Genomic DNA, 57,671 nt, shown 5'->3' with positions numbered 1-57,671 from the left:
CAAGCTGGCAAAGAAGATGGGTTCGGAAACGGCATTTTCTGCAAGTGAGTGTGCCGAAGCACTGAACTACCTCGCTCTTGCCGGATATGATACACAGGAAATGTGCGATACCTTGCCAACAGTACTTAACCTTGCGGCGGCTGGTGATATTGAACTGGCATCTGCATCGGATATGGTTACCGATGCAATGTCTGCTCTTGGTATGGGAGTCAGTGAAGCCGGAACGATGGTAGACCAGATGGCAAAGACCGCATCTACTACCAACACCTCTGTTGCACAGCTTGGAGAAGGTATTCTTACCATTGGTGCGACTGCAAAGTCTGTCAAGGGCGGAACAGCGGAACTGAACACGGCTCTTGGTATTCTTGCCAATAATGGTGTCAAAGGAGCAGAGGGCGGTACCCATCTTCGTAATATTATTCTTTCCCTGCAGAACCCTACGGATAAAGCGGCGGCAAGCATGAAATCTCTTGGTGTGGATGTTTATGATTCACAGGGCAATATGCGTTCCATGAACGATATTTTGGGTGACCTCAATAAGAGCATGGATGGTATGACCTCCGAAGAGAAGTCCAACATCATCAATAACATTTTTAATAAGACCGACCTGTCCTCTGTGAATGCTCTCCTTGCCAACACAGGCGATACTTGGGATGATTTACAGCAGTCCATTACCAACAGTGGCGGTGCGGCACAGCAGATGGCAGACACACAGCTGGATAACCTCCAAGGTCAGCTGACCATCTTAAAATCTGCTCTTGAGGGACTTGCCATTTCCTTTGGTGAGCTCTTAATGCCTGCCATCAAGCAGATTGTCGGCTGGGTGCAGAAGTTCGTAGATTGGCTCAACGGCATGGACGAGGGTACAAAAAAGGTTGTTGTGACCGTGGCTCTTTTGGCAGCAGCACTGGGACCTGTGCTGATTGTGGTTGGAAAGGTTATCTCAGCGGTTGGTACCATTATGACGGTGGTTCCTAAAATTGCAGGAGTCATCAATACAGTAAAAACTGCATTTGCAGCACTAAATTTGACCATGCTTGCTAACCCTATCGTGTTGATTATCGCAGCCATTGCAGCCCTCGTGGCGGCATTCATTTATCTGTGGAATACCAACGAGGACTTCCGTCAATTTTGGATTGACCTTTGGGAGAATATCAAAGAAGTTGCGATTGCAGTATGGAATGCTATCAAGGAGTTTTTCGTAGCAGTCTGGGAGGGAATTAAATCTGTCGCAGAAACCGTGTGGAATGGAATCCGAGATTTCTTTACTGGGTTGTGGGAAGGTATCAAGTCTGTATTTACTACGGCAGTGACAGCCATTTCCACATTCCTCTCCACGGCATGGACTACGATTAAAACCGTGGTGACCACTGTATTCACGGCAATCCAGACGTTCTTCACAACGATATGGGATGGAATCAAGCTGGTATTTCAGACCGTGCTGAATGTAATCAGCACCATTGTTACCACCTATTTTAATATTTATAAGACCATTATCACTACAGTTTTCAATGCGATAAAGACGGTGGTCACCACGGTATGGAATGCCATCAGCACCTTTATTACCACGATTGTTACAGCAATTCAGACCTTCCTTACCACGGCTTGGAATACCATAAAAACTGTGATAACCACAGTGCTGAATGCCATCAAAACGGTATTCACAACAATTTGGAATGCGATTAAAACCGTCATTACCACGGTGGTAAATGGCATTAAAAATACGATTACCACGGTCTGGAACAATATCAAATCTACGGTGACTTCTGTGGTAAATGGTATCAAGACTGCTGTGAGTAATGCCTTTTCAGCCATGTGGAATGGCATCAAAAGCACCATCAGCGGTATCTACAATACCATCAAAGGTGGCTTCGATAACGCAGTCGGTTATATCAAGAACCTTGCATCTTCTGCCTTTAACTGGGGAAAGGATTTAATCATGGGTATTGTTAACGGTATTAAAAGTTGTATCGGTGCCGTGGGTGATGCTGTCAGTGGAGTGGCAAATAAAATCAAGTCCTTCCTGCACTTCTCTGTGCCAGATGAGGGACCACTGACAGATTATGAAACTTGGATGCCAGACTTCATGAGCGGACTGGCAAAGGGCATCGAAAAGAGCAAGGGCATGGTGGCAAGCGCAATGGATGGAGTGGCGGCTGATATGGTGGTCAATCCGAAAATCAGCACGGCAGACACCAGCGGTATCTTAGGCGGAATGTCTGCTGGAGATACCATTGCAGGCATTACCACAGCGATTACAGAAGCACTTGCAGGTGTTGGGGTTCAAGGTGGCGATATCGTTATTCCTGTCTACCTTGGCGGCACCATGCTTGATGAGGTGGTAGTCAATGCACAGCAGAGAACCAATCTAAGAAGCGGAGGGAGATAAATGGCATTTATACAATATTTGAAGTTCAATGGCACACCACTCCCTCTGCCGGATTCCTATGATCTGGACTTGACGGATGTGGAAGCAGACTCCGGCGGAGAAACAGAGGCCGGAACAACTCAGCGTGATGTAGTTCGTGCCGGGGTGGTCACGATAGGAGTGTCCTTCTCGGTCAGTGCCGCATGGCTGAAACGGCTGACGGTATATTCCAAACAGCCGAAGATAGCCGTGCAGTATTTTGATACAGAGGATTTGGCACTGAAAGAAACTGAAATGTACATTACAGGCTACAAGGCGAAGCTCTATAAGGACACTTCGTATAAAGGTCTGTGGTCGGTGTCATTTACGCTTAATGAATTTTAGGAGGTGGTGTCTGTGTATCCTGTATCTGGGGCATTTATGGATGCAATCGAAAGCAACACAAGAAAATATTACTGGACAGGCACCATTGTCACAAAGAATAAAAAAGAGTATGCCTTTGGCAATGAGGACATTGTTAAGGGCAGTGGATATATCACAAGGCAGTGCTGTGGCAGTAATGAAATAGAACTTGGTACGGTTTATGCGGCAGAGATGGGCATTACCCTATTTTCGGATATTGACCGCTACACTCTGGATGAGGCTGAAGTCAGGATATATTTCCACCTTGTTCTTCCAGACGGCACGGAAGAAACCATACCAATGGGTGTTTTTGAGGTCAGCGAAGCAAACCGCCACATTAAAACACTGGAACTGAAAGCCTACGATTATATGCTCCGCTTTGAGAAAGCACTCAAGCTGTCGGCATCCGGCGGCACGACATATAGTTTTCTACTGATGGCAAGCACCGAATGCAATGTGGAACTTGCCCAGACCAAGGCTGAAATTGAAGCCCTGATGAACGGTAAGGAAACACTGGGCATCTATTCCGACAATGATATGGAAAGCTACCGTGACCTCATTTTCTATGTGGCACAGGTGCTTGGCTGTGTCTGTCAGATAAATCGTGAAGGAAAGCTGGAACTGATACCTTACGGCATTTCTCCTGTGGCAGAGGTAACCAGTAGGCACCGCTATGACAGCAGCTATTCTGATTTTGTCACGAGATACACCGCAGTATCCTCTACAAATCTTATCACAGAGGAATCGGAGTATTATGCTCTTGACCCGGATGATGCTTTGACCTTAAATCTTGGTGTAAATCCGCTTTTGCAATTTGGTCTGAAAACCACAAGAGCAAGGCTCATAACCAATATTCTAAATGCCATCGCTGTAGTGGATTATGTCCCCCTTGACAGCACCACCATCGGCAATCCGGCATTTGACCCTATGGATATTCTGCGGTTCTCCGGCGGCCATGCTGATGAGAAACAGCTGTCCTGCATTACGAGCATTACCTATAAAATCGGCGGCAAGCACAGCCTAAAATGTGTGGGTAAAAATCCAAAGCTGGCGGCGGCAAAAAGCAAGAATGACAAGAATATCACGGGACTGCTCAATCAGATTGAAGCAGGAAAAATCGTAGTATATAACTTCGTCAACGCTTCGCCTTTTACCATCGGCAGTTCCAATACGGAAATCATGGCGATTGCCTTTACCTCAAAGGAAGAAACCACGGCTACCTTTCTGGCAGAAATACTGTTTGAAGTCAGCAACGATGAGGTTATTGAAACGGTCAGCGGAACTGTGACGGAAGATAGCGAAAATGAAGCGGGAGAAACGGTTCCTATTACCAAAGAGGTGTCCTTCACTTACCCCAAAATTGGGGAGAGTGAATTGACTGTTACCTACAAAATGAATGATGAAGAGGTCAAAACTTTCTATCCGAAAAAGACCTGCATCAACGGAAAACACATTTTGACGCTGTTCCTCCCTATCACACAGGTTATTGCTAACAGCGAAAACACGCTGTCGGTGTTCTTTAAGATGAGTGGCGGAACGCTTACCATTGGAGAATCACAAATCCGTGCAACCATCAGCGGACAGGGACTTGTAGCAGGTATCGGTGATTGGAACGGACGCATCAGTATTTCCGAGACCATTGACCGTATTCCGATTGCACAGACCGCATTCGGCTATGATGCCTTTACGGATACTGCTGCGGCTATCTTCCCAAGATTGGTGCTTCGTCCGATTACACAGCCACTGACACGCATTCCAATTACGGAAAGCGAGTTTAGTTACCATCGCCTGAACGAGCGTGTGACAGCCGTGGAGGTTATCAAGACCTTCACTATGGATAAGGACTTCCCACCGCATTATGACCAGACCGTGGTTGAGGTTAATGAGGATGGTGCGTTCTGTATGATAAGCGATTATGTATTTGTATCCTCTGTTGAGGAAATCAATGCCGGACAGATGCAGCATTTGACGGTAAACACAGAGCCGTTTGAGCGAGTGGAGAAAATGGAGGTGACGATGTGCTGATAGATGCATCAAAATATATCTGGTCGAAGTGGCAGCAGCCTGTATTCACGGACAATGATTCGTGGGGCGAGGTTTCTGCCGCTTCTGTGCATCAAGTGGCGGGTGCGGATTATTCCCCATTCCGTGCTTTGGATGCAAATGGGGATACCCACTGGGAGGGTGCGGAAGGTGTGACGGATGTGCAGTTTTTATGGATATTTGCACAGCCACTTAAAATTTACCGCATTGAGCTGGTCAATAAGCCGACCGGAAATATTCATATCACAAAATCCGTAGAAGTCTATGCGGATGAAGAAATGACAGAGCCGTTGCTTACAGGTGAGTTTCCGCAGGAATCCAAGAGCCGATGCGATATGGAGCCGGTACAGCCATTCTCCTGTGACCGCATTATCCTAAAACTTACGGCAGATGCAGAAACGGGAGTAAAGTATGTGGGTCTGTCTGAAATACGCATTGTTGCAGAAGTCGGGCAGGAGAAAACAATCCTGCTCCCATTCCTGAACACGGCAGAAAATATGGAAACCATCAGCAACGGCTACAACGACGACAGCACCTTCAGCACAGAGGGTCTGGACGGATTTATGTTCAATGGCATCGCCGCCAATCCGCTGTATATCTCAAGCAATCATTGGATCGGGTTTGGCACAGGAGCAGAACAGCTTCGTATCCTGCGAAGGGACGGCTGCTCCACTGCAATCTACCGACAGCTGGGAGAAACTACAAACGGACTGCAATTTCTAAAAATCCGCTTTGAGGGGTACACAGCTTACAACAATCGTGTGGAAGCTACCCGTCTGATATTTGAATTATTCCTGCTGTCTAATAACGATATGTTCCTCAATGTGATTCAGACTCCGACCAATGCTGGGTATCTTGGAACATCGGATTTGATATGCGGCGGTACAACCATAGCACTGAATCTTGCTGATGGCAGCGGAGCCGGTACGCAGGTCAGCTTTTATCATCAGGATGAGGGCGGCCGCACTTGGAATATTGTGTATGCCATGTATGAGGAAACAGATACCTATTCCTTTGCCTATCTCTTACGGCAGGCAGATGCTTTTTATACTTACGCAGACAGAACCCTGCAGGAGGTGTCCATTGAAAATATGACAGCGGCGATGTTCTTAAAATATGGATTTGAAGAGATACCGCCCACAGAAATTTTGACACCAATCGACAATATGCAGATGTATCTGTGGAAAGCCGGAGGAACGGAACAGCTGCTGAAAGCAAATGTAAAAGCCTATCCGTATCCACAGGTGCTGGAAGCCGTGGCGGATATGAGCCACATTTCGATTCTCGGCATCAAGATGATGACAGCGGAGTATTCCGGAGATGTCACGGTGTCGATTTCTGTCGATAACGGTCAGACCTACACGGAGGATATGGTGTTGGGCGAATGGCTGAATACCGATGTGGAGGAACTTTATAACAGCTTGAGCGAGGAAAAGCGATTATTTCTGCGGTTTACACTTCATGATAATGCAGCTATTTCACGCTTTAAGATTACCTACATCAATTAAAGGAGGGAACGCAAATGCTGAAAGGCAAAATGAAAATAGAAATGACAGATGTTCATACAGGCGAAACGGAAACCGTGTTGGAAGAAAATATGGTGACCAATGCACTGGCAAATATCTTCAAGCCGATGGGACTGGATAAATCTCCTGCAAAGCTGATAAACGGCATGAATCCGTATTACCAGTCGGTGCTGGGAGGACTTTTGCTGTTTGATTCAGAGATTGAGGAAAATGCGGATAATGTCTACCCACCGTCCAATGTCAATCTCATCGGCTGTGCATCCTACGGTGTGCAGAACAATACCACAGGAACGCTCCGTGGCGGTTTCAACCAGACAGAGAGCGAACTGAATATGACCGACCGCTATATGAAATATGTGTATGATTTTACTACCTCGCAGGCGAATGGAACCATTGCCTGTGTCTGCCTGACCCATAAGAATGGCGGGTACACTTCCTACGGCGGCAAGGACGCACCGTTTGGAAGTAACTATGGACTGGGTATGCAGGTTTGTGACGGACATTTGCAATATGTACACAACAACTATACGGGTGCAACAACGGGAGATAAATATTCTGGAATAAGCATTGGTACGACAGAAGCAATGTTCCTCATCAACATGGCAGAGGATGCTGTGTACTATTTTCGAATTGACAACTCCACGAAAATCACGATTACAAAACGCAGAGCCTATATGAAATCGGTGTCGGTACTGGAAAATCCGTATTCCAAGAAGCCGCTCATGGATTCTTTTGAACTGGATGAACTCAAAACAGAACTGCCAACCAATTATATTTCTTACAATTTTGACCCTGCCGACAACTGCCTGTATATCATAAATAGTGCAGCCTACTATCTTGAAGCAAACGGTACTTTTTATATTACAAAGGTCAATTTCTCCACTTGGAAGGTTACACAGTACACTATGACGAATACCACATCAGAGAGAATTAATCTCAACGGTATGCGTTCTTCCTACTGCCACAGGGGATATATTCTTTTCCGTGGCTATAACAATTCCAATCATATCTACAAGATGGAGATTGGCAATTCAGCAAATGTGGAGCTGCTGAAACTTGTGAATCTTACAAGTATTACAGGATCGTTTGCAATGGGCATCAATGGCAGAGTTTATATTGAGGGTTATGGCAGCAGTACCTATTATTTGTATGTCATCAATCTTGATACCAATGAAATCCTAAAGGTGGAGGCATCCCGCATTATCGGCGGAAGTAATTATCCCTGCTACACCCCGGTGCTGAATGAACCGATGCTGTGGTATGCAAGTTACGGCAGCTGGTCAACCATCGGATATTTTATCATGTCTAACTATCTTGCCACAATCAATAACCTGTCTGAGCCTGTGACGAAAACGGCGGATAAGACCATGAAGGTCACTTATATCATTCAGGAGCAATAACAACTTAATACTTGGAAATGAGGACTATCCAACTTTGGACAGTCCTTTTTTCATACAAAAAAATGAAAGAGAGGAATTTCAAATGAAAGAATTCTGGAACACGATTCAACTTATTTTTGCAGCCATCGGAGGGTGGCTCGGCTACTTCCTAGGCGGCTGTGACGGCCTGCTCTATGCACTGCTCGCCTTTGTGGTAGTGGACTATATCACAGGAGTGATGTGTGCCATCGAAGACCATAGCTTATCCAGCGAGGTAGGCTTTAAGGGCATCTGCCGCAAGGTACTTATTTTTGCATTGGTAGGCATCGCCAACATCCTTGATGTGCAGGTCGTTGGAAGCGGAAGTGTACTGCGTACCGCTATTATCTTCTTCTACATCTCCAATGAAGGAGTATCCCTACTGGAAAATGCAGGACACCTTGGTCTGCCAATCCCGACAAAACTCAAAGACATTTTAGCACAGCTCCATGACAGAGCAGAAAGCGAGGGCAAATAATATGGCTTATACAAACAGTTCTTTAGTATCTTACACAGGGTTAAGTCCTAATCATTCCGGGCAGAGAACCCATTCCATTGACCGCATTACACCTCACTGTGTGGTGGGTCAGTTATCCGCAGAAACCATCTGTGCCTGTTTCCCGGCAGGCCGTGATGCAAGCTGCAATTACGGTATCGGCACAGACGGCAGAGTGTCTTTGTGCGTGGAGGAGAAGAACCGCTCTTGGTGTACCTCCAGCAATGCCAATGACCAGAGAGCCATTACCATCGAGTGTGCCAGTGATAAAACAGAGCCGTATACTATGAACAGTGCGGTGTATGCAACGCTCGTGAAGCTCTGCACCGATATTTGTAAGCGTAATGGCAAAAGTAAACTACTGTGGTTTGCAGATAAGGACAAGTCCTTGAATTACAATCTAAAGTCTGATGAGATGGTAATTACCGTGCATCGTTGGTTTGCCAATAAAAGCTGTCCGGGTGATTGGCTGTATGCAAGGCTTGGCGATTTAGCAGAAAAGGTAACGGCGGCTCTTGGTGGTACAGCACAGACCCCATCAGCGGATACTTCTGTTTGGTACCGTGTGCGTAAGACTTGGTCAGACAGCAAGAGTCAGATTGGTGCTTACCACAGCCTTTCCAATGCGAAAGCCTGTGCAGATAAGAATGCAGGATATTCGGTATTTGATGAATCAGGCAAGGCAATCTATCCAAATGCGGCTGCATCTCCATCGGCTGTGCCTTTCATGGTGCGTGTGTCCATTTCTGACCTCAATATCCGTAAAGGTCCCGGCACGAACTATGCCAGAACGCAGTACATCCCGGTGGGTACATACACCATCGTGGAGGAAGCTGACGGACAGGGTGCTTCCAAATGGGGACGCTTGAAAAGCGGTGCTGGTTGGATTTCACTGGATTACTGCACTAAGGTTTAACTGAATATGTTGTGAATTGATAATGCCTGCCTTGGAGTGAAATCCTTGGCAGGCATTATTTTTTTGCAACAACAGGAACAAGTGCAACGGAATCCCCTATAAATGCTTACGCGCATACAAGCCCCTATCTACCTATTATTGTTCTGTTTTTATATATAGGTATAGTTGTTACACTTGTTCTTGTTGCATATTCGTTTTATGAAAATAATATAATTTCAAGAATACCCTCAAGTTTATCTTCTTGCCGTGGCTAAGAAGTAGGAGGTGTTTTGAAATGACGGAAGAACAAAGAAATCGGATTGTATCCGCGAGAAAAAACGGCATGGGATACGCAAAAATTGCAGCTGAAATCGGGATGACAAAGAATGCTGTAGCTGCCTTTTGCCGAAGAAATGCTCTGACAGGGAATCTTTCTGTCAGTGAAGATAAAAGGGATTTGTGCCGTGAGTGTGGGAAACCACTTGTTCAGGAAGATGGAATGAAAACAAGAGTATTCTGTTCCTCGGATTGTAAAACAAAATGGTGGAGAGAGCATCCTGAAAAGATGAACCATAAAGCTACTTATCAATTTGTGTGTGCCGCTTGTGGCAGACCATTTGAAGCCTACGGAAATTCCAAAAGAAAATACTGCTCTCACAGCTGTTATATCAATGCAAGGTTCAAAGGCGGTGGCGGCCATGAATGAAAAACAGTTAGAGGCAGAGCAGCAATACTATCTTGCCATATCGGTTGCAAAATCTATGTTCCAGAGTGGCATCATCTCTGCCGAAGTATTAGCCATAATTGATACAAAATTACTCGAAAAATGGCAGCCTATTTCTGCTATATTATTGTCGGATAATCCGTTGACTTTATAGCCTTTTAGAGTGATGTATAGTAACGGAAAGGAGTGGTTTTATGGCGAAAATACGAAAAATCGAACCACAAATGCCGTTAGTCAAAAAGCGTCAGAGAGTCGCTGCATACGCCCGTGTTTCAAGGGATACAGAGCGTCTTATGCATTCGGTTTCTGCACAAATCAGTTATTACAGTAATCTGATTCAACATCATCCCGATTGGGAGTATGCCGGAGTATATGCGGACACAGGCATCAGCGGAACGGGCATCAAGGAACGAGATGAATTTCAAAGAATGCTTGCCGACTGCGAAAACGGCAAAATCGATATTATTCTGACCAAGAGCATTTCCCGTTTTGCGAGAAACACGGTAGACCTTCTGGCTACGGTAAGGCATCTGAAAGCAATCGGAGTGGAGGTCAGATTTGAAAAGGAGCAAATCAATTCCTTTTCCGGGGACGGAGAATTGATGCTTTCTATCCTTGCATCCTTTGCACAGGAAGAGAGCCGTTCCATATCGGAGAACTGCAAATGGGGTATCAGAAAAAGGTTTCAGTCCGGGGAGATTGGTGCTGCAAACAAGCATATTCTCGGCTACCAATACGATGAAGATTTAAAGCAGTATGTGGTTATTCCAGAAGAAGCAGAGATTGTAAAAAGAATGTTCAGGCTTTATTTGGAGAAGGTATCCCTTCGTGCCATCTGCGATGAACTAAATGATATGGGCTACAGAACCATAAACGGTATGCTGTTTCAGGAGGCAGCCATTAACAGCCTATTGCATAATGAGATTTATGCCGGGGATATCAGACGGCAGAAATGCTACATAGCAGATCCAATCAACAAAACAAAGGTAAAGAACCAAGGCGAGCTGTCTCAGTATTATATGGCGGATTGCCACGAGGCTATCATTGACCGTGAAACTTACGCATTGGTGCTACAGGAATTTGAAAGACGGACTGCAATGCTCAATCCCACCTATTGCTTTACAGGCAAAATCGTGTGTGGGATGTGTGGCAGTCCGTACACAAGGAAGAAAAGCAAGGTTAAAGGAAAGACCTATGTGCATTGGATTTGCAGAGCGAAAAAGGAAGTAGGCAGAACCTGCAAAAATCATAATTTTTCTGAGATTAATTTAAAAAAGATAAGTGTAGAGATTTTGGAATTGGAAGAATTCGATGAGGATATTTTTACACAGCAGATTGAGAAAATCACAGTGCTTGCAGACGGTAGCCTTGCATTCAAATTTTACGAAGGGAGAACGAAAGTATGGCAAAAAGCGTAACGACAATACCTGCTACCATCAGCAAGTATACGGCAAAGCCAATCAACTCAAAAAAGAAACGCAGAGTGGCAGGATATGCCCGTGTCAGCACGGACATGGAAGACCAACAAACAAGCTACGCTGCCCAGTGCGATTATTACACCAACTACATTCAGAGCCGTGAGGACTGGGAGTTTGTATCCCTGTATTCGGACGAAGGAATCAGTGCAACATCAACAACACATCGTGATGGTTTCAATCGAATGATAGCGGATGCACTTGCTGGAAAGATAGACCTTATCATAACAAAATCTGTCAGCCGATTTGCACGAAACACGGTAGACAGCCTTTCTACCATAAGAAAATTAAAGGAAAACGGCACGGAATGTTACTTTGAAAAAGAAAATATTTGGACTTTTGACAGCAAAGGCGAATTGCTGATTACTATCATGAGTTCACTGGCACAGGAAGAAAGCCGCAGCATTTCCGAGAACTGCACATGGGGCATGAGAAAGCGATTTGCAGATGGAAAGGTCAGCGTTCCGTTCGGCAGGTTCCTTGGCTATGACCGTGGCGAGAATGGCAACCTTGTAGTCAATGAGGAACAGGCGAAGATTGTCCGTAAAATATACGGATTGTTTTTGCAAGGAAAATCTCCCTATGTCATTGCCAAACATCTGACGGCAGAGGGCATTCCTACCCCCGGCGGCAAAAAGGTATGGGGCAAGGCAGTGGTGCAGAGCATTCTCACCAATGAGAAATACAAGGGCGATGCATTATTGCAGAAGGTCTATACCACAGATTTTTTAACCAAAAAGAAAAAGCCGAACGAGGGAGAAGTTCCCCAGTATTATGTGGAAGGCAATCATGAAGCCATTATCGAGCCATCCGTTTTTGACACGGTGCAGGTGATGATGCAGTCTCGTGTTCCCGGCAAGAACAGAGCCAGCTCGGTCAGCATTTTCTCAAGCAGAATAAAATGTGGGTGCTGCGGTTCATGGTACGGTTCAAAGGTATGGCACTCCAACGATAAATACCGAAAGGTTATATGGCAGTGCAATCATAAATTCAAAGACGGCTGCAATACCCCACACTTCGATGAGAACACCATAAAGGAAATGTTCATCAAAGCCATGAACATTCTTGCAGGACAGCGAGATGGCATCATCGGTGCATACGAGGAAATCGAACAGACTGCCTTTGACACCACGAACTTGGAAAGCCGTCAAAAAGAGTTGCAGGCTGAAATGAATGTTGTGGTGGAACTTATCGAGCATAGCATTGCGGACAACGCACGAGTGGCACAGAATCAGGATGATTATGAAAATCACTACAATTCGCTGACAGAGCGATTTGATACAGCCAAGGGCGAGTTGGAGAAAATCGGGCAGTCCATTTTGGAAAAACAGGCACAGCGAGAAATGATGAAAAAATTTATCACGGAAGTAAAAGCCATGCCGGACATCATCAGCATTTTTGACGAGGACAGCTGGTGTGCCTTGGTGGATTATGTGACAATCAACAGCACCACCGATGTGGTATTCACAATGAAAAACGGATTGGAAATCAGAATATAAGGCTGATAGCAGATACGGCACTCCGCAGAAAATGCGGGGTGTTTTTCTGCTTTTTTGAACCTTTTAACTTTCCCCTCTGAAAATGTATACCCCCAAGGGGCAAAGTCAAAAAGTATGTGGCAAAGTTAAAAAGTGCAAGGCAAAGTCAAAAGGTTTAAGGGCAAAGTTACATTGTATCAAAGACGGCTTTTAGATAGATGAAGGTATTTCCGGCACAAATACAAAAAAGCGTAAAGAGTTTAACCGGATGATAGCCTGTGCCCAAAATGGGGAAATGGACTTGATCATTACGAAGGAAATTTCCCGTTTTGCGAGAAATACTCTTGATAGTATCTATTATACCCGTGATCTGAAAAAGCACGGTGTCGGCGTTATCTTTATGAATGATAACATCAATACGATGGACGGCGATGCAGAATTACGGCTTGCTATTATGTCTTCGATTGCGCAGGAGGAAAGCCGCAGAACCTCGGAGCGTGTTAAGTGGGGACAAAAACGTCAAATGGAGCAGGGCGTTGTTTTTGGCAGAAGTATGCTTGGCTATGATGTAAGGGATGGCAATATGTATATCAACGAGGAGGGCGCAAAAATTGTCCGAAGGATCTTCCATAAGTTTGTGGATGAAAGGAAGGGAACGCGCGTCATCGCCCGTGAACTTCTTGAGGAAGACATTCGTCCAATGAGAGTGAAGGAATGGCAGAATACTGTTATTTTGCGAATTATCCGCAATGAAAAATACTGTGGTGATTTGGTGCAGAAGAAGACCTACACGCCAGATTTTTTGTCGCACGAAAAGAAATACAACAGGGGGCAGGAAGAATTTGTGATATTAAAAAACCATCATGAGCCGATTATATCCCGAGATCTGTTTGAAGAGGCAAACCGTATTTTAGATGAAAAATCACTCTCGCAGGAAGGAAAAGCAAAGCACAGCAATCGCTATCCGTTCTCTGGAAAAATCAAATGTGGCAGATGCGGGGCGAGCTATGTGGCGCGATATAAAACTCGAAAAGACGGAAGTCGTTATCAGGCGTGGCGCTGCTTTGAAGGCGTGAAGCACGGCAGTCCTCATATTGATAAGGAGGGAAAACAGGTGGGCTGTCCTGGCGAAAGCATCCGCAATGAAGAAGTGGTCTATCTCATGTACCTTGTTTACAGACGATTAAAGTATGACCGCAGGAAAATCGCAGATCATTTAATCGGCACAATAAATGCCGTTCTTTCTATGGATGCGGAAGGGGATGCGGCAGGAACTGATTCAGCGGATTCTTCGGAGAGGGACGAAATCGAAAATGTTGTGAATGAGCTTATTAACGGCATCCAATATGAAGATGAATTTTACACGCAGCTGCTTGATAAAATGGTAATAAATGATAGAGATAATATGGATGTATATTTGAATATGCTGCCTCTAAAATGGAGTTATCGGTCCATTTCCGGGGCTTCACTACCGACATCGTTGAGTACGGCGGTCGCCTCTTTATAAGGCATGGCGAACCGCTGCGACAGATATCGCATGGCGGCGCCGCTCTCCCCGTCTGGACCACCGTACTGGGTGGCGATTGCCTGCGCCAGTGCGGCGTTGGTCTCTGCTATCTTTACGGGATACTGCAATCTTTTTTCATAATTCCACATAGACTAACATCCTCCTTCTTGCCATGGCCATGGTTCATTGATCCAGTTCCACCTGTCGGAGCAGGAGGACATCATTGTGTCGATGGTCAGTGCACCGTAGAGAGAGGCGTACTCACGCATCGCCTGGTTGTAGAGCTTATTTTTCTCGTGAAAATAAGCCAGGGCGTTGACATCGCAGGGGTGGGTGTCCAGATAGAGCTGGACGTCATACACAGCGAATCCGAGAGCTGTGATTTCCATTAACAGGGCGTGTTTGTTCGGTGCACTCATGATCGGCAGTCCCCTTTCCCGGTAAATGGTTTGTCGAGATCCTTCCAGATGGTTCCCCGCTGTAATCCTTTATTCAGATCGTAGGGGACACTCCATTCCTGCCATGGAACATAGGCCATTGCGAGTGCGAGCCCTTCCAGCACGTCGTTGTGGCTGCAGGTACATGGAATTGCCACAGGCGGTGTGGGAGCGTGCGGCTGACAGCGGTTATAGTTGCGCATGTTCGGCGAATAATTTGGCATACTCGTTTTACTCCTTATACAATAATCTGTAATATCATTGTATGGAAAACAGGGGGAAATGTGCAGACTCCGCTATGCGGTGACTTCGTTCCCGCTGGTTCGTCCCTCCAGAAAACACCTTGCGTTCTCCAGGGTGGTGGTACAGATCGCCGTGAGTGCCTCATCGGTGAGAAATCCCTGATGGGAGGTGATGACGACATTGGGAAAGGAGAGGAGTCTTGCCGTGGTAGAATGGGAAAGGATAGCGGAGGAGTAGTCTTCGTAGACGTAGTTTTTCTCCTCCTCGTAGACATCCAGGCCCACCGCAAAAAACTTGTGGGCACGGATGCCCTCCACCAGATCCTCTGTTTTGATCAGGCCTCCGCGGGAGGTGTTGACGAGGATGACGCCGTCTTTCATTTTATGGATGGTCTTGATATTGATCAGGTGGTGGGTGGCGTCGGTCAGCGGGCAGTGGAGTGAGACCAGATCGCTTTGGGCTAACAGCTCGTCCAGCGGAACGTAGGAGGCAAAATCCAGGTCACTGTTGGGATAGACGTCATAGGCCAGCACTCTCATCCCGAAGCCATGGCAGATGCGCGCCATAGCCGCCCCGATCTTTCCAGTACCGATGATTCCGGCAGTTTTCTGGCAGAGCGTCACGCCGGCCAGCCCCTGCAGGCTGAAGTCGTTCTCTCGAACCCGGTTGTAGGCTTTGTGGATACGACGGCAGGCGGTCAGGGTAAGTGCCATCGCGTGCTCGGCGACAGCCTCGGGAGAGTAGCCAGGCACGCGCATCACGGTGATTTTGTATTCAGCGGCGGCGTTCAGGTCCACCTGATTGAAGCCGGCGCAGCGGAGCAGGAGAAGATGGATATCCAGTCCGGCCATCCGCTGCAATACTTCGCGGTGGATTTCTGCATTGACAAATGCGCAGACTGCGTCACAGCCTGCGGCGAGGGACACGGTCTGTTTTTCCAGTTCAGCATGGGCAAATTCGATTTCGATGCCCGGATATTCGGGCAGGTATTTTTCGAAATAAATCTGGTCGTATTCTTTGGTGCCATAAAATAATATTTTCATAGATGAAATCCTCCGTTTGATTTAGAAGTTGATCAGAAGGGTTCGTGTTACCGGTTAAGGCAGCAAGTGCCCCTGATACTATCTTATTATAAAGAGATGTTTTAAATTTCATAGGGGTCCGGTACATTTTATGGAAAAAGTAGTTTACAAGACACCGAATTTTTAATATAATACATTACATCGGGGTATGGCTCAGTTTGGTTAGAGCGCACGGCTGGGGGCCGTGAGGTCGCAGGTTCGAATCCTGTTACCCCGACTCAGAGAGTCCGGTGGTTACCGGGCTCTTTTCAATTCTTTACACAGAACTTGTGGAGATGTATAATTAATGAGGCATAACGCAGAAATGTGGGGGATTTATACATATGGATGAAAAAATATTACAGAAGCTAGTGGAAGAATACGAAGCCAGACTTGAAAAATATCATCGGTTCCTTGAACTTTATCCGAGATTGATCAGATCCGGCTTTATTGCGATATTTACGATACCGCTGTTTTTTATGATCCTGCTGTTCAGCGTGGAGGCAAAACTGGTCTGCCTGACGTGCTGGATTATTTCGATTATTCTTATCGCGGGGTACCTGATCACTGTGGAATACATTTACTATCATTATAAGGATTATTTTGAGGACATGGAAACGGTGATGAGTGCAGAGGAAGAGACCGGCGAGGAAGAGGTCGGTGAGGAAGAGCAGGAGGGGGAGCAGGATGAAACAGATATTTAAGATATACCGGAGAGATTTTAAGAGATTATCACAAAATGTAGTCGCGCTGGTGGTGGCGGTTGGAATCTGTGTACTTCCGGCACTTTATGCGTGGTTTAATATTGCGGCAAACTGGGACCCGTATGGAAATACGGGCGAGATAGTCGTGGCGGTTGCAAACAATGACAAGGGCTGTGCGGTGGATGGCGTGCAGTATGAGATCGGATCGAAAATTGTGGAAAACCTGAAGGGCAACCGGCAGATCGGCTGGACATTTATGAGCAGGGAAAAGGCTGTGGAGGGAGTAAAGAGCGGGAAGTACTATGCGGCGATCGTGATCCCGGAGAATTTCAGCGAGGCCATGTCAAGCATTTTGGGAGATAAACTGGAGAGCCCGAAGCTGGAGTACTATATCAATGAGAAGAAGAACGCCATTGCTCCGAAGATCACGGACAAAGGAGCAACCACGATCCAGCAGCAGGTCAACACAGAGTTCATCAGTGTGGCGACGGAGACTGTGGCCAATGTGCTGAATGTGACATCTGCACAGCTTGAGGGCAGCGGTGTCACTATCGTGGATAAACTGATTGCAAATCTGCGGGCTGTCTCCTCGGATTTGAGTCAATATGAGGCAGCGATCAAAGCATTTCAGGATGTGACGGACAGTGTGGTCCAGTTGACGAAGACGGCACAGCTGACGATTCCGGACGTTTCTGCCGTGCTCAGCCAGGGCAATCAGCTCACGGCAAATTCCGCGGGGGTGCTGGAATCGTCGAGAAATACAGCGGGAACCATTGGAAGTACAATGGGAAATGTGATGAGTACGACGGTGAGTACTTTTGACAATGTGTCATCACTGACAAACAGCGCACTGCAGAATCTGGAGACGGATGCGGCTTTTGCAGCAAATCAGCTGGGAAGTGCAGGATGGATCTGTGACGAGGTGATTGGAAAAAATGATGAAGTGTACGGAAAACTCGAGACACTGCGGGGGGAACTGCTCACCATTCTTCCAGACGATGCGGAAAGCGTGAGGCTGATAGACGGCATGATGACAAAAGTGGCGGAGGCCACAGAGCACCAGAATAATCTAAAGGATTCCATCAACCAGGCAGTCAGTCAGATCAATAGCTCGACGGCGGTGGCAGAGGATACAAGAAAGCAGATCTCAGCCGGCATAGACCAGAGCAAAGCAGATATCAGCGGCGTGAGAGCATCTTTCGAGACAGAGGTGCAGCCGAATATGAACACACTTTTAGATAACATTGCGACAACAACGGCCAATGTATCCGGACTTCTGACGGCGACGCAGGGCAGCCTCGGGAATCTGGACGAGATATTCAACGGAGTGAACGGAGCACTCGCCTCCGGCAAGTCGGCGCTGGAAAACACCCGATCCGTTATCACGCAGACACAGGACAGGCTGAATAACATCATCAGTCAAGTGCAGTCGGTGGGGCAGGACGAACAATTGAACAAGCTGATCGAACTGCTGAAGAACGACCCGCAGCTGACCGGAGAGTTTATGTCTTCCCCAGTGAAGCTGGATACGACACAGTTTTATGAGATTGAGAATTATGGATCAGCCATGGCACCGTTTTATTCTATTCTGGCAATCTGGGTCGGCGCAATCGTACTGGTGGCGATTCTGAAGGTGGAGGTGGATGAGGATGACGAGATTCGGAAGGTGCGTCCGACCGTTTCCTATCTGGGCAGGTCTCTCACGTTTCTGACGTTTGGACTGGTGCAGGCTACGATCATCGCGCTGGGGGATTTGTTCTATTTAAAGATACAGTGCACGAATATGGGACTGTTTCTGGTCGGGGCATGGATTTCCAGCTTTGTGTTCGTCAATATTGTTTACGCGCTGACGGTTTCTTTCGGCGATATAGGCAAGGCGGTCAGCGTTATCATCCTCGTATTGCAGATTGGCGGTTCTGGTGGAACGTTCCCAATCGAGGTGACGCCGCCGTTTTTCAGAGCTATCTATCCATGGCTGCCGTTTACTTATGCAATCAACGCTCTGCGCGAGTGTGTGGGCGGTGTATATAAGAATGCATTCTGGCTGGATGTGGGAAGGCTGCTTCTCTTTGTTCCGGCAGCACTTCTTCTGGGACTGGTTTTGCGCAGACCACTGATCAAACTGACAGCATTTTTCGAGAGACGTCTGAAGGATTCGAAACTGATGTAAGGGAGACTGGGCCGGAACAAAAGTTGAAAAACGAGATGTCGTGAAAAACAGGTTGTTTTTCACGGGACATCGGGGTATACTAATTAAATAAAAAACTATGATTCAGAACAACAGACCAAGGAGGTGTCTCCCGCGCAGACGGTTACAACGTGTGCGTCTGTTGTTCTGAATCATTTCAGGATATGCTATTATCCGGCGGGAGCCGGACAGTGATTCCTTGCAACATAAACTAGGTCAGATTGACAAAGGAGAAGTATAATATGTGTGGTTTTGTAGGATATGTAGGACAGGTCGAGAACAGAGAGAAGGTACTGGTGAACATGATGAACACCATCGTTCACCGCGGACCGGACAGTGAGGGGAGATTTGTGGATGACACTGCGGCGTTGGGATTCCGTCGTCTGAGTATCATCGATTTGTCGGAGGCCGGTTCCCAGCCCCTTTATAATGAAGACAATTCCAAGGTGCTGGTGTTCAACGGTGAGATTTACAACTATCAGGAACTGAGAAAAGAGCTGGTGGCTGCAGGGCATATCTTCACGTCCAACACCGATTCCGAGACACTGCTTCATGGATATGAGGAGTGGGGCGAGAAGCTTCTGGCCAGACTGCGCGGAATGTACGCGTTCGTAATCTGGGACAAGAAGACGAAGAAGATGTTTGGTGCGCGGGATATCTTTGGAATCAAGCCGCTGTATTATGCGCATATGAACGATACGCTGATGCTTGCATCGGAGATCAAGGCATTTATGGAGCATCCGAATTTTGTGAAGGAGTTTAACGAGGATGCACTGGGAAACTATCTGTCCTTCCAGTTTGTTCCGACCAACGAGACATTTTTCAAGGGAGTTTTCTGCGTGCAGCCGGGTCATTATTTTACATATGAAGATGGCCAACTGGAAATCAAACGTTATTTTGAACCACATTTCACCGGAAATAATAAAAAATCCTTTGAGGAAGTAGTGGATGATGTGGAGCAGGTGATGAAGGAGTCCGTGGAGATGCACAAGATCAGCGATGTGGAGGTGGCATCTTACCTCTCCAGTGGTGTGGATTCCAGTTATCTGACGTATCTGGGCCAGGTGGATCACACGTTTACCGTCGGGTTTGATGAGGGAAAATACAGTGAGATTCAGGATGCGAAGGAATTTGCGGCGAGCATCAACATGGAGAACGATGCGAAGGTGATCAGCCCGGAGGAGTATTGGGAGAATCTGTCTGACATTCAGTATTATATGGACGAGCCTGTGGCTGATCCGGCGGCAATCGCACTGTACTTTCTGAGCGAAGAAGCTTCGAAGAAGGTGAAGGTTGTGCTGTCGGGTGAGGGCTCTGATGAGCTTTTCGGCGGATACAATATCTACTGCGAACCGTTGGAGCACACCCGGTTCAATATAATCCCGATGCCAGTCAGAAGAGCGCTGGGAAGATTTGCGGAAAACCACATGAAGGTGGGGACCAAGGGACGCGGATTTCTGATGCGTCACGGCAAGACTCTGGAGGAGCGTTACTTTGCCAATGCCACCAACATCTTTACAGAGAAGGAGGCCAACCGTGTGCTGAAGAAGGGCTGTGAGCCGAAGATCCAGCAGGTGACGGCGCCGCTTTATGCGAGAGTGAAGGGCAAGGATCCGGTGACGAAGATGCAGTATCTGGATCTGCACCTGTGGCTGGTACATGACATCCTGATGAAGGGTGACAAGATGGGAATGGCCAATTCCCTTGAGGTGCGTGTTCCTTTCCTGGACAGAGAGGTTCTGAAGCTGGCAGAGACTCTGCCGTTGGACTACAAAGTGCGTGCACCGAAGACAAAGGTGGCACTCCGTGGTGCTGCAGAGAAAGTGATCCGCTCCAAGACAGCGGAGAAGAAGAAGCTGGGATTTCCGATTCCGATCCGCGTATGGCTGAAGGAAGAGAAGTATTATAATATCGTGAAGGAGATGTTCGCCTCCGAGGGAGCAAAGAAGTTCTTTGATACAGAGTATCTGAACCAGCTTCTGGAGGATCACAGGAACGGCGTCAATACCAATGAGAAGACAGATAACAGCCGGAAGATCTGGACCGTTTATATCTTCCTTGTGTGGTATGATCGTTACTTCGGACATGGCAAGCCGGTCCATCCGCAGATGAAGCGAGATGCGGTGGCGAGCACACTGTAACTGAAGCGGGCGTGCATAGAGGGATTGTCGGGGAACAGTATAAGATAAATGTGGGGAGCAAGGATAAGAGGCAGCCGGAGGATCGAAGAAGAGTCTCCGGCAAGGTAATGATTCATGTTGCTTAAAAAGAGTAAGAATTAAGCATGGGGAGACGTGAGTATGAGAAGTAGAACCGTACAGCCGGTAAGGCGGTATGAAGAGAAAGTAAAAAAAGAAAAAAAGATTCAGTATTTCGACTATAATCTGTTGGTTGTGATTATTTTCCTGATCTGTTTCGGGCTGGTCATGCTCTACAGCACCAGCGCGTACAGCGCACAGATCGCATTTGGTGACAGTATGCACTACTTCAGCAGGCAGGCCATCATCACAGCACTCAGCTTCGTGGGGATGATTGGTATCTCGCGGGTGGATTACCACTTCTATGCACCGTTTGCAGTGCAGATCTATGGACTTGCATTTCTTCTGATGGCGCTGGTGCAGACTCCGCTGGGAGTTGAGGTAAACGGGGCGAAGCGCTGGCTCCCTCTGCCGCTGGGATTCTCATTCCAGCCATCGGAGGTGGCGAAGATCGCGATCATTCTTTTTATTCCGTATCTGATCTGTCAGATGGGAGAGAAGAAGGCGCGCAGCAGAGACGGAATCCTAAGGCTGCTGGCTTACGGCGGAATTGCGGCGGCAGCAGTATTGTTCCTGACGGAGAATCTGAGCACGGCGATCATCGTAATGTCGATCACGATTATTTTGATTTTTGTCGTTTATCCGGATACCAAGCCCTTTGTGAAGCTGCTGATTGCCGGAGCGATTCTTGTTGGAGCGGCAGTGACATTCTTTTCTGTATATTTTAAAAACAGTGACAACTTCCGGCTCCGCAGAGTTCTGGTATGGCTGCAGCCGGAGGCACACGCAGATGCGGGAGGCTATCAGGTGATGCAGGGGCTGTATGCGATCGGCTCCGGAGGATTTTTCGGAAAAGGCCTGGGTAACAGCACACAGAAGTTGGGGGTGATTCCCGAAGTCCAGAATGATATGATCCTCTCGATTATCTGCGAGGAGCTGGGGGTTTTTGGAGCGATCATTGTGGTGGTGCTGTTTGGGATTCTGATTTATCGGCTGATGTTCATTGCGCGCAACGCGCCGGACCTGTATGGATCTCTGATTGCTACAGGAATCCTGGCACACATTGCACTTCAGGTTACGCTGAATGTTGCAGTTGTAACCAACCTGATTCCTACAACGGGAGTGACACTTCCGTTTATCAGCTATGGAGGCACTTCGATTTTGTTCCTGCTGATAGAGATGGGGATTGCCCTGAGCGTTTCCAGATCAATTAAGCTAAGTGATACATAAATATTTCTTTTCATTGAACAGGAAATATGATATGATTATGTAGTATTTAAAACTACATCTGATAGGAGCGAATATTGCTGCAGATGTTATCAGGAGGAAAAAGATGAACTATAAAGTGGTTACAGACAGCTGCTGCGAGTGGACGGATGAGATGAAAAAAAGCGGTGTGTATGAGAATGCACCGCTGACGATTCAGGTTGACGATAAATATATTGTGGATGACGAGACATTTGATCAGGCCGATTTTCTGAGAATGGTGGCGGAGAGTCCGAACTGCCCGAAGTCTTCCTGTCCATCGCCGGAGCTGTATATGCAGGAGTTCGGTGGAGAGACTGAGCGGGCTTATGCAGTTACACTGTCATCACAGCTGAGCGGCTCTTATAACAGTGCCGTGCTCGGCAGAAATCTCTATGTGGAGGAATGTGGGGAGAAAAATATCCATGTGTTTGATTCACGTTCCGCATCCATCGCCGAGACACTGATTGCGATGGACATCCGCAAGTATGAGGAGCAGGGACTTCCGTTTGAAAAGATCGTGGAGAATGTGGAGGCAGACCGGGACGAACGAAATACGTACTTTGTATTGGAATCACTGGATGCGCTGCGCAAGAACGGGCGTTTGACCGGAATCAAGGCCGTGGTTGCGAGTGCCCTGAACATCAAGCCGGTCATGGGAGCGACAAAAGAGGGAAGCATCATTCAGCTTGGTCAGGCGAGAGGCATAAAAAAAGCGCTGGCGAAGATGGTGGACCACATTGTGAAGGACGCCAAAGATACAGAGGGGAAGATCCTTGCGATTTCACATTGTAACTGTCCAGAGCGGGCGAAGATGGTGGAGAGCATGATCCGTGAGCGGATTCAGGTAAAGTCAAGCTTTATTCTGGATACGGAAGGAATCAGCAGTCTCTATGCAAGTGACGGCGGAATCATCGTCGTACTGTGACACCCGGACAGGAAAATATTTTGACCCCTATGCTATTTTGTGGTATACTGTTCGCGATAGCAATGAGCAGTGCCGACGGCACAGGTCATCAAAATATATACGCGGAAAGGGAAGCAGTATGAGTCAGGAGAAAGTAGAACGTTATAAAGAAGAAAAGGCAAACAGAAAGAAAATTGCCCAAAAGCAGAAATTCATGAATATAGTCAGAAAGACGGTACTGAGTCTTGTGGCACTGGCGCTGGTGGGATGGCTTGGATATTCAGCATATGGTACATACACGGCGAACCAGCCGAGGAGTACAGTGGAGATTAATTACGACGCAATTACAGAGTATATGAGTTCATTATCATAGAAGTACAACATAAAGTGGTTGGCAACAAAATGTATAGCACATTTTGTTGCCACCACTTTTTTTGTGCCGTTTTTTTCGAAAAATCAGACTTTTACGCGATTGTACAAATTTACTAAAACAATAAAAAAGGGTTGAAAAGGGAGATGAAGTGGGTTAGAATGGAGTCAAGTGGTAGGAAGTGGTAGATAGTGGTGTCAAAGTGGAGCGCATCAATAACCTCTTTGAAAGAAGGTGATCCGTATGTTGTTAGGTGAATTTAATCATAGTATTGACGACAAGGGTCGCTTGATTATTCCAGCAAAGTTACGAGAGGAATTGGGAGAGAGTCTTGTGATTTGTAAGGGATTAGAGGGATGTTTATTTGTGTATTCACAGGACGAATGGGAAAGTTTCGTCGACAAGCTGGAGACCTTACCACTGATGAACAAAGCCGCCAGGACTTTTAAGCGTTACTTCTTCGGAAGTGCTTCGGACAGTACCTTTGATAAGCAGGGGAGAGTTCTTATCAAACCGGAACTGAGAGAAGCGGCAGGTCTTGAGAAAGACGTTGTCTTAGTTGGAGTTCAGGATCATGTTGAGATTTGGGACAAGGCTCGCTGGGAAGAAGAAAGCGATGTATCAGAGGAAGATATGGATGCAATTGCAGGCCAGATGGAAGCAATGGGGATTCAGATCTAATTAGAACCAAATGGAGGATGATATGGCATTTGAACACACATCAGTACTACTTGAAGAAACCGTGGATGGGCTGGCGATTAAGCCGGATGGCATCTACGTGGATGGTACACTCGGAGGCGGAGGACATGCTTACCAGGTGTGCAGTCAGCTGAACAGACAGGGGAGATTTATAGGAATAGACCAGGACGCCGATGCCATCAGGGCAGCCGGTGTTCGACTAGGCGACTTCGGGGAGAAAGTAACAATAATCAGGAGCAATTATTGCGAAATGAAGTCGAAGCTCCATGAAATAGGCGTTGACAAAGTCGATGGGATCGTACTTGACCTGGGCGTGTCTTCTTATCAGTTGGACACGGCAGAACGAGGATTTTCTTATCGGGTAGATGCCCCACTGGACATGAGAATGGATCAGAGGCAGGAGATGACTGCAAGGGATATCGTCAATGACTACAGTGAGATGGACCTCTATCGCGTGATCAGGGATTATGGCGAGGACAAGTTCGCGAAGAACATCGCCAAACATATCGTGATAGAGCGCGAGCGGGGGCCCATCGAAACAACGGGACAGTTGATCGAGGTGATCCGGCATTCGATTCCGATGAAGGTACAGAAGACATCGGGACATCCCGCCAAGCGTACATTCCAGGCAATTCGAATCGAATTGAACAGGGAGCTGGATGTACTCAGGGATTCGCTGGATGATATGATCGAGATACTGAATCCGGGCGGAAGAATCTGTATTATTACATTTCATTCGCTGGAGGACAGAATTGTGAAGAGTAGTTTTAGAAAGAACGAAAATCCATGTATCTGTCCGAGTAATTTTCCGACATGTGTGTGCGGAAGGGTTTCAAAAGGGAGAGTAATAACAAGAAAGCCGATACTGCCAAGTGAGGAAGAGTTGTTACATAACAGTCGTTCAAAGAGCGCAAAGCTTCGTATTTTTGAACGGGCTTAGATCACAGGGCGTCCATGGGGAGCATGGACAATGTATGGGCCGATAGAAAGGGTGGTGCAACGTGGCTGCAAGAAGACAGACATCGACGAGAAGACAACAGGATAGTACAGGCAGATCACGCAGACAGACGTATGTCTACGGAAACACAGTGCGCCAGCCGGCAGAAGCACCGAGCCGCCGTGAACCGGCGAGACGGGCGAAACCAGTAAAACCAGTCAGAGAACCGAGCCGTCAGGTCCGGAAAAATCGAAACAGAGCGCTGAGACTGAATCCGGCGTATGTTTCTTTTCTGGCTATTGCTGCATTGTGCGCAGTGTTTGTGTGCGTACAGTATCTGCAGCTGCAGACAACCATTCAGAATCGTTCCGAATCTATCACAACCCTGCAGGAGGAACTGGCAGGCTTGACGGAACAGAACAACACGCAGTATAATGCGGTTCTGGACTCTGTGAATCTGGAGGATATCCGTAACAGAGCCATGAATGAGATGGGAATGGTATATGCATCTCAGGGACAGGTCGTAGAGTATGAGAGTCCAAGCGGCGATTCATTGGAACAGCTGCAGGATATACCGAAAGACGGCATACTTGCGCAGTCCGCCAATACTGCAGATTAACAGGTGAAATAAATATGGCACAAAGAAGAAAAAAAAAGAAATATAGCTTTTTAAAAAGAAAATTTCCAAAAAAAATGCAGGAAAAACTAGCAATATTATTCGTAGGAATTGTGCTAGTTTTTGTTGTTCTTATAGGAAGAATCACATATATCAATGCGTCCAACGGGGACAAATACACGAAAGTGGTCTTGAACCAGCAGGAGTATGACAGCAGGATCATTCCCTTTAAGCGAGGGGATATTGTGGACCGCAACGGCACGAAGATGGCAACCAGCGAACGGGTGTACAATCTGATTCTGGATGTGCAGGAGCTGCTCGCGGAAAAGGATTATCTGGAACCAACGATCAAGGTGCTGGTGGACTGCTTCGGATGCGACGAGGCCGAGGTACGGCAGGAGATTGCCGACAATCCGAAGAGCAGATACAGCAAGATCAAGACCGATGTGTCATACGACAAAAAGATGGAATTTGATAAGATCGATTCGGATAATGAAAAATATCCGGATGTCAAGGGAATCTGGCTGGAGGAGGATTACAACCGCCTTTATCCATACAATTCTACTGCGTCGGACGTGATTGGGTTTTCCACAAGTGACAATCAGGGAACCATCGGAATCGAGAGTTCCTACAACGACATCCTGAACGGGACAGACGGAAGAGAATACGGCTATCTGGATGAGGATTCCTCATTAGAGCGGACGGTGAAAGAAGTGCAGAATGGCAACACGGTGGTGTCCACCATCGATGTGACGCTGCAGAATATTGTGGAGCAGTGCATTTTGGAATTTAACGATGCTCACAAAGGGGAGTACCGCAAGGAGGATCCGGGAAGTACGAACACCGCTGTCATTATCATGGATCCCAACACAGGAGAGATTCTTGCGGAGTCTTCCTATCCGAACTTTGATCTGAACAATCCAAGAGACCTGACCGCGGCGTACTCAAAGGAAAAACTGGACAAGATGACCGATGAGGAGCTGACGGAGGCTTACAATGAAGTGTGGCGCAATTTTGCGGTCAGTGATGCATTTGAACCAGGGTCGACGGCGAAACCATTTACGGTGGCTACGGGACTGGAGACAGGGGCAATCACCGGGGATGAGACTTATAACTGCGGTGGATATCTCCATGTGGGCGATTACGATATCTACTGTCATCTGAGAAGCGGACACGGCGAGCAGACTATAGAGCAGGCAATCGCCAATTCCTGTAATGTGTCTCTGATGGGAATTGCGGAAGCAATCGGCATAGCCGATTTTACAAGATACCAGAAGATATTCGGGTTTGGTCAGTACACCGGAATCGACCTGCCGAGTGAGGCGTCTACGGCGTCGCTGCTGTATACGAAGGATACTATGGAGGTTACCGATCTTGCTACGAACTCCTTCGGACAGAACTTTAATGTAACAATGACACAGATGGTGAGCGCGTTTTCTTCACTGATCAACGGTGGATATTATTACGAGCCTCACATTGTGAAGCAGATAGAGGACGAGGACGGTAATGTGCTGGAGACGAAGGATCCGGTACTGATGAGAAAGACCATTTCCGAGGAGACATCCACGAAGGTGAAAGGATACATGAAAGCCGTAATGGATTACGGAACAGGAAAGAGCGCACAGGTGGAAGGGTATGATATCGGTGCGAAGACCGGAACGGCGGAGAAGATTCCGAGAGATCAGGGCAACTACGTTCTGTCTTATATCGGATATGCACCGCAGGAGAATCCGGAGGTACTGGTCTATGTTGTGATCGACGAGCCAAATGTTCCGGATCAGTCCACCAGTTCTTATGTGCTGGAACTGTCCCAGAAGATCATGGCGCAGGCGTTCCCGTATCTGAATGTTTCGACGATTTCGTCGGATGCGGCAGATACCACGTCGGCTGACGCAGTACAGACTCCGGAAGACAGTACTTACCAGAATTATGATTCGGCCTATACGGAGGATTATTCCAACGCCTCCGGTAACTATGCGGATGACAGCTACACACCGGATTATACGGACTGGATTTCCACGCCGGACAGTTCCACAACAGAATAAAAGAAGAGCAGAACGGCTTAGAAATACTTAGAATTATCTTGAACTGTTCATAACCTTACAAAAGATGTAATACATTGTAAAAATGTCTTTTGTAAGGTTATTTTTATGAAGAGCAGAACATATAACAGGAAGAAAATCCTGATTATTTTTTTGGGCTTTCTGGGGCTGGTGACCGTGCTGACCGCAAGGCTTGTCTATCTGATGGTCTTTGAGGCGGACTATTACCAGAAAAAAGCAGAGACACTCCACGAGCGGGAGCGGGAGATCAAGGCGGCGCGCGGCGTGATCGCAGATGCGAACGGAACGGCACTGGCGGTGAACAAGACGGTCTGTACGGTCTCGGTCATCCACAGCCAGATCCGGGACAGCGGGCAGGTGATCGAGGTGCTGTCAAGGGAGCTGGGAATGGATGCAGCCGATGTGAGAAAATCGGTGGAGAAGGTGTCCTCCATGGAAAAAATCAAGACCAATGTGGATAAGAAGGTGGGAGACCGGATTCGCGGCTATGAGCTGGAGGGGGTGAAGGTGGATGAGGATTATAAACGCTATTACCCCTATGAGGAGCTGGCTTCAAAGGTGCTCGGCTTCACCGGAGGAGACAATCAGGGGATTGTGGGGCTGGAGGTAATGTACGAGGAATACCTGAAGGGAATCAACGGTACCATCCTGACGGTGACGGACGCGCGGGGTGTGGAACTTGAGGGGGAGGAGGAAAACCGCAGGGAGCCCATACCGGGCAGCACGTTGTATACCAGTCTTGACTATAATATCCAGAGCTTTGCCCAGCAGGCCGCGGAGAATGTGATGGAAGAAAAGCAGGCGGATAAGGTGGCGGTCATTCTCATGAATCCCCAGGACGGAGGGATTCTCGCAATGGTAAATGTACCGGAGTTTAATCTGAATGAACCCTTTGTCCTGAATACGGCGGATTCCGGGGCGAATCTCGGAGAGGAACAGAAACAGGATGCGCTGAACCAGATGTGGAGAAACGGGTGCATTAATGACACTTATGAGCCGGGATCCACATTTAAGATCATCACTACAGCGGCCTGTCTGGAGGAGGGGGTTGTGAAGCTCTCAGATACCTTTTCCTGTCCTGGATATGCGGTCGTGGAGGATCGGAAGATCCGGTGCCATAAAGTGGGGGGGCATGGCGCAGAGACGTTTGTGCAGGGAATCCAAAATTCCTGCAATCCGGTGTTTATCAATATCGGGCTCCGTCTCGGTGCGGAGAAGTTCTATGACTATTTTTCGCAGTTCGGTCTGCTGGGGATGACAGGAATTGATCTGCCGGGGGAGGCTGGGACCATCATGCACAAAAAAGAGGATATCGGGCTGGTGGAGCTCGCAACCATGACTTTCGGACAGTCGTTTCAGATCACGCCGGTCCAGATGGCGACCACGGTCTGCTCCCTGATCAACGGGGGACGGCGCGTCACCCCTCATCTGGGCGTGCGGGTGGCGGATGCGGATGGAAATGTACTGGAGGAGTTCGCGTATCCGAAGGGGGAAAAAATTCTGTCTGAGGAGACCTCTGCGACGCTGGATATGCTGCTGGAAAGTGTGGTCTCCGAGGGATCTGGAAAGAATGCGGCAATCCCGGGATATCGAATTGGTGGCAAGACAGCGACCTCCCAGACACTCCCGAGAAGTGCCAACAAGTACATTTCCTCCTTTATTGGCTTTGCCCCCGCAGATAATCCGAAGGTACTGGGTATGGTGGTAATCTACAATCCCCAGGGGGTCTATTATGGCGGGACGATCGCGGCTCCGGTGCTGCGGGATATTTTCGATAATGTACTTCCTTATCTGGGAATTACGGCGACATAATGTTACTGTTCACACGCAAGCTTGACACCTGCTGTCAAGCTATGCGCCAATCAAGTGAATGTAACTATGAGCCGGACCCATCATCGAAGATGATTTAAAAATGGACCGGCGACGTTACTGGAACAGATTTATCTGTGAACAGTAACGACAGAATCGGTGGAAGAGGAGAAATCAGGGCAGGATAGTTGAAAAAGTAAGGGCGGGTATGGTATACTACTGTTTGTTGTAAACTAATGAAAAGACGAGGTGGATTTATGAATTATTACGTAATGATTCCGGTATTGATTGCATTTGCACTGAGTGTGGTTATGGGACCGGTGATAATACCCTTTCTGAGAAGGCTGAAGATGGGGCAGACAGAACGGGAGGACGGGGTACAATCCCATCTGAAGAAGGCAGGAACGCCAACCATGGGAGGCGTGATCATTCTGGCGAGTATCGTCATTACTTCCGTGTTTTATATTAAAGACTATCCGAAGATTATTCCGATTTTGTTCCTTACACTGGGATTTGGACTGATCGGATTTCTGGATGATTATCTGAAGGTGGTCCTGAAGCGTTCCGACGGACTGTACCCGAAGCAGAAGATGGCACTGCAGATCGTGGTGACGGCTGTTTTTGCGTTTTATATCGTGAAGGTTGCACACGTACCGCTGACCATGCTGCTGCCTTTTTCCGGCGGCAGATATTTGAATCTGGGGTGGTTTGCGATTCCGGCTCTGTTTATTATTGTGATCGGTACTGTGAACGGAACCAACTTTACAGACGGTCTGGACGGTCTGGCATCCAGCGTCACCGTGCTGGTGGCGGCGTTTTTTTCCGTGGTCGCGATTGGGACAAAGAGCGGGATTGAGCCAATCACCTGTGCGGTGGTGGGCGCATTGCTTGGATTCCTGCTGTTTAATGTTTATCCCGCGAGTGTTTTTATGGGAGATACAGGCTCTCTGGCACTGGGAGGATTCGTGACAGGCACAGCGTATATGCTGCAAATGCCGCTCTTCATAGCAATTGTGGGACTGATTTATCTGGTGGAGGTACTCTCTGTTATGATTCAGGTGACGTACTTCAAGGCAACCGGAGGAAAGCGGTTCTTTAAAATGGCACCGATCCACCATCATTTTGAGTTGTGTGGATGGTCTGAGACAAGAGTTGTTGCAGTATTCTCTATCGTGACAGCAATCCTTTGCCTCATTGCCCTGATGGCATTATAGGAAGGTACAGGAATCAGAGAAACTGGAGGAATGAAGAAAATGAACCTGAAGAAGAAAAAAGTACTGGTATTTGGATCCGGAATCAGCGGCGTGGCAGCCAGCAGACTGCTGCAGCACGAGGATGCGGATGTGATTTTATATGACGGCAATACATCTCTGGACGCGGAGAAGATCGCCGGGGAGATCGGTGGAAACGTTGACGTGATTCTGGGAGAACTTCCGGATGAGGTAAAAAAGAGCCTCAGCCTGGTGGTGATGAGCCCGGGAGTGCCGATGGACCTGCCGGTGGTAAATGAGATGCGGCAGATGCAGATCCCAATCTGGGGAGAGGTGGAGCTGGCCTATGTCTACGGCAGGGGCGATGTGCTTGCGGTTACGGGGACAAACGGTAAAACGACGACGACCTCCCTGTTGGGTGAAATCATGAAAAACTATAAAGAGAGCGTGTTCGTGGTGGGCAACATCGGCAATCCATATACGAGCGCGGCGCTGGAGATGACGGAGGATTCCGTGGCAGTGGCAGAGATGAGCAGTTTCCAGCTGGAGAGCATTGACACCTTCCGGCCGAAGGTGAGCGCGATCCTTAACTTTACACCGGATCATCTGAACCGCCATCATACGATGGAAGCGTACATGAATGCGAAGAAGAATATCACGAAGAACCAGACGGAGCAGGACACCTGTGTTCTGAACTATGAGGATGAGGAGACCCGCAGCTTCGGGGAGACCTTACATACCCGTGTGATTTATTTCAGCAGCCGGAGACGATTGGAAAAAGGCATTTATCTGGAGAACGGGAATATAATATACAATGCGGACGGCGTGGAAGTTCTGGTCTGCAATGTGGAGGAACTACAGCTTCTGGGAACCCATAATTTCGAGAATGTGATGGCTGCGGTTGCCATGGCTGCCGCGTATGGAACACCGATGGAGATCATACGCACCACGATTCAGGCATTTGCCGGTGTGGAGCATAGAATCGAATTTGTGGCGGAGAAGAACGGGGTGGTCTATTATAATGATTCCAAGGGAACCAACCCGGATGCGGCAATCAAAGGGATTCAGGCGATGAACAGGCCGACCTGGCTGATCGGGGGCGGATACGATAAAGACTCCACCTACGATGAATGGATCGAGGCATTTGACGGAAAAGTGGTCCGGCTGGTGCTGTTGGGTGCTACCCGCGAAAAGATCGCGTCTACGGCCAAAAAACTTGGGTTCACGGATATCGTTCTTGCGGATACCTTTGAGGAGGCGGTAACATTGTGTGCGGAGGGCGCGAAGCCCGGAGAAGCCGTACTGCTTTCACCTGCATGCGCGAGCTGGGGAATGTTTAAAAATTATGAAGAACGCGGAGATAAGTTCAAAGAGATCGTAAACAATCTGTAAGGAAGTGAGCTTATTGGAACAACCTCCTCGGGAACGTGGATATGACAAGACGCTGATCGCGGCGATTTTTGCGCTGCTGGTCACAGGGCTGGTGATTCTCTACAGTACCAGCGCATATAATGGGCAGGTCAAGTTTCAGGATGCCTTTTATTATCTGAAAAAGCAGGGTTTTGCGACAATACTGGGAATCTTCTGTATGTATGCGGTGGCGCATGTGGATTACCACCTGTGGAAGAAGCTGGCGGTTCCGGGCTATCTGGTGGCACTCGTGCTGTCCACGCTGGTCCTGCTGGTAGGGAACGAATATAACGGGTCCAAAAGATGGCTGTCTTTTGGACCTCTTTCTTTTCAGCCGTCGGAGTATGCCAAGGTGGCAGTTATCGTGTTTCTTGCCTATCTGGTGACCAGGAACATCAAAAAGATGGGAAAGCTGACCAGCCTGTTTCTGGTGTTGGTCAGCATTCTCCCGATTGTGGGGCTGGTAGGGACGAATAATCTGAGCACGGCGATCATCATATTGGGGATTGCGATGATCCTGATTTTTATCTCCAGCCCGAAATACATGCAGTTCGTGTGGATGTGCGTGCTGGGAGCCGGGATGATGGGAATCTTTCTGGCGTTGGAGAGCTACCGGTTGGAGCGGATTGCAATCTGGAAGAATCCGGAGAAATACGAGAAGGGATATCAGACGCTGCAGGGACTCTACGCAATCGGTTCCGGCGGCCTGTTCGGCCGGGGATTCGGCGCCAGTGTCCAAAAGCTGGGATTTCTGCCGGAGGCGCAGAATGATATGATCTTTTCCATCATCTGCGAGGAGCTTGGCCTGGTGGGAACCATACTGATTCTTGTGCTGTTTCTGGTGATTATCTGGAGGTTTTATGTGATTGCGAGCAGCTGCCGGGATTTGTTCGGGACCATGCTGGTGTCGGGGACTATGGCGCATCTGATGATTCAGCTGGTGCTGAATGTGGCGGTGGTGACCAACAGCATTCCGAATACTGGAATCACTCTTCCCTTCATCAGTTACGGCGGAACGTCCGTGATGTTTTTGCTGATTGAAATGGGGGTTGTACTGAGTGTGTCAAATCTGATAAAATAAAGAACAACGATTCGGAATCGTTATGAAGGGAATGCGAAAAGAGGACACAAAAAGGGGAATATAATAAGGGGATACAATAAGGAGGAAATTATGCAGCAGCAGAGATATTATACAGATCAGGACGATGGAATCACACGTCCCAGAAAGAGAAGAAGAAAGCGGCGCAGGAGCGGTCTTTCGAGGGCAGTGATCATTCTGCTTGGAATTGCGATCGCTCTGCTGGCCATCCTTCTTCTGTTCCATGTGCGGACGGTAAACGTGACGGGCAATCAGTACTGTTCGGAGGACGAGGTGCGGGAATGGATCGCAAAGGATAAATACAGTACAAATTCAATTTACGTCTGGTGGAAATATAATTTTACGGATGTGGAGCAGCTTCTGCTGGTTGATGAGACGGAGGTCACGCTCCAGAATCCCTGGACCATAAAAGTGAATGTATATGAGAAGTCGATCGTCGGTTATCTGGATCTGAATGGAAGCCGCGTCTATTTTGACAAGGACGGGGTTGTGATTCTGGAGACGACGGATGTGATTGACGGGGTTCCATGTGTGGAGGGGATTGATGCGGACACGACGAAAATCGTGGTCCATGAAGTGCTCAAGACGACGAATAAAGAAGCGTTTGCAAATGTTGCTGAGGTCTCTCAGAATCTGAAAAAGGAGGAGCTGACCGCGACAAAGATCGGCGTGTCCGGGAAGGAGATCACGCTGTACTTTGACAGCATTGTAGTTTCGCTTGGAAGTAAGAACTTCGGCGATAAAATGGCACAGATTCCCCCGATCCTTGAGAAACTGAAGGAACTCTATCCCGGACAGGGCGGGACGCTGCATCTGGAGAACTATACGGCGGACCAGTCCTCAATCAGCTTCACTCCAGCCAGTGTGGAGCAGGCCGCAGCGGAGGCAGCTGCAGCGGCTAAGGCGGCAAAAGAAGCGAAGGAGGCGGCAGCGCAGGGAGATACGGCGGAGAACGGTACAGGAGCCGCTCAGCAGGAGACGGCAGTGGACGAAACCGGAGCCGATGCGGCGGCAGGCGGTGAGGAACAGACTTATGCAGATCCGACCGGCGATACCTCCGGCAGCGCGGAGAATACGACAATCTCCGGGGACGGTACGAATGGAACGGAGAATCAGAGCACGGATTGGACCGTGACAGAGGATGCCAACACAGGCTGGAACATTCAGACGGGTGGAGATACGGCTCAATAGGTTATGAAAGTAGTGTGAATTGAGTAAAAAGTTTAGAAAATACGCAAAATTCTATTGATTATTTGGGGAAAAGACTATATTATAGACTTATTGGGTTGTATAGTATAATATGATAGGAAGACAAAGGAGGAAATACTCTTGTTAGAAATTAAAACGAACGAATCAGAGGCGGCCGCACGGATTATAGTATGTGGCGTCGGCGGTGGCGGTAACAATGCCGTGAATCGAATGATAGATGAGCAGATTGCAGGTGTTGAGTTTATTGCGATTAATACAGATAAGCAGGCTCTTCAGTTGTGCAAGGCTCCAACACTTATGCAGATCGGAGACAAGCTCACCAAAGGACTTGGTGCGGGAGCACAGCCGGAAGTAGGCGAGAAAGCAGCAGAAGAGAGCTCAGAGGAGATATCAGCGGCATTAAAAGGTGCCGACATGGTATTTGTAACCTGCGGTATGGGCGGTGGAACCGGAACAGGTGCGACTCCTGTGGTAGCGCGCATTGCGAGGGAGCAGGGCGCACTTACAGTAGGCGTTGTGACAAAGCCTTTTCGCTTTGAGTCCAGAACACGTATGGAGAATGCGTTGTCCGGTATTGAAAAACTGAAAGAGAACGTGGATACACTGATCGTGATCCCGAATGATAAATTACTGGAAGTAGTAGATCGCAGAACGACAATGCCAGAAGCCCTCAGAAAGGCGGACGAGGTATTGCAGCAAGGTATTCAGGGTATCACAGACCTGATCAACGTTCCATCATTGATCAACCTGGACTTTGCAGATGTTCAGACGGTTATGAAGGACAAGGGTATCGCACATATCGGTATCGGTGAAGGCAAGGGCGATGACAAGGCTCTGGAGGCAGTAAAACAGGCAGTTGCGAGTCCATTGCTGGAGACGACCATCACAGGTGCTTCACACGTTATCATCAATGTATCTGGAGATATCACATTGATGGATGCAAGTGATGCGGCAGAATACGTACAGGATCTTGCTGGAGAGGGCGCGAACATTATCTTTGGTGCAACTTACGATGACACGAAGTCAGACGAGGCTACCATCACTGTAATCGCTACCGGTCTTCACAACGTAGGCGGCAGTGCGTCAAAACTCAAATCCAGACTGGAAGGACAGCAGAAAGCCGGATCAATTCTTCCTTCCGGTGAAGCGGTATCTGATATGGAGAGAAGAACGCATGGAAGCATCCCTGCTTCAGCGACCAGATCAACAGGCGGGACAGCCAGAACAGGAAGTTCCATTCCTCCGGTACAGCAGACACCTCCGAGAACACCGTCAAGCAAGGTGAAAGAGCAGTCTATCAAGATTCCGGATTTCTTCAAAAAATAATATACTATCATTAGATAATAAGAAGACCATCGGCATTGTGCCGATGGTCTTTTTTTGCGGCGATTTTCTAAATCTCAAAGCTTTCCTGTCGAAAAATTAAGCAGTTCGTTTCTCTCCGTTCGACAAAATTTATAAGCCGGTTTTTCTATAATAAATCCAGATACGTAAGAGAAAGAAGGTGAAACATGGATTATGAGCTCTATATTGATCTGCTGTTCCTGATTAATTTTATGATGGATTTTCTCCTGCTTCGACTGGTGGGAAAGATTTTGAAATGTTCTACCACACATGGATCTCTCTTTCTGGGGGCACTTGCGGGCGCACTGTCGTCCTGTGTCATCGTCGCAGTTCCAATTCCATATCCCATCATAAAGATTTTGCTGTTTCATACGGTAGTCAATACGCTGATGATCTGGCTTGGCCTGCGTGTAAAAGAAAAAAAGCTCTTTTTTGAGGCACTTGTTATGTTGTATATCAGTGCATTTTTATTGGGCGGGATTCTGGAGAGTATGCGCACCATCGTGGCGCCACTCAGTGTGCTGTTTGCAGCGGCACTGGCGGCAGGCTATGGTGTCTGGGGAATCTGGCTTTTTATACAGCGGCAGGCGCGGATGAAGAAAGTAATCTGCGAGGTAGTCGTGTATACCGGCTCCGGCATCTATCCGCTGAAGGCGCTGATCGATACGGGAAACAGTCTGTACGATGGGGTGAGCGGTAAGTCGGTAAACATTGTGGATAAACGGACGGCAAGAAGGTTGTTTCCGGATACAGCGCTGTATTCTGTCCGGTACATCCCGTATATTTCCATCGGGCGGGAGAGTGTGATTCCGGTTGTGAGGGTACAGAGACTGCAGGTACAGGCAGATCGTGAATATTGGATAGAAGAACCAATGATAGGCATTTGTGAAGAAAATATATCCTCGAGGGAGGAGTATCAGATGATTTTAAATCCTGATATCTTAGGAGGCAGTTAACATGATAGTAAAAGTGGCAGCACCACATCAATTTCAATTAAAAGTGATACCGAGTTTCAGAAGTCTGTTTTTTTCAAAGACGAAGGAAGTTCATTACATAGGCGGGTCGGAAATACTGCCGGCACCGCTTGAGACACAGGAGGAATCGGCTGCGATCAACAGTCTTGGAACGCAATATGATCAGGAGGCAAAAAAGCTTCTGATCGAGCATAATCTGCGGCTGGTAGTCTACATCGCGAAAAAGTTTGACAACACCGGAGTGGGGGTGGAGGATCTGATCTCCATCGGAACCATCGGTCTGATTAAGGCGATCAATACATTTAACCCGACGAAGAACATCAAGCTGGCGACCTACGCATCCCGCTGCATCGAGAATGAGATCCTGATGTATCTGCGGCGCAACAACAAGACGAAGATGGAGGTCTCCATCGATGAGCCGCTGAATGTGGACTGGGACGGCAACGAACTGCTGCTGTCCGACATTTTGGGGACGGAGGAGGATACCATTTACAAGGATTTGGAGACGGAGGCGGAGAGAAAGCTTCTCATGAAGGCCATCAATAAGCTGACCAGCAGAGAGAAAATTATCGTGAAAATGCGCTTCGGCCTGGGGAGCCCTGAGGCGGAGGAGAAGACACAGAAAGAAGTGGCAGATCTGCTGGGAATTTCCCAGTCCTATATCTCACGTCTGGAGAAAAAGATCATGGCAAGACTGAGGCGCGAGATGGTGCGGTATGAATAAACACCATAGTATAGGTTTTTTGAATAAAAGATTAGAAAATAATACTTTCGCAAAGCATTAAAAGTGTTACAATAAAAGAAAAAGGTTGGTGAAGCTTATGAAACTTACTTTTATTGGTGCCGATCATGAAGTGACGGGGAGTTGCCATGTATTGCAGACGAACGGGAAAAATATCTTAATCGACTGTGGAATGGAACAGGGACGTAATCTTTATGAGAATCAACCCCTTCCGATCCAGGAGAACCAGATCGATTACGTGCTGCTGACCCACGCGCATATCGATCATTCGGGAATGCTTCCGCTCCTCTCCAAAAATGGATTTAAGGGGACCGTGGTGACCACTCACGCCACAGCGGATCTATGCGAGGTTATGCTGCGTGACAGTGCGCACATTCAGGAATTTGAGGCAGAGTGGAAGAACCGCAAGGGGAAGAGAGCAGGAAGATCGCCTATAGAGCCGATTTACGAAATGCAGGATGCAATCAATGTCCTGCAGCTGTTCAAATCCTGTGAGTATGGAAAAATCGTGGAGTTGTGTGAAGGGGTTCGTGTGCGGTTCACAGATGTGGGACATCTGCTCGGATCCGCCAGTATTGAGGTCTGGATCACGGAGGACGGAGTGAGCAAAAAGATTGTGTTTTCCGGTGATGTCGGCAATGTCGACCAGCCGATCATCAAGGATCCGCAGCTGACCACGGAGGCGGACTACGTCGTTATTGAATCTACGTATGGCAACCGTCTGCACGCAGAGACAAAGCCGGACTATGTGGGTGAGTTTACGAAGATCTTGAATGAGACTTTTGAGAAGGGTGGCAATCTGGTGATTCCGTCGTTTGCGGTTGGGCGTACCCAGGAGCTGCTTTATTTTATCCGTGAGATCAAGGAGAAGGGACTGGTCACCAGATATCCCGACTTCGAAGTCTATGTAGACAGCCCATTGGCGGTGGAGGCGACGAGTATATTTGACCGCAATATCGACGGATGCTTCGACGAGGAGGCAATGGCGCTGGTGAGACAGGGAATCAACCCGTTGATATTCGATGGTCTGAAGACCTCGGTGACCAGCGAGGACTCCCGTGCAATCAATTTCAATGAGAAATCCAAGGTCATCATCTCGGCATCCGGAATGTGTGATGCGGGCCGTATTCGTCATCATCTCAAACACAACCTGTGGCGGGAGGAATGTACGATTCTTTTCGTGGGATATCAGGCAGAGGGGACGCTGGGACGAAAGCTTCTGGACGGTGAGACTTCGGTAAAGATATTCGGTGAGCCGATCGAGGTTCGTGCGACAATCCGGAATCTGGACGGCATCAGCGGGCACGCGGACATGAATGGACTGCTCAACTGGCTGAAAGGGTTTGAGACAAAACTTGAACATGTTTTTGTTGTACATGGTGAGGATACCGTGACGGATGAATTTGCAAAGACCGTTACCGACACGTTTGGATACAAAGCATTTGCACCGTATTCGGGCGGACAGGTGGATCTTGCAACAGGTGAAATCATCAGTGAAGGTATCCGTATTCCGGCAGAATCAAAGAAACCAATGAAGACGCAGGCGAATACTATATTCGAGAGACTGCTTCAGGCAGGCAGATACCTGCTGGAGGTAATCAGAAAGAACGAAGGGGTGGCGAACAAGGATTTGGCGAAGTTTGAGACACAGATCTACAATCTGGCGGACAGATGGGATCCGGATAAGACAAAATAGTAGGGGCACATTTACAAAGAAGGGGCAGGCTGAGACCTGTCCCTTTTGATTGCAAATCTTGAAGAAGCAGCGAAGCAGAATTTTCATGTCTGCTTTACTGCTTCAAGTACCCTTCCGGAGGATGTGATTGAAGAATACGGCAATCTGCTGAGATGGTTTTGGGGGCTTCAGTTACCGCAGTCTGACGGCAAGATACAGTAAAACGGCATCCTGAAAGCAGCGGGGGTTCAGACCGCTCTGCTGATAAATGTGGTTCAGCTTGTACTGTATGGTGTTTTTGTGAAGAAAAAGCCGGTTGGAGGTGGCGGCAAGCGACATGTTTTCTTCAAAATAAATCTGGAGCAGTGTAATTTCTTCATCGGTCAGTGGGGCAATGGTTTTGCGCCGGAATGCCTCCCGGCTGTTTTCACTCAGCTCGGAAAGAACAATCTCCAGAGTCAGATCGTCAAAAAGCACAAGATTCTGCTCGTTTTCCACCAGGCTGTTGCAGGCGATGACGGCAGACTGATAAGACTGGTCCAGCCGATAGAGTGCGTCCGATCTGCCAACACCGATTTTGAGAATCTGACTGTGGGCGGAAGCAAATTTTTTCAGGGTGGTAAGCTGGTCCGTGAGTTTTTTGGAATCGATGACAGCCAGATATTCGTTGGGATAGTGAAAAGTGTACAGCACAAGCTGCATGCGCTCAAAAAGCTGCTGGATCTTCTGCTCCACAAAAGAAAGGTTTGTCGGGCTGTATTTGGAATCAATCTGAATCAGGATCAGCTGCTTTTCACTGTCGGTATTAATCTGCATGCTCTGCAGACAGTTCCGCAGATAATCATAGTTTACATTCTCCCTGCGGATCAGGGAATCGATGATGAACTGCCGGATGTCCGCCTGACTGCGGCGGATAGAGTTCAGCTCTTTCTCGCGGATCAGCAGATTGGTGATTCGCTCGGCCAGATAGGCGTACTTCCGTACCTTTTCCGGCTCCCCGGTGATACCGATGACAGCAAGGACGGTCTTGTTGTGAAAAATCGGAACATTGATTCCGTGCCGGGTTCCGGTGAACCCGTCATTTGCGTCCACCTCGATTGCTGTCTCTGTAGAAGCTGCTTTTTGGCCGATTTCGTGAAACATGCCAATTCGATTCGGATTGGTGCTGGCAAGAATGATGCCGGACGGCTCGATGAAATTGATGTTCTGCCCGCAGACATCTTTGACGGTATCGACGATCTGCTGAGCTAAGGTTTGATCAATGTTTTTTATCATAGGTAATCCCCCTGATTATTTTATATGGAAAGTATAACAAAAAATGTTACATATAACAAATCAATTATATAAAGATGAAAAAATATATTATGTGTACCATATATTTTCACGCCCATATCTGCTATATTTTTATTTAGAAGATACCAGGGTCAAAAATACCTTTTGACCCTTACATCATTTAGAAAGAAATATAAAACCAGGCGGAAATGTCAGGAAACCGTAAGAAAGAAATTTTTATATCAGAAATGTCTCAGGTTCGGAAATGTTCCGGATGAACTGTCGCTGAACATATGCGAGAGGCATGGCACAGTATGAAGGAGGAAATGAATATGAAAATCGTAGTGGCAATTGATTCATTAAAGGGGAGTCTCTCATCGATGGAGGCCGGAGATGCAATCGCAGAGGGTGTGCGCAGAGCGGATGGCGATGCGGAGGTCGTGGTGCGTCCTCTTGCTGACGGAGGCGAGGGGACTGTGGAGGCGCTGGTCTGCGGGATGAACGGAAGAGTGCAGAACGTGATGGTGACAGGGCCGCTGGGAAATCCGGTTGATTGCGTGTATGGTATGATCGAGGAGTCAAAGACCGCGGTTATCGAGATGTCCGGGGCGGCTGGAATCACACTGGTTCCGCCGGAGAAAAGAAATCCGCTGAATACGACTACATACGGAGTGGGAGAAGTGATCAGGGACGCGATCGCAAAGGGGCTGCGCAGATTCATCATCGGGATCGGCGGAAGTGCGACGAACGACGGCGGTGTCGGAATGCTGCAGGCACTGGGCTTTGGATTCCTAGACAAAGAGGGGAATCAGATTCCCTTCGGCGCAAAGGGACTGGAGCTTCTCGAGACGATCACAACCGACCGTGTCCTCCCGGAGCTGGCGGAGTGTGAGTTTAAGATTGCCTGTGATGTAAACAATCCACTCTGTGGGAAAAATGGCGCGAGTGCGGTATACGGACCACAGAAAGGGGCAACTCCGTCCATGATCATGCAGATGGACAAATGGCTCGCCTGCTATGCCGTGCTGGCAAGGGAGCAGTTCCCGCAGGCGGATGCAGAGCAGGAGGGAACCGGAGCGGCTGGCGGACTCGGGTTTGCATTTGTCACATTCACCAAGGCAGTGCTGGAATCCGGAATCAAGATCGTGTTGGATGAGACAAGCCTGGAATCCTACGTACAGGATGCAGATGTCGTGGTGACTGGAGAGGGCCAGCTGGACTTCCAGACGGCTATGGGCAAAGCTCCGGTTGGCGTGGCAAAGCTGGCAAAAAAATATGGAAAACCGGTGTTCGCATTTGCGGGAAGTGTCACAAAAGAAGCAGTGGAATGCAACAAAAACGGAATCGATGCTTTTTTCCCGATTCTGCGTAGAATCAGCACACTGGAGGAGGCTATGAGACCGGAAAATGCAAAAGAAAATCTGACGGATACGGCGGAACAGGTATTTCGTCTCTGGCAGTTGAGAGGAGAGAGAGAATGAGCCGTGCCCGTGGCGGCCTATATCTGATTGCAGGAATCTAAGACTGCTGTTTTACATAATCCAGGTGCGATCCAATTGGGATTGCACCTGGATTTTTTATGGAATATGGTCACTGAGGTGGCCGCACTTCGGCGCGAGCGTTTCGCAGGCGAAACTCTTTGTTCTCACAGGAAAGTTCTTTTAACAATACATCTTGACAAATAATGGAAATTACGCTAATATGTAGCGTGCTACATGTCTGGGTTTCCTGTAATTGAAGAGAGGGGCTTGCCTGATCAGGATGAATCAGGATATTATGCAGCAGTTAAAATAAAGGAGCGTGTTTAATATGAATGGGACAACCATATATTTCAAAAAAATACACCACGGTCTGGAGCGCGGAAGAAGCCGTGCTCTGCGTGAGTACGATGTGACGGGAACACAGATGGATGTGTTGGATTATCTGCATGACCACGAAGATGAAACGAACACTTTGACGGAGCTCGCCTCCAGCTTTGGCGTGAAGCACACCAGCATGATTCACATTCTGAAATTGCTGGAGACGAAGGACTTGATTCTTCGAAAGGAAGAGGGAACGAGAAGCAAACCGGTCTGTCTGACAGAACATGGAAAACAGATCATGCAGGAGGTGGACCGTCACAAGCGGGAGAAGGATGAAATATTGTATCAGGGATTTACAGAAGAAGAGCAGACTGCGCTGAGAGGCTATCTGGAGCGGATTTACAGGAACATCAGGCAGTGTGCAGCCTGGAATGGAGGAGAGTAGGGATGGCAAAAAAAGCAGTACAGGATAAAGTGACACAGGATAGAGCAGTATTGGATAAAACAACAGAAATTTTTCGGGATGCACCGGTTTCGAAAGCGGTTATCAGCAATGTGGTGCCGTCGATCATCAGTATGCTGATGGTGCTGGTGTACAATCTGGCGGATACATTTTTTATCGGTCAGACCCACAATGCGCTGATGGTTGCGGCTGTATCGGTGGCGACTCCGGCATTTTTACTGTTTATGGCGGTGGGAATGCTGTTCGGTATCGGTGGAACCTCGCTGATTTCGAGAATGCTGGGAGAAGGGAAACACGAAAAGGCAAAGCATACGTCTTCCTTCTGTTTCTGGACCGGTCTGGGGATCGGAGTGATCGCCATGGTCGTCATCTGGATCTTTGCCCGGCCAATCTGCCGGACCATTGGTGCGAGTGATGACACCATCGGATATGCGTCACAGTATTTGAATATTGTGGCTGTGGGAATCCCTTTTCTGATCGTCAGTAATACATTCAGCAACATCATCCGCTCGGAGGGAAATGCCAAGACTGCGATGATGGGAATGATCATCGGCAACATGATCAATGTAGTTCTGGATCCGGTGATGATCCTTCTGCTGGACTGGAATGTGGCCGGAGCGGCCATTGCCACGGTTATCGGAAATATATTTTCAGCCGGATTTTATCTGAGACATCTCGTATCTGAGAAATCTATTCTCTCAGTCAGGCTCAAGGACTATAAGATGCGGGACGGAGTAGCAAAGGGAGTACTCGCAATCGGAGTTCCGGCGTCCTTGAACAACATTCTTATGAGCGTGTCGAACATTATCATCAACAACGTGATGGCAGCTTACGGGGATATGGCGGTGGCAGGCCTCGGTGTGGCTATGAAGGTCAATATGATCGCGGTGATGCTGCTGATTGGACTGGGAACCGGAATTCAGCCGCTGCTTGGCTACTGCTACGGCGCAGGCAACCGAAAACGTTACCTGTCTGTGCTGAAGTTTTCACTGGGACTGGCATTTTCCCTGAGTATAGTGATGACCGTTATCTGCTACTGCGGAGCAGGGCCGCTGGTAAAGGCATTTCTGCAGGATTCGGATGCGTTTGCTTACGGCATGTCCTTCGCACGGATCTACATATATTCGGGACCGGTTCTTGGAATCCTGTTTGTGTTCATCAACGCGATTCAGTCCACTGGTGCATCCCTGCCGTCATTGGTTTTGTCGATCAGCCGACAGGGACTGCTCTACGTTCCAATTCTCCTGATCTTCCGCGAGGTTTTTGATTCCGCAAGAATGCTGGCCGCAGCACAGCCGGTCACAGACTATCTGGCCGCAGCACTTTCCGTTGTACTTTTTGTATTTACGTACCGGAAATATTTTAAGCATTTTGCAAAAAATTAATGAGAAGAAGCTGGTGTATGCGAAATATTTAAATTTATAGAAGAATGATTATCCACGGTATCTGCAGGTGAACAAATTCTTGTCAAGGGGCAAAACTTTATTAAATATCCGCGAAACGGGAATAACAAAAAGCCATAATGAGAACTCTTAAGTCTAGAGAAAACAATCTAGATGACGGAGGATTCTTATTATGGCTTTTCATAAAGTAGAGATATGTGGTGTCAATACATCGTTACTTCCGGTGCTGACCAAACAGGAGAGAGAGGAGCTGATGATTCGCCTCAAGGGAGGAGACCAGGCGGCGAGAGAACGGTTCATCCAGGGGAATCTCAGGCTGGTGCTGTCGATCATAAAGCGATTCTCCGGATCAGAGGAGAATGCGGACGATTTGTTTCAGATTGGCTGCATCGGCCTGATCAAGGCAATCGACAATTTCAAGCTGGAATTGGGGGTGCAGTTTTCAACGTACTCCTGCCCGATGATCATCGGGGAAATCCGCAGATACCTGCGGGACAACAATTCCATCCGGGTCAGCAGATCCCTGCGGGACAAGGCGTACAAGGCGATTTACGCAAAGGAAAGTTACATGAAGCAGCACATGAAGGAGCCCACCGTGCAGGAAATTGCGGATGAAATCGGAATATCCAAGGAAGATATTGTGATGGCCATCGATGCGATCCAGAGTCCCATGAGTCTGTACGAACCGGTCTACACCGATGGGGGCGATACACTTTACGTGATGGATCAGGTCAGTGACAAGAAAAACAGGGAGGAAAACTGGATTGAGGAACTGTCCCTGGAGGCAGCCATGGAGCGCCTCAATGAACGGGAAAAACATATTATATCGCTTCGGTTTTTCGAGGGGAAAACGCAGATGGAAGTGGCAACTCAGATCAACATTTCTCAGGCGCAGGTCAGCCGTCTGGAAAAGAATGCATTGCATACTATGAAACAGTATCTCCTGGGCCCGGAATAAAATCTTAAATTTTTACTATTTCTAGTTGAAATTTACCTGCGTTCATACTATGATAGATTTATTCAGGAACCGACATTGGCAGAAACGGGGCTGGAGACCCGCGATCTGCGGGAAGGTTTGTATCCGGGCGAAAAAATAGGAGGTCTAAGACGATGTATGAATATGATGAGGAATGCTTGATGACTTTTATAAAAAACCAGGCACAGTTATTTGATGAACCGGTAGCGGAAACATTACCAGAGGCTGAGGCTTTTCTGGAAGACTGTATGGCAATCGTTGTAGATTCGTTGGATGAGGTAAAGGAGTATTTTGAGGAAGAGGGTCTGGACGTGGATGGAATGACCCTGGATGAACTGGAGGATGCATCGGAGGTATTCTCGCTTCCGAACGGACAGTATCTGATCGTGGAGGGATAATCCTTACCAATGAAAAAGCCGCGGCCTAATGTGCTGCGGCTTTTTCTAATGCCTGCGAGATGGCGTCCACAATCGCCTTGGAGGTATAGGGGGCATCCGCGGAGTAAGAGATGCTGTCCAGTGACTGCGTGTCGTAGAGTTGTTGGGCAATCTCCTCAAGAGCGGGCTGAATCAGTGGAAACGAAGTGGTGACGGACTCATCCAGGTTGGCAAAGCGAACGGAGTTGATATGAGCTTCATCCACCGATACTTCCACCTCCAGATTGGTGCTGCCGAGTGTCAGCGTGGAGGTGTAGACACCGGGCGTGTAGGTCTGTTCGGATACCGTGCTGTCTTTGTGAGAACGAAACATGATAAAGAGAAGGGCAATCAGCAGAAGACCGAGCAGCAGGAATACGACTGTGTAGATAATTTCTTTCAGGTGTAAGACAATAATTTTTGTACGTGAACTCATAAGAACCTCCCGATTAAGCTTTCTATAAGTGTATGAAGGCCGTGGGGAAATTATTCACACACACTGCGTGACAAACGGAAGAGTGTCTTGTATAATAAATACTTATGGAAAGAGATAAAGGCACCGGATGGGAGAACATCAGCGGGGTGCATCAGGATGTTTATAGAAGAGGTGGAGCATATGTTTATTATAGCAGGGTTGGGAAATCCAACAAAAGAATATGAAGGAACAAGACACAATGTGGGATTTGCGGTAATAGATGCATTGGCAGATAAATACAACATATCAGTGGACACAAAAAAACACAGAGCACTGATTGGAAAAGGAATGATCGAGGGACAGAAGGTGATCCTCGCAAAACCGCAGACATTTATGAATCTCAGCGGTGAGAGCGTGAGAAGCCTGCTGGATTACTACAAGATTGACGAGGAAGAAGAACTTCTGGTCATCTACGATGACATCAGTCTCGATGTGGGACAGCTGCGCATCCGCAAGAAGGGGAGCGCGGGCGGACATAACGGAATCAAAAACATTATTGCGCATCTGGGAACTCAGGTGTTTGCACGCATCAAGGTCGGGGTCGGAGAGAAGCCGAAGGGCTATGATCTGGCGGATTATGTATTAGGGCATTTTTCCGGGACAGAGCGGGATACCATGGAGGAGAGTTATGCTCAGGCAGTTGAGGCAGTGGTACAGATATTGGGCGGAGACATTGATGGAGCCATGGGGATCTATAATCGAAAAAAGAAAGAAGAGTAGAAGGTATGCAGGCATTTTTGGCGCCGCTCACAGAGCTGGCGGATTATGAGGAGATCGCGGGAAAGCGGAGAAAGGCAAAGGGAATCCTACAAATAGCGGGTTGTGTAACCTCTCAGAAAACGCATCTTATGTATGCACTCAGCGATGGTTGTAAAAACAGGATCATCGCCTTTTCCAGTGAGGAAAAGGCGAAGGCATGCTTCGAGGAGTATCGGTTTCTGGAGGAGAATGTCTATCTGTATCCGGCGAAGGATCTACTTTTTTATCATGCGGATATCAAAGGAAAGGCTTTGCTGAAAAAGAGAATGGAGGTCATGCAGGCGCTGATGGAGCGCCCGGACGGCGGGGTGACGGTAATCACTACCGTGGACGGATTCATGGACGGACTTCCCACACTGAAATCACTGGAGGCGGACTGCTTTGTGATCGAGAACGGTGAGACGCTGGACTTTACAAGGCTGCAGGAGCGGCTGGCGCACATCGGATATACCCGTGAGGCGGAGGTGGACGGTCCGGGACAGTTTGCTGTCCGGGGCGGAATCCTTGACATCTATCCTTTGACGGAGGAGGTTCCCGTGCGTATTGAACTATGGGGCGATGAGGTGGACTCGATCCGAACCTTTGACGTGGAGAGTCAGCGGTCCATCGAGAATCTTCAGGAAATTCAGATTTCTCCGGCATCTGAGATGCTGGGGGCGGTAAAGGAACAGGTCTCATTTCTGGATTATTTTGATCCGGAGGAGAGTATTCTGTTTCTGGATGAGCCGGTGCGTCTGGAGGAGCGGGCTGGCGAGGTCGAGGAGGAATTTGTAAACAGTCGGAAAAACCGGGAGGAGTCCGGGCATTTTCAGGAGGAAGAGGAGCTCTGTCTCTTCTCCACGAGGGAGATCGTGGACAAAATGAACGGGTTCTCCGGAATCGGGTTCTCCACATTGGAGTCGAAATGTGGAAATTTCAAAGTGCGGGATACATTTTCGGTGGAGAGCAAGGGCGTCAATCCCTATAACAACAGCTTCGAGATGCTCACCAGAGACTTGAAACGTCTCAAGAGAAATGACTATCGCGTGGTGCTTCTTAGCGGTTCGCGCACGAGAGCAAAGCGGCTGGCGGAGGATCTGCGGGATTACGATCTGAGCAGCTTCTACAGTGAGGACATGAGCCGGGAGGTGAAGCCCAGAGAAATCATGGTGGCTTACGGCCATGTGACGGAAGGGTACGAGTACCCGATGCTGAAGTTCATGGTGATCTCCGAGACGGACATTTTCGGGAAAAAGAAGAAAAAGAAAAAAAGAAAAGTATATGAGGGGCAGAAAATCCAGAGCTTTTCTGATCTGAAGGTCGGGGATTACGTGGTGCATGAGAATCATGGACTCGGAATTTACGAGGGAATCGAGAAGATCGAAGTGGATAAGGTGACCAAGGATTACATGAAGATCAGCTATGCGGCCGGGGGAGCACTTTATATTTTGGCAACCCAGCTGGATATGATCCAGAAGTATGCAGGAGCGGATGCGAAAAAGCCGAAGCTTAATAAGCTGGGAACCTCCCAGTGGCAGAAGACGAAGACCCAGGTGCGCGGCGCCGTCCGCGAGGTGGCAAAGGATCTGGTGAAGCTTTACGCGACGCGGCAGGAGAAGGAAGGGTTCGTATATGGACCGGATACGGTGTGGCAGAGAGAGTTTGAGGAGATGTTCCCCTTCGAGGAGACCGAGGATCAGCTGCTGGCGATCGAAGCCACGAAGCGGGACATGGAGAGCACGAAGATCATGGATCGCCTGATCTGCGGGGATGTGGGATACGGCAAAACTGAGATTGCCATCCGTGCGGCCTTCAAGGCAATACAGGAGGGCAAGCAGGTGGTGTATCTGGTGCCGACGACAATTCTTGCCCAGCAGCATTACAACACTTTTGTACAAAGAATGAAAGATTTCCCGGTGCGTGCGGATCTGATGTGCCGTTTTCGGACGAGTGCCCAGCAGAAGAAGACTTTGGAGGATCTGAAAAAGGGACAGGTGGATGTGCTGGTCGGAACACACAGAGTGCTCTCGAAGGATGTACAGTTCAAGGATCTGGGACTGTTGATCATCGATGAGGAGCAGCGCTTCGGTGTGGCACACAAGGAGAAGATCAAACAGCTCAAAGAGAACATTGATGTTCTGACTCTGACGGCGACACCGATTCCGAGAACAATTCACATGAGTCTCATTGGAATCCGTGATATGAGCGTGCTGGAGGAGCCGCCGGAGGACCGGATGCCGATCCAGACCTATGTGATGGAGTATGATGACGAGATGGTCCGGGAGGCCATAGAGCGGGAACTGTCCAGAGAGGGACAGGTCTACTATGTATATAACCGGGTCAGCGATATCGTGGACATGACGAACCGGATCCAGAAGCTGGTGCCGAATGCAAATGTGGCATTTGCCCACGGACAGATGCGGGAGCATGAGCTGGAGAGCATCATGTATGACTTTATCAACGGTGACATCGATGTGCTGGTGTCTACGACAATCATTGAGACCGGTCTGGATATTTCAAATGTAAACACCATGATCATCCATGATTCGGACCGGCTGGGGTTATCCCAGCTCTACCAGCTCCGGGGGCGTGTGGGGCGTTCTAACCGTATGGCTTACGCATTTTTACTGTACCGGAGGGATAAACTCCTGAAAGAGGTGGCGGAGAAACGACTGGCTGCCATTCGGGAATTTACAGATCTGGGATCCGGATTTAAGATTGCCATGCGCGACCTGGAGATCCGCGGGGCGGGTAATCTGCTGGGGGCCCAGCAGCACGGGCACATGGAGGCGGTCGGATATGACCTCTACTGCAAGATGCTCAACGAGGCGGTCAAACAGTTGAAAGGGGAAGTGGAGGAGGATGTCTTCACCACCACCATCGACCTGAGTGTGGACGCGTATATTCCTGCGGGATACATCCGCAATGAGTATCAGAAGCTGGACATCTACAAGCGTATTGCCGGAATCGAGTCCGAGGAAGAGATGGACGACATGATGGAAGAGCTGATCGACCGCTTTGGAGATATTCCGCGTAAGGTACAGCAGCTTCTGACCATCGCACATTTGAAGGCACTGGCGCACAGCGCGTATGTGACCGCGGTGGAACAGAAAGGGGAGGAATACCGGTTTACCATGTATGAGAAGGCAAAAGCAAATCCGGTGAAAATCCCGATTCTGCTGGAGAGCTACAGGGGAGCACTCACATTTAAGATCGATACGAATCCTTATTTCATTTATCGTAAAAAAGGAAAAAACGGAAAAGAGAAGGATGAGGACGTTCTGGAACTCGTGAAAAAGCTGTTAAATGACATAAAATCATTGCTAGATGAGGAAAAACACGATATAATGTACGCGACGGCAGAGAGCAGTGCCAGCAGATAATGACAAGTATTTACGTTGTGCTTGCACATAAGTAAATACTTGTCGTTATCTGCTGATAGGGCGAAAGCCCGCGAGTGAGATGAAGCAGAGCGGAATCGAACGGCACTGCGGATGACATGATATAATGAGCACAAGTTAGACTATAAGAAATAAAGGATTATTTTTGGATTTGGATCTGGGAATATACTAGGAGGATGTTATGAAACGTTTTGGGAAAAGAATAGCGATAATAGGAATGGTTTCTGCTATAGCGGTGACTTCGCTCAGCGGCTGCGGAAAGATCAACAACAAGGATTCTGTGGCAACGGTCGGAAGTGATGAAGTCAGCATGGGTGTGGCGAACTTCTATGCGAGGCTGCAGCAGGCACAGTATGAAACTTATTACGCAAGCTATATGGGCGACGATATGTGGACGACAGAAGTCTCAGATGGAGAGACCTATGAGGATTCTGTGAAAAGCAGCACACTGGAGCAGCTGGAGGATATGTATCTTCTGAAACAGCACGCGAAGGATTATGATGTGTCATTGTCCGAGGATGATAAGAAGGCAATCGACAAGGCCGTGGCTACGTTCCTGGAGGATAATGCGCTGGAGGATAAGGAACTTGTTTCCGGTGATAAAAAATACGTCAAGGAACTGCTGGAACTGCTGACGTATCAGAAAAAGATGACCGAACCGATGCAGAAGGGCGTGGACGAGGAGGTCTCCGACGAGGAGGCGGCTCAGAAAGCCATGCAATACGTGACGTTCAGCTACACCAAGACGGATGAGAGCGGCCAGAGCAGTGATATGACAGACGATGAGAAAGCCGCACAGAAGAAAGCTGCACAGGCCTTCTACGACGCCAACAAGGATGCGGGTGTGGAAGAGTTCAAGGCGGCGGCTGAAAAAGCTGGATATGATCTGCAGACACAGACATTTGACGCAGACTCTACGGCAACTCTCGGTGAGGAGCTTGTGAAAGCGGCAGATGCACTTGCTGAGGTGGGCGATGTAACCAAACTGGTCGAGACGGATTCTGCCGATTATATCTGTCAGCTTACAAGCCTGATGGATCGGGATGCAACGGATGCGAAGAAGACAGAGATCGTTCAGCAGCGCAAACAGGATCAGTACGATTCACTGGTTAAAAAATGGCGTGATGACACAGACATCAAGGAACATAAGAATGTCTGGAAGAAAGTCGATTTCGTGAACCAGGGAGTGACCATGAAGCAGGAGGCAGAAGAGCCTTACGCAGTGGGGTCAGATTCCTCAACGGACACGGACGACGAGGCATCTAACGATGAGGCCGCGGAAGAGACAACAGAGGACGCCGCACAGTAAACCGGGGCTTGTATTCATGCCGATAAGTGTTATACTTAAGAAGTAAATAAAAAGGGTGCTCACTGAAGTGGGCTGAGATAAAGCTATTGCGCTTTGACCTTCGACCTGATTTGGATAATGCCAACGTAGGGATATAATGACAGCATACTTAGACTGTAGGAATATCAGAGATTGGTGTTCCTGCAGTCTTTTCTGAATCTGAAACGTCGCAATAAATGAAAACTGTAAGGAGGAAATGAAAGATGAAACAATGTATGGAGCTTGTGAGAAAGACAGCACCGCTGGTGCACAATATCACCAACTATGTGACGGTGAATGATGTGGCCAATGTACTTCTGGCCTGCGGGGGGAGCCCGATCATGTCTGACGATGAGGGGGATGTGGAAGACATCACCGCCATCTGCGGCGGTCTCAATATCAACATCGGAACGTTGAATCAGAGAACCATCCCGTCCATGTTTCTGGCCGGAAAAAAGGCAAAGGAACTGGGGCACAAGGTACTGCTTGACCCGGTAGGAGCCGGAGCGAGTTCTCTTCGCACCGAGACGGCATTGAAGCTGATGAAGGAAATCCCGTTTGATGTGATTCGCGGGAACATTTCGGAGATCAAGACCCTGGCTTTCGGAAGTGGAAGTACAAAGGGTGTGGATGCCGACGTGGCGGATGCGGTGACGGACGAGACCTTGACGGATACGATTGCATTTGCGAAAGATCTGGCAGCAAAGCTGCACTGCATCATAGCAGTTACGGGAGCCATTGATCTGGTGGCGGATCGGGAAACCTGCTATGTGATCCGAAACGGACGTCCGGAAATGGGAAGAATTACCGGGACAGGGTGCCAGCTCTCTGGCTTGATGACGGCATTTCTGGTGGCGAATTCGGGAAATGAACTGAAGGCGGCAGCGGCGGCAGTATGCGCGATGGGACTTGCGGGAGAGATTGGCTGGAGCCACATGAAACCGGAGGATGGAAACGCAACCTACAGAAACCGGATTATTGATGCAATCTATCATATGGACGGGGAGATATTGGAAAAAGGAGCAAAATATGAAGTGCGATAAAGAACAATTATTGTTATATGCTGTGACAGACCGCAGCTGGCTGAACGGCGCAGCTCTCAGCGAACAGGTAGAGGCAGCTCTGCGCGGCGGAACTACATTTGTGCAGCTGCGGGAAAAGATGCTGGATACGGAGCAGTTCCTTCAGGAGGCAGTGGAGATCAAGAAACTCTGTGCGAAGTATCAGGTCCCCTTTGTGATCAATGACAATGTGGAGATCGCACTTGCCATGGATGCGGACGGCGTTCATGTGGGACAGAGTGATATGGAAGCGGGTTCGGTACGTGAGAAGCTGGGGCCGGACAAGATTCTTGGTGTGTCTGCCCAGACGGTGGAGCAGGCACTTCTCGCACAGCGGCGCGGCGCGGATTATCTGGGGGTCGGAGCGGTTTTCCATACGGGATCAAAAGCGGATGCAGATGAGGTGAGCCACGAGACGCTGAAAGCGATATGTGAGGCGGTATCCATCCCGGTAATTGCCATTGGCGGGATCGGGGAAGACAATGTGATGCAGCTGCAGGGATCTGGAATCTGCGGGATTGCAGTGATCAGTGCATTGTTTGCGAAGACGGACATTGAGCAGGCGGCACGGGGCCTGAGGGAGAAGACGAGAAGAATGGTGGATGGCGAATGAAGGCAGAACTGCGGAAACTGATGGATTCCGGCCGGATGGAGGGCGTGATATTTGATATGGACGGAGTCCTTCTGGATTCCATGTCCGTGTGGGACCACGCCGGAGAACACTATCTTCAGTCGATGGGGATAAGCCCGGAACCGCAGCTCGGAACGATTCTGCTCGAGATGAATATGGAGCAGGGGGCCCGATATCTGAAAGAACAGTATCAACTGGAGGAGAATCTGGAACAGATTATGAATGGAATCAACCGTACGGTCCGGCAGGCCTATGAGCAGACGATTCCGCTCAAACAATACGTACCGGAGCTGCTCCGTGAACTTGGCCGGCGTGGCATTCGGATGGCCGTGGCGACATCCAGCGACCGGGAAATTGCGGAGGCAGCATTGAAGCGGCTGGAGATCGCGTCGTGCTTTGAGGGTATATTTCCCTGCTCTGAGTATGAAACCTCAAAGAGAGAGCCGCTGATCTTTGAGAAAGCCCGGGAGAAGATGAAGACAGAGTGCACAGGGACATGGGTGTTTGAAGACTCGGTCCTTGCGGCGTCGACAGCTCAACGGGCAGGATTTGGTACCGTGGGAGTGTTTGATGAAAGCAGCAGGGCTTCGCAGGGAGAACTGCAGAATGTGTGCGACTATTATCTCACGGAGAAAGAGACACTTGCAGCACGCTTGTGAACGGGCCACTGGACTTAAGGCCCTTTACGAAATGACAACAGCGGCAGACTGGGGGCACCACCTTCTGTCGCTCAAGAAAAGTAATGCTTAAGAAAACCTGAGAAAAGAGGAGAAGAAAGATGAAAACAGCATTAACAATCGCGGGAAGTGATTCCAGCGGAGGCGCCGGCATCCAGGCAGATATCAAGACGATGACAGTGAATGGCGTATATGCCATGAGTGCACTGACCGCCCTGACTGCACAGAATACAACCGGCGTAAAGAGTATTATGGAGGTGACTCCCGTTTTTCTGGGAGATCAGCTAGACTGTGTGTTTACGGATATTTTTCCGGATGCAGTAAAAATCGGGATGGTTTCATCCTGCGAACTGATTGAGATGATCGCTGAAAAACTTATAGAATATCAGGCGAAAAACATAGTGGTTGACCCTGTGATGGTGGCCACAAGCGGAGCAAAGCTGATCAGCGATGATGCCATAGAGACCTTGAAAAAAAGGCTGCTGCCGCTGGCGGCGGTTCTGACCCCCAATATTCCGGAGGCAGAGGAGTTGACGGGCATGAAGATCACGGCGGCGGAGGACATGGTAGCTGCGGCAGAAAGAATCAGTACTGGTTTTGGCTGTGCGGTACTGCTAAAAGGCGGACATCAGATTAACGATGCCAACGATCTGCTATATGAAAACGGAAAATCCCGGTGGTTTCTTGGAAAAAGAATCGCCAACACCAACACCCATGGAACCGGATGCACGCTTTCCAGTGCCATCGCTGCAAACCTGGCAAAGGGATATGATCTGGAGAACGCAGTGGGGCGGGCCAAGGATTACATATCCGGCGCGCTGGGAGCCATGCTTGATCTGGGACATGGGAGCGGACCAATGAATCACGCGTTTGATGTGTGCGGTGATTTCGGACGGGAGGAGCGTTGATATGGAAGGGAAAAGAACGTCTCTGTTCAGCAACGGGTTGATTTGGTTCGGCGCTGGCGTTTCCATTGCGGAAATACTGACCGGAACATATTTCGCGGGTCTGGGATTTCAAAAGGGGCTGCTCGCCATCATTCTCGGACATGTCATCGGCTGTGCCATGCTGTTCGCAGCGGGACTGATCGGAGGGCGGACACGAAAAAGCGCCATGGAGACCGTGAAAATGAGCTTCGGACAGAAGGGGAGCCTTCTGTTCAGTTTCCTGAATGTACTGCAGCTGGTCGGCTGGACGGCCATAATGATCTATGACGGCGCGGCAGCGGCAAACGGAATCTTCGGTGTGGGTGCCTGGGTGTGGTGCCTCGTCATCGGTGGACTGATCATCATCTGGATCCTGATCGGCATCAGTAATCTGGGGAAAATCAATACCGTGGCCATGGCAGCACTTTTTATACTCACACTGATCCTGTGCAAGGTGATTTTCTTCGATGGAAACAGCGCGGGAATGCTCACGGATGATTCCCTGTCCTTCGGCGCGGCAGTGGAACTTGCGGTGGCGATGCCGCTATCCTGGCTGCCATTGATCAGCGATTACACGAGAGAGGCTGAAAAACCGTTCGGAGCCACGCTTGTCAGCACTGTCGTGTACGGAATCATCAGCTGCTGGATGTATGTGATCGGAATGGGGGCATCCATCTACACCGGAGAATCGGATATCGCACAGATCATGGTCAGGGCGGGACTCGGAATCGCAGGTCTTCTGATTATTGTATTTTCTACGGTGACGACCACATTTCTGGACGCATACTCGGCTGGGGTGTCCAGTGTTTCCATTTCGAAGAAAATCAACGAGAAATGGGCGGCAATCGCAGTTGCCGCAGTCGGGACAATAGGCGCAATCGTCTATCCGATGGACAACATTACGGATTTCCTGTATCTGATCGGGTCGGTTTTTGCACCGATGATCGCAATACAGATCGCAGATTATTTTATCATAAAAAGAAACTGTGTAGACTGCCGGTTTGGTGTCCGTAATCTGCTGATCTGGCTGTTCGGTTTTATCGCCTATCGATATCTGATGACGGTGGATATCGCTGTGGGCAATACACTTCCGGATATGGCAGTTACGATTCTGGTGTGCGTGCTCGTGAATGCAGCCGGGAGCAGGAGAAAGCAGAGAAGCAGCGTGAATTAAAAAACGATATAAGTCAAAAGCAGAAAAGCCATCTGCAACAGGGCAAAACAGATACCATGTTTCCACAAATTGGAAACATGGTATTTTTGCATAATATCCCAATGTTTACAAATACTAGTACTGCAAATCACGTGATAATCGGAAACTGCTAATGGAGGAAATGAATATGAAAGCAACGGGAATCGTGAGAAGAATCGATGACCTTGGGCGCGTTGTGGTACCAAAAGAAATCAGAAGGACACTCAGAATCAGAGAGGGAGATCCGCTCGAGATATTTACGGACAGAGAGGGAGAGATCATTCTGAAAAAGTATTCTCCTGTGGGAGAAATCGGAACCATTGCCAGACAGTATGCAGACAGCCTGGCACAGACACTGAATTGTACCGTCTGCATTGTCGACCAGGATCAGGTGGTGGCAGCCGCGGGCTACGGAAGAGAAGAACTGCAGAACAAATATCTGACGAGACAGATGGAGGAAGCTGTGATGGACCGGAAAAAGATTTATTCCGGCAGCGGGGAGAAGGAATATCTGAATATTGTGGAGGGAATGCCGGAATTTGGCTGTGAGATCATTTATCCGGTGGTGTGCGAAGGGGATGTGATCGGTGCGCTGGTACTGATGCAGAAGAAAGGAAAAAAGGAATTTACAGACTGGGAGGAGAAGGTGGCACAGTGCAGTGCAATTTTTCTTGGAAAACAGATGGAACAGTGACGCATATTCCGAAGGCTTTGGTCATACATTGAGATATGGAACATGGACAGTGCAGATTGTCCGCTGAACAGTCAATGTGTGAGATGAAGTAAGAGGGAGTGTGTATGAAAAAGAAAAGTATTTCTGTTTTGAAGGCGCTATTATGCTCTTATATATTTACCGGAATGCTGCTGTTACTTCTCGCTTTTGTACTGTATAAATTTCAGATACAGGAGAAAGCGGTGAAGGCGGCAATTACCGGAATCTATATTGCAGCGACATTTTTGGGAGGATTTCTGGCAGGAAAAATGATGCGCGTGAAACGGTTTTTCTGGGGTCTGGTGGTCGGAGTGCTCTATTTTGCGCTGCTGGTGCTGGTTTCGCTGGGAATCTACCGGACGATGCAGGGCAATGTGGTGCAGATCATATCGTCGTTTCTGATGTGCGCCGGAGGAGGGATGCTTGGGGCGATGCTCAGCTGAACGGAAAGGGAAATAATAATTAAATTCCTGAAATGGGTGGAGGTCACAGAAAAAATATGATACACTGTAGTTATAAAAAACATGGTTTTTGACTGAGATAAGTTGGAAAGGTGTTGACTTACGAATGATGAAAAGTATAATTTTGACAGACAGACAGACAGACAGACAGACAGACAGACAGACAGACAGACAGACAGACAGACAGACAGACAGACAGACAGAC

At 48.5% G+C, this 57,671-nt stretch carries 52 protein-coding genes, 1 tRNA gene, 1 pseudogene and 1 riboswitch (1 of these 55 running past the window's edge); of the genes and pseudogenes, 48 read left to right on the top strand and 6 right to left on the bottom strand.

Annotated elements, in window-relative coordinates:
* The 12 genes from BUB85_RS02085 to BUB85_RS20910 form a co-directional block, all read left to right on the top strand.
* On the top strand, window positions 1-2,389 hold the 3' portion of the coding sequence (locus tag BUB85_RS02085) for a phage tail tape measure protein (RefSeq protein ID WP_073104377.1). Its footprint begins 605 nt before the window's first position; only the last 2,389 of its 2,994 coding nucleotides appear in the window; the start codon falls outside the window, past its left edge; its stop codon occupies window positions 2,387-2,389.
* Window positions 2,390-2,752 (top strand): hypothetical protein, encoded by a 363-nt coding sequence (locus BUB85_RS02080; RefSeq protein WP_073104376.1) that lies wholly within the window; start codon window positions 2,390-2,392, stop codon window positions 2,750-2,752.
* Window positions 2,753-2,764: 12 nt separating this feature from the next.
* Entirely contained in the window at window positions 2,765-4,795 is a 2,031-nt protein-coding gene (locus BUB85_RS02075; protein ID WP_073104375.1) for a hypothetical protein, read from the top strand.
* Entirely contained in the window at window positions 4,789-6,321 is a 1,533-nt protein-coding gene (locus BUB85_RS02070; protein WP_073104373.1) for a hypothetical protein, read from the top strand. The genes BUB85_RS02075 and BUB85_RS02070 overlap by 7 nt, the downstream gene beginning before the upstream one ends.
* A 14-nt stretch (window positions 6,322-6,335) precedes the next feature.
* The gene (locus BUB85_RS02065; protein WP_073104371.1) at window positions 6,336-7,739 is read left to right on the top strand and encodes a hypothetical protein; all 1,404 of its coding nucleotides are present in this window, start codon (window positions 6,336-6,338) and stop codon (window positions 7,737-7,739) included.
* An 82-nt stretch (window positions 7,740-7,821) separates the two neighbouring features.
* Window positions 7,822-8,235: a phage holin family protein gene (locus BUB85_RS02060; protein ID WP_073104369.1), complete on the top strand. Its 414-nt coding sequence runs from the start codon at window positions 7,822-7,824 to the stop codon at window positions 8,233-8,235.
* Window position 8,236: 1 nt separating this feature from the next.
* A complete protein-coding gene (locus BUB85_RS02055) occupies window positions 8,237-9,169 on the top strand; it encodes an N-acetylmuramoyl-L-alanine amidase (RefSeq protein WP_073104367.1) in 933 nt (310 codons plus the stop codon).
* 274 nt (window positions 9,170-9,443) lie between these two features.
* The gene (locus BUB85_RS02050; protein ID WP_073104365.1) at window positions 9,444-9,854 is read left to right on the top strand and encodes an RNA polymerase subunit sigma-70; all 411 of its coding nucleotides are present in this window, start codon (window positions 9,444-9,446) and stop codon (window positions 9,852-9,854) included.
* On the top strand, window positions 9,847-10,026 hold the full coding sequence (locus tag BUB85_RS02045; protein ID WP_073104362.1) for an SHOCT domain-containing protein: 180 nt from the start codon (window positions 9,847-9,849) through the stop codon (window positions 10,024-10,026). The genes BUB85_RS02050 and BUB85_RS02045 overlap by 8 nt, the downstream gene beginning before the upstream one ends.
* Before the next feature lie 40 nt (window positions 10,027-10,066).
* Window positions 10,067-11,290 carry a recombinase family protein gene (locus BUB85_RS02040; RefSeq protein ID WP_073104359.1) on the top strand — a complete coding sequence of 408 codons (1,224 nt, stop codon included), beginning with the start codon at window positions 10,067-10,069 and terminating at the stop codon, window positions 11,288-11,290.
* Window positions 11,275-12,846 carry a recombinase family protein gene (locus BUB85_RS02035; RefSeq protein ID WP_073104356.1) on the top strand — a complete coding sequence of 524 codons (1,572 nt, stop codon included), beginning with the start codon at window positions 11,275-11,277 and terminating at the stop codon, window positions 12,844-12,846. Before BUB85_RS02040 ends, BUB85_RS02035 begins: the two co-directional genes overlap by 16 nt.
* A gap of 247 nt (window positions 12,847-13,093) precedes the next feature.
* A complete protein-coding gene (locus tag BUB85_RS20910) occupies window positions 13,094-14,332 on the top strand; it encodes a recombinase family protein (RefSeq protein WP_143160645.1) in 1,239 nt (412 codons plus the stop codon).
* Here BUB85_RS20910 and BUB85_RS02020 read toward each other — a convergent pair.
* The 4 genes and pseudogenes from BUB85_RS02020 to BUB85_RS02005 form a co-directional block, all read right to left on the bottom strand.
* Window positions 14,290-14,481 (bottom strand): annotated as a pseudogene (locus BUB85_RS02020) (manganese catalase family protein); the annotation flags it as partial. The gene BUB85_RS20910 and the pseudogene BUB85_RS02020 overlap by 43 nt on opposite strands.
* Window positions 14,482-14,484: 3 nt before the next feature.
* On the bottom strand, window positions 14,485-14,751 hold the full coding sequence (locus tag BUB85_RS02015; RefSeq protein WP_073104350.1) for a spore coat protein CotJB: 267 nt from the start codon (window positions 14,749-14,751) through the stop codon (window positions 14,485-14,487).
* Window positions 14,748-14,993 (bottom strand): spore coat associated protein CotJA, encoded by a 246-nt coding sequence (locus BUB85_RS20905; protein WP_242945321.1) that lies wholly within the window; start codon window positions 14,991-14,993, stop codon window positions 14,748-14,750. The genes BUB85_RS02015 and BUB85_RS20905 overlap by 4 nt, the downstream gene beginning before the upstream one ends.
* A gap of 72 nt (window positions 14,994-15,065) precedes the next feature.
* Complete coding sequence (locus BUB85_RS02005; RefSeq protein WP_073104346.1) at window positions 15,066-16,055, bottom strand: 2-hydroxyacid dehydrogenase; 990 nt, start codon at window positions 16,053-16,055, stop codon at window positions 15,066-15,068.
* Between the two features lie 181 nt (window positions 16,056-16,236).
* Between BUB85_RS02005 and BUB85_RS02000 the strand changes: the two genes are divergently transcribed.
* From BUB85_RS02000 to BUB85_RS21370, 21 genes are all read left to right on the top strand, one after another.
* Window positions 16,237-16,311, top strand: a tRNA-Pro gene (locus BUB85_RS02000).
* A gap of 106 nt (window positions 16,312-16,417) precedes the next feature.
* On the top strand, window positions 16,418-16,777 hold the full coding sequence (locus BUB85_RS01995; RefSeq protein ID WP_073104343.1) for a hypothetical protein: 360 nt from the start codon (window positions 16,418-16,420) through the stop codon (window positions 16,775-16,777).
* Window positions 16,761-18,947 (top strand): YhgE/Pip domain-containing protein, encoded by a 2,187-nt coding sequence (locus BUB85_RS01990; RefSeq protein ID WP_073104339.1) that lies wholly within the window; start codon window positions 16,761-16,763, stop codon window positions 18,945-18,947. Before BUB85_RS01995 ends, BUB85_RS01990 begins: the two co-directional genes overlap by 17 nt.
* A 260-nt stretch (window positions 18,948-19,207) precedes the next feature.
* Complete coding sequence (asnB, locus tag BUB85_RS01985; RefSeq protein ID WP_073104336.1) at window positions 19,208-21,106, top strand: asparagine synthase (glutamine-hydrolyzing); 1,899 nt, start codon at window positions 19,208-19,210, stop codon at window positions 21,104-21,106.
* Between the two features lie 159 nt (window positions 21,107-21,265).
* Entirely contained in the window at window positions 21,266-22,453 is a 1,188-nt protein-coding gene (locus tag BUB85_RS01980) for an FtsW/RodA/SpoVE family cell cycle protein (RefSeq protein WP_073104332.1), read from the top strand.
* 103 nt (window positions 22,454-22,556) lie between these two features.
* Complete coding sequence (locus tag BUB85_RS01975; protein ID WP_073104327.1) at window positions 22,557-23,396, top strand: DegV family protein; 840 nt, start codon at window positions 22,557-22,559, stop codon at window positions 23,394-23,396.
* Between the two features lie 118 nt (window positions 23,397-23,514).
* Window positions 23,515-23,748, top strand: coding sequence for a hypothetical protein (locus tag BUB85_RS01970; protein WP_073104323.1), 234 nt, complete (start codon window positions 23,515-23,517; stop codon window positions 23,746-23,748).
* Between the two features lie 240 nt (window positions 23,749-23,988).
* Entirely contained in the window at window positions 23,989-24,426 is a 438-nt protein-coding gene (mraZ, locus tag BUB85_RS01965; protein WP_073104321.1) for a division/cell wall cluster transcriptional repressor MraZ, read from the top strand.
* A 22-nt stretch (window positions 24,427-24,448) separates the two neighbouring features.
* A complete protein-coding gene (gene rsmH, locus BUB85_RS01960; RefSeq protein WP_073104319.1) occupies window positions 24,449-25,384 on the top strand; it encodes a 16S rRNA (cytosine(1402)-N(4))-methyltransferase RsmH in 936 nt (311 codons plus the stop codon).
* A gap of 61 nt (window positions 25,385-25,445) precedes the next feature.
* On the top strand, window positions 25,446-26,000 hold the full coding sequence (locus BUB85_RS01955) for a hypothetical protein (RefSeq protein ID WP_073104317.1): 555 nt from the start codon (window positions 25,446-25,448) through the stop codon (window positions 25,998-26,000).
* A gap of 14 nt (window positions 26,001-26,014) precedes the next feature.
* Entirely contained in the window at window positions 26,015-28,042 is a 2,028-nt protein-coding gene (locus BUB85_RS01950; protein WP_073104315.1) for a peptidoglycan D,D-transpeptidase FtsI family protein, read from the top strand.
* A 105-nt stretch (window positions 28,043-28,147) separates the two neighbouring features.
* Window positions 28,148-29,872: a peptidoglycan D,D-transpeptidase FtsI family protein gene (locus tag BUB85_RS01945; RefSeq protein WP_073104312.1), complete on the top strand. Its 1,725-nt coding sequence runs from the start codon at window positions 28,148-28,150 to the stop codon at window positions 29,870-29,872.
* 254 nt (window positions 29,873-30,126) lie between these two features.
* Window positions 30,127-31,083 (top strand): phospho-N-acetylmuramoyl-pentapeptide-transferase, encoded by a 957-nt coding sequence (gene mraY / locus BUB85_RS01940; protein WP_073104310.1) that lies wholly within the window; start codon window positions 30,127-30,129, stop codon window positions 31,081-31,083.
* Window positions 31,084-31,122: 39 nt separating this feature from the next.
* Window positions 31,123-32,472 (top strand): UDP-N-acetylmuramoyl-L-alanine--D-glutamate ligase, encoded by a 1,350-nt coding sequence (murD, locus tag BUB85_RS01935; RefSeq protein ID WP_073104307.1) that lies wholly within the window; start codon window positions 31,123-31,125, stop codon window positions 32,470-32,472.
* Window positions 32,473-32,485: 13 nt separating this feature from the next.
* Window positions 32,486-33,571, top strand: coding sequence for an FtsW/RodA/SpoVE family cell cycle protein (locus tag BUB85_RS01930; RefSeq protein ID WP_073104305.1), 1,086 nt, complete (start codon window positions 32,486-32,488; stop codon window positions 33,569-33,571).
* A gap of 90 nt (window positions 33,572-33,661) precedes the next feature.
* The gene (locus BUB85_RS01925) at window positions 33,662-34,780 is read left to right on the top strand and encodes a cell division protein FtsQ/DivIB (RefSeq protein ID WP_073104303.1); all 1,119 of its coding nucleotides are present in this window, start codon (window positions 33,662-33,664) and stop codon (window positions 34,778-34,780) included.
* A gap of 138 nt (window positions 34,781-34,918) precedes the next feature.
* Window positions 34,919-36,124, top strand: coding sequence for a cell division protein FtsZ (gene ftsZ / locus BUB85_RS01920; RefSeq protein ID WP_073104300.1), 1,206 nt, complete (start codon window positions 34,919-34,921; stop codon window positions 36,122-36,124).
* A gap of 185 nt (window positions 36,125-36,309) precedes the next feature.
* On the top strand, window positions 36,310-37,098 hold the full coding sequence (locus BUB85_RS01915; RefSeq protein ID WP_073104298.1) for a sigma-E processing peptidase SpoIIGA: 789 nt from the start codon (window positions 36,310-36,312) through the stop codon (window positions 37,096-37,098).
* A gap of 1 nt (window position 37,099) precedes the next feature.
* Window positions 37,100-37,840, top strand: a complete 741-nt coding sequence (sigE, locus tag BUB85_RS01910) for an RNA polymerase sporulation sigma factor SigE (RefSeq protein WP_073104296.1) — start codon at window positions 37,100-37,102, stop codon at window positions 37,838-37,840.
* 97 nt (window positions 37,841-37,937) lie between these two features.
* Window positions 37,938-39,554, top strand: coding sequence for an MBL fold metallo-hydrolase RNA specificity domain-containing protein (locus BUB85_RS01905; RefSeq protein ID WP_073104293.1), 1,617 nt, complete (start codon window positions 37,938-37,940; stop codon window positions 39,552-39,554).
* Window positions 39,555-39,599: 45 nt separating this feature from the next.
* Window positions 39,600-39,755, top strand: a complete 156-nt coding sequence (locus BUB85_RS21370) for a hypothetical protein (protein WP_159434604.1) — start codon at window positions 39,600-39,602, stop codon at window positions 39,753-39,755.
* Here BUB85_RS21370 and BUB85_RS01900 read toward each other — a convergent pair.
* Window positions 39,726-40,808 carry a CdaR family transcriptional regulator gene (locus BUB85_RS01900; RefSeq protein ID WP_073104291.1) on the bottom strand — a complete coding sequence of 361 codons (1,083 nt, stop codon included), beginning with the start codon at window positions 40,806-40,808 and terminating at the stop codon, window positions 39,726-39,728. The two genes, BUB85_RS21370 and BUB85_RS01900, sit on opposite strands and share 30 nt — an antisense overlap.
* A 329-nt stretch (window positions 40,809-41,137) precedes the next feature.
* Between BUB85_RS01900 and BUB85_RS01895 the strand changes: the two genes are divergently transcribed.
* The 5 genes from BUB85_RS01895 (at window position 41,138) to BUB85_RS01875 (ending at window position 45,847) form a co-directional block, all read left to right on the top strand.
* Complete coding sequence (locus BUB85_RS01895) at window positions 41,138-42,286, top strand: glycerate kinase family protein (RefSeq protein WP_073104289.1); 1,149 nt, start codon at window positions 41,138-41,140, stop codon at window positions 42,284-42,286.
* A 328-nt stretch (window positions 42,287-42,614) separates the two neighbouring features.
* Window positions 42,615-43,052 (top strand): MarR family winged helix-turn-helix transcriptional regulator, encoded by a 438-nt coding sequence (locus BUB85_RS01890; RefSeq protein WP_073104287.1) that lies wholly within the window; start codon window positions 42,615-42,617, stop codon window positions 43,050-43,052.
* 2 nt (window positions 43,053-43,054) lie between these two features.
* Window positions 43,055-44,455 (top strand): MATE family efflux transporter, encoded by a 1,401-nt coding sequence (locus BUB85_RS01885; protein ID WP_084533878.1) that lies wholly within the window; start codon window positions 43,055-43,057, stop codon window positions 44,453-44,455.
* A 190-nt stretch (window positions 44,456-44,645) separates the two neighbouring features.
* Window positions 44,646-45,431 (top strand): RNA polymerase sporulation sigma factor SigG, encoded by a 786-nt coding sequence (gene sigG / locus BUB85_RS01880; RefSeq protein WP_073104285.1) that lies wholly within the window; start codon window positions 44,646-44,648, stop codon window positions 45,429-45,431.
* Window positions 45,432-45,583: 152 nt separating this feature from the next.
* The gene (locus BUB85_RS01875) at window positions 45,584-45,847 is read left to right on the top strand and encodes a VOC family protein (RefSeq protein WP_073104283.1); all 264 of its coding nucleotides are present in this window, start codon (window positions 45,584-45,586) and stop codon (window positions 45,845-45,847) included.
* Between the two features lie 25 nt (window positions 45,848-45,872).
* Here the strand turns inward: BUB85_RS01875 and BUB85_RS01870 are convergent, their stop codons facing one another.
* Window positions 45,873-46,301 carry an FMN-binding protein gene (locus BUB85_RS01870; RefSeq protein ID WP_073104281.1) on the bottom strand — a complete coding sequence of 143 codons (429 nt, stop codon included), beginning with the start codon at window positions 46,299-46,301 and terminating at the stop codon, window positions 45,873-45,875.
* Window positions 46,302-46,481: 180 nt separating this feature from the next.
* On the opposite strand from BUB85_RS01870, the gene pth reads away from it, so the two are divergent.
* From pth to BUB85_RS01820, 10 genes are all read left to right on the top strand, one after another.
* The gene (gene pth / locus BUB85_RS01865; protein WP_073104463.1) at window positions 46,482-47,060 is read left to right on the top strand and encodes an aminoacyl-tRNA hydrolase; all 579 of its coding nucleotides are present in this window, start codon (window positions 46,482-46,484) and stop codon (window positions 47,058-47,060) included.
* A 5-nt stretch (window positions 47,061-47,065) separates the two neighbouring features.
* Window positions 47,066-50,461, top strand: coding sequence for a transcription-repair coupling factor (mfd, locus tag BUB85_RS01860; RefSeq protein WP_073104279.1), 3,396 nt, complete (start codon window positions 47,066-47,068; stop codon window positions 50,459-50,461).
* A 199-nt stretch (window positions 50,462-50,660) separates the two neighbouring features.
* Window positions 50,661-51,788 carry a SurA N-terminal domain-containing protein gene (locus tag BUB85_RS01855; protein ID WP_073104277.1) on the top strand — a complete coding sequence of 376 codons (1,128 nt, stop codon included), beginning with the start codon at window positions 50,661-50,663 and terminating at the stop codon, window positions 51,786-51,788.
* Between the two features lie 41 nt (window positions 51,789-51,829).
* Window positions 51,830-51,937: riboswitch (TPP riboswitch) on the top strand.
* A 93-nt stretch (window positions 51,938-52,030) separates the two neighbouring features.
* On the top strand, window positions 52,031-52,849 hold the full coding sequence (thiM, locus tag BUB85_RS01850) for a hydroxyethylthiazole kinase (RefSeq protein ID WP_073104275.1): 819 nt from the start codon (window positions 52,031-52,033) through the stop codon (window positions 52,847-52,849).
* Window positions 52,836-53,480 (top strand): thiamine phosphate synthase, encoded by a 645-nt coding sequence (thiE, locus tag BUB85_RS01845; RefSeq protein ID WP_073104273.1) that lies wholly within the window; start codon window positions 52,836-52,838, stop codon window positions 53,478-53,480. The genes thiM and thiE overlap by 14 nt, the downstream gene beginning before the upstream one ends.
* Window positions 53,477-54,157, top strand: coding sequence for an HAD family hydrolase (locus BUB85_RS01840; protein ID WP_084533877.1), 681 nt, complete (start codon window positions 53,477-53,479; stop codon window positions 54,155-54,157). The genes thiE and BUB85_RS01840 overlap by 4 nt, the downstream gene beginning before the upstream one ends.
* Before the next feature lie 119 nt (window positions 54,158-54,276).
* Entirely contained in the window at window positions 54,277-55,083 is an 807-nt protein-coding gene (thiD, locus tag BUB85_RS01835; RefSeq protein WP_073104272.1) for a bifunctional hydroxymethylpyrimidine kinase/phosphomethylpyrimidine kinase, read from the top strand.
* A gap of 1 nt (window position 55,084) precedes the next feature.
* Window positions 55,085-56,275 (top strand): putative hydroxymethylpyrimidine transporter CytX, encoded by a 1,191-nt coding sequence (gene cytX, locus BUB85_RS01830; RefSeq protein WP_073104270.1) that lies wholly within the window; start codon window positions 55,085-55,087, stop codon window positions 56,273-56,275.
* 166 nt (window positions 56,276-56,441) lie between these two features.
* Entirely contained in the window at window positions 56,442-56,987 is a 546-nt protein-coding gene (locus BUB85_RS01825; protein ID WP_073104269.1) for a stage V sporulation T C-terminal domain-containing protein, read from the top strand.
* A gap of 104 nt (window positions 56,988-57,091) precedes the next feature.
* On the top strand, window positions 57,092-57,448 hold the full coding sequence (locus BUB85_RS01820; RefSeq protein ID WP_073104267.1) for a TIGR04086 family membrane protein: 357 nt from the start codon (window positions 57,092-57,094) through the stop codon (window positions 57,446-57,448).
* Window positions 57,449-57,671 lie beyond the last annotated feature (223 nt).

It is taken from the genome of Hespellia stercorisuis DSM 15480, from assembly GCF_900142165.1.
Classification (GTDB): domain Bacteria; phylum Bacillota; class Clostridia; order Lachnospirales; family Lachnospiraceae; genus Hespellia; species Hespellia stercorisuis.
Note: the sequence above shows the minus strand (reverse complement) of the source record. Positions and strands in the feature narration are given on the sequence as shown.

Excerpts from the sequence above, each read along its gene's own strand:
- asnB (WP_073104336.1), top strand. The coding sequence starts at position 19,208 with ATGTGTGGTTTTGTAGGATATGTAGGACAGGTCGAGAACAGAGAGAAG.
- BUB85_RS02015 (WP_073104350.1), bottom strand. The coding sequence starts at position 14,751 with ATGAGTGCACCGAACAAACACGCCCTGTTAATGGAAATCACAGCTCTC.
- BUB85_RS02050 (WP_073104365.1), top strand. The coding sequence starts at position 9,444 with ATGACGGAAGAACAAAGAAATCGGATTGTATCCGCGAGAAAAAACGGC.
- BUB85_RS01890 (WP_073104287.1), top strand. The coding sequence starts at position 42,615 with ATGAATGGGACAACCATATATTTCAAAAAAATACACCACGGTCTGGAG.
- BUB85_RS02080 (WP_073104376.1), top strand. The coding sequence starts at position 2,390 with ATGGCATTTATACAATATTTGAAGTTCAATGGCACACCACTCCCTCTG.
- BUB85_RS01905 (WP_073104293.1), top strand. The coding sequence starts at position 37,938 with ATGAAACTTACTTTTATTGGTGCCGATCATGAAGTGACGGGGAGTTGC.
- sigG (WP_073104285.1), top strand. The coding sequence starts at position 44,646 with ATGGCTTTTCATAAAGTAGAGATATGTGGTGTCAATACATCGTTACTT.
- BUB85_RS01990 (WP_073104339.1), top strand. The coding sequence starts at position 16,761 with ATGAAACAGATATTTAAGATATACCGGAGAGATTTTAAGAGATTATCA.
- sigE (WP_073104296.1), top strand. The coding sequence starts at position 37,100 with ATGATAGTAAAAGTGGCAGCACCACATCAATTTCAATTAAAAGTGATA.
- BUB85_RS01875 (WP_073104283.1), top strand. The coding sequence starts at position 45,584 with ATGTATGAATATGATGAGGAATGCTTGATGACTTTTATAAAAAACCAG.
- BUB85_RS01870 (WP_073104281.1), bottom strand. The coding sequence starts at position 46,301 with ATGAGTTCACGTACAAAAATTATTGTCTTACACCTGAAAGAAATTATC.
- BUB85_RS01995 (WP_073104343.1), top strand. The coding sequence starts at position 16,418 with ATGGATGAAAAAATATTACAGAAGCTAGTGGAAGAATACGAAGCCAGA.
- thiE (WP_073104273.1), top strand. The coding sequence starts at position 52,836 with ATGAAGTGCGATAAAGAACAATTATTGTTATATGCTGTGACAGACCGC.
- mraY (WP_073104310.1), top strand. The coding sequence starts at position 30,127 with ATGAATTATTACGTAATGATTCCGGTATTGATTGCATTTGCACTGAGT.
- thiM (WP_073104275.1), top strand. The coding sequence starts at position 52,031 with ATGAAACAATGTATGGAGCTTGTGAGAAAGACAGCACCGCTGGTGCAC.
- cytX (WP_073104270.1), top strand. The coding sequence starts at position 55,085 with ATGGAAGGGAAAAGAACGTCTCTGTTCAGCAACGGGTTGATTTGGTTC.
- BUB85_RS01840 (WP_084533877.1), top strand. The coding sequence starts at position 53,477 with ATGAAGGCAGAACTGCGGAAACTGATGGATTCCGGCCGGATGGAGGGC.
- BUB85_RS02045 (WP_073104362.1), top strand. The coding sequence starts at position 9,847 with ATGAATGAAAAACAGTTAGAGGCAGAGCAGCAATACTATCTTGCCATA.
- pth (WP_073104463.1), top strand. The coding sequence starts at position 46,482 with ATGTTTATTATAGCAGGGTTGGGAAATCCAACAAAAGAATATGAAGGA.
- BUB85_RS01855 (WP_073104277.1), top strand. The coding sequence starts at position 50,661 with ATGAAACGTTTTGGGAAAAGAATAGCGATAATAGGAATGGTTTCTGCT.
- BUB85_RS01825 (WP_073104269.1), top strand. The coding sequence starts at position 56,442 with ATGAAAGCAACGGGAATCGTGAGAAGAATCGATGACCTTGGGCGCGTT.
- BUB85_RS02005 (WP_073104346.1), bottom strand. The coding sequence starts at position 16,055 with ATGAAAATATTATTTTATGGCACCAAAGAATACGACCAGATTTATTTC.
- rsmH (WP_073104319.1), top strand. The coding sequence starts at position 24,449 with ATGGCATTTGAACACACATCAGTACTACTTGAAGAAACCGTGGATGGG.
- BUB85_RS01925 (WP_073104303.1), top strand. The coding sequence starts at position 33,662 with ATGCAGCAGCAGAGATATTATACAGATCAGGACGATGGAATCACACGT.
- BUB85_RS02040 (WP_073104359.1), top strand. The coding sequence starts at position 10,067 with ATGGCGAAAATACGAAAAATCGAACCACAAATGCCGTTAGTCAAAAAG.
- BUB85_RS20905 (WP_242945321.1), bottom strand. The coding sequence starts at position 14,993 with ATGCCAAATTATTCGCCGAACATGCGCAACTATAACCGCTGTCAGCCG.
- BUB85_RS01915 (WP_073104298.1), top strand. The coding sequence starts at position 36,310 with ATGGATTATGAGCTCTATATTGATCTGCTGTTCCTGATTAATTTTATG.
- mraZ (WP_073104321.1), top strand. The coding sequence starts at position 23,989 with ATGTTGTTAGGTGAATTTAATCATAGTATTGACGACAAGGGTCGCTTG.
- thiD (WP_073104272.1), top strand. The coding sequence starts at position 54,277 with ATGAAAACAGCATTAACAATCGCGGGAAGTGATTCCAGCGGAGGCGCC.
- BUB85_RS02060 (WP_073104369.1), top strand. The coding sequence starts at position 7,822 with ATGAAAGAATTCTGGAACACGATTCAACTTATTTTTGCAGCCATCGGA.
- BUB85_RS20910 (WP_143160645.1), top strand. The coding sequence starts at position 13,094 with ATGATAGCCTGTGCCCAAAATGGGGAAATGGACTTGATCATTACGAAG.
- BUB85_RS01945 (WP_073104312.1), top strand. The coding sequence starts at position 28,148 with ATGAAGAGCAGAACATATAACAGGAAGAAAATCCTGATTATTTTTTTG.
- BUB85_RS01980 (WP_073104332.1), top strand. The coding sequence starts at position 21,266 with ATGAGAAGTAGAACCGTACAGCCGGTAAGGCGGTATGAAGAGAAAGTA.
- BUB85_RS02065 (WP_073104371.1), top strand. The coding sequence starts at position 6,336 with ATGCTGAAAGGCAAAATGAAAATAGAAATGACAGATGTTCATACAGGC.
- BUB85_RS01895 (WP_073104289.1), top strand. The coding sequence starts at position 41,138 with ATGAAAATCGTAGTGGCAATTGATTCATTAAAGGGGAGTCTCTCATCG.
- BUB85_RS01885 (WP_084533878.1), top strand. The coding sequence starts at position 43,055 with ATGGCAAAAAAAGCAGTACAGGATAAAGTGACACAGGATAGAGCAGTA.
- BUB85_RS01970 (WP_073104323.1), top strand. The coding sequence starts at position 23,515 with ATGAGTCAGGAGAAAGTAGAACGTTATAAAGAAGAAAAGGCAAACAGA.
- BUB85_RS02035 (WP_073104356.1), top strand. The coding sequence starts at position 11,275 with ATGGCAAAAAGCGTAACGACAATACCTGCTACCATCAGCAAGTATACG.
- BUB85_RS01950 (WP_073104315.1), top strand. The coding sequence starts at position 26,015 with ATGGCACAAAGAAGAAAAAAAAAGAAATATAGCTTTTTAAAAAGAAAA.
- BUB85_RS02055 (WP_073104367.1), top strand. The coding sequence starts at position 8,237 with ATGGCTTATACAAACAGTTCTTTAGTATCTTACACAGGGTTAAGTCCT.
- mfd (WP_073104279.1), top strand. The coding sequence starts at position 47,066 with ATGCAGGCATTTTTGGCGCCGCTCACAGAGCTGGCGGATTATGAGGAG.
- BUB85_RS01975 (WP_073104327.1), top strand. The coding sequence starts at position 22,557 with ATGAACTATAAAGTGGTTACAGACAGCTGCTGCGAGTGGACGGATGAG.
- murD (WP_073104307.1), top strand. The coding sequence starts at position 31,123 with ATGAACCTGAAGAAGAAAAAAGTACTGGTATTTGGATCCGGAATCAGC.
- BUB85_RS01900 (WP_073104291.1), bottom strand. The coding sequence starts at position 40,808 with ATGATAAAAAACATTGATCAAACCTTAGCTCAGCAGATCGTCGATACC.
- BUB85_RS01820 (WP_073104267.1), top strand. The coding sequence starts at position 57,092 with ATGAAAAAGAAAAGTATTTCTGTTTTGAAGGCGCTATTATGCTCTTAT.